General features: G+C 42.2%; 50 protein-coding genes and 1 pseudogene (2 of these 51 running past the window's edge). 42 read left to right on the forward strand and 9 right to left on the reverse strand.

The features are described 5' to 3' along the window. From BQ7344_RS01045 to pgeF, 3 genes are all read left to right on the forward strand, one after another. Positions 1-247, forward strand: partial view of a ribonuclease HII gene (locus BQ7344_RS01045; RefSeq protein WP_072521045.1) — the 3' end only. The gene continues 509 nt to the left of window position 1, outside the view; only the last 247 of its 756 coding nucleotides appear in the window; its start codon lies off the left edge, out of view; the stop codon is at positions 245-247. Positions 248-324: 77 nt separating this feature from the next. Continuing rightward, the gene (locus tag BQ7344_RS01050; protein ID WP_072523308.1) at positions 325-675 is read left to right on the forward strand and encodes a YraN family protein; all 351 of its coding nucleotides are present in this window, start codon (positions 325-327) and stop codon (positions 673-675) included. 20 nt (positions 676-695) lie between these two features. Beyond that, the gene (gene pgeF / locus BQ7344_RS01055; RefSeq protein WP_072521046.1) at positions 696-1,547 is read left to right on the forward strand and encodes a peptidoglycan editing factor PgeF; all 852 of its coding nucleotides are present in this window, start codon (positions 696-698) and stop codon (positions 1,545-1,547) included. 76 nt (positions 1,548-1,623) lie between these two features. Here the strand turns inward: pgeF and BQ7344_RS01060 are convergent, their stop codons facing one another. Continuing rightward, entirely contained in the window at positions 1,624-2,796 is a 1,173-nt protein-coding gene (locus BQ7344_RS01060) for a ribose-phosphate pyrophosphokinase (RefSeq protein WP_072521047.1), read from the reverse strand. Positions 2,797-2,998: 202 nt separating this feature from the next. On the opposite strand from BQ7344_RS01060, the gene BQ7344_RS01065 reads away from it, so the two are divergent. The 4 genes from BQ7344_RS01065 to BQ7344_RS01080 are packed head-to-tail and all read left to right on the forward strand — an operon-like array spanning position 2,999 to position 7,354. Continuing rightward, entirely contained in the window at positions 2,999-4,381 is a 1,383-nt protein-coding gene (locus tag BQ7344_RS01065; protein WP_072521048.1) for a DUF512 domain-containing protein, read from the forward strand. Then, a complete protein-coding gene (gene der / locus BQ7344_RS01070; RefSeq protein ID WP_072521049.1) occupies positions 4,344-5,669 on the forward strand; it encodes a ribosome biogenesis GTPase Der in 1,326 nt (441 codons plus the stop codon). The genes BQ7344_RS01065 and der overlap by 38 nt, the downstream gene beginning before the upstream one ends. 5 nt (positions 5,670-5,674) lie before the next feature. Further along, a complete protein-coding gene (plsY, locus tag BQ7344_RS01075; RefSeq protein ID WP_072521050.1) occupies positions 5,675-6,331 on the forward strand; it encodes a glycerol-3-phosphate 1-O-acyltransferase PlsY in 657 nt (218 codons plus the stop codon). Positions 6,332-6,343: 12 nt separating this feature from the next. Beyond that, positions 6,344-7,354, forward strand: a complete 1,011-nt coding sequence (locus BQ7344_RS01080; protein WP_072521051.1) for an NAD(P)H-dependent glycerol-3-phosphate dehydrogenase — start codon at positions 6,344-6,346, stop codon at positions 7,352-7,354. A gap of 144 nt (positions 7,355-7,498) precedes the next feature. On the opposite strand, the gene BQ7344_RS01085 is transcribed toward BQ7344_RS01080, so the two are convergent. Next, entirely contained in the window at positions 7,499-8,326 is an 828-nt protein-coding gene (locus BQ7344_RS01085; RefSeq protein ID WP_235816011.1) for an aldo/keto reductase, read from the reverse strand. 353 nt (positions 8,327-8,679) lie between these two features. On the opposite strand from BQ7344_RS01085, the gene BQ7344_RS01090 reads away from it, so the two are divergent. The 16 genes from BQ7344_RS01090 (at position 8,680) to BQ7344_RS01165 (ending at position 27,354) form a co-directional block, all read left to right on the forward strand. Beyond that, positions 8,680-9,081 (forward strand): cobalt transporter, encoded by a 402-nt coding sequence (locus BQ7344_RS01090; RefSeq protein ID WP_072521052.1) that lies wholly within the window; start codon positions 8,680-8,682, stop codon positions 9,079-9,081. A gap of 105 nt (positions 9,082-9,186) precedes the next feature. After that, complete coding sequence (locus BQ7344_RS01095; RefSeq protein ID WP_015542891.1) at positions 9,187-9,369, forward strand: CooT family nickel-binding protein; 183 nt, start codon at positions 9,187-9,189, stop codon at positions 9,367-9,369. 71 nt (positions 9,370-9,440) lie between these two features. Next, a complete protein-coding gene (locus tag BQ7344_RS01100) occupies positions 9,441-10,367 on the forward strand; it encodes a methylenetetrahydrofolate reductase (RefSeq protein ID WP_072521053.1) in 927 nt (308 codons plus the stop codon). 81 nt (positions 10,368-10,448) lie between these two features. Beyond that, a complete protein-coding gene (locus tag BQ7344_RS01105) occupies positions 10,449-11,219 on the forward strand; it encodes an ATP-binding protein (protein ID WP_072521054.1) in 771 nt (256 codons plus the stop codon). A 176-nt stretch (positions 11,220-11,395) separates the two neighbouring features. Beyond that, positions 11,396-13,288: an anaerobic carbon-monoxide dehydrogenase catalytic subunit gene (gene cooS / locus BQ7344_RS01110; protein WP_072521055.1), complete on the forward strand. Its 1,893-nt coding sequence runs from the start codon at positions 11,396-11,398 to the stop codon at positions 13,286-13,288. Positions 13,289-13,332: 44 nt separating this feature from the next. Further along, positions 13,333-14,106, forward strand: a complete 774-nt coding sequence (locus BQ7344_RS01115) for an ATP-binding protein (RefSeq protein WP_072521056.1) — start codon at positions 13,333-13,335, stop codon at positions 14,104-14,106. A 17-nt stretch (positions 14,107-14,123) separates the two neighbouring features. Then, on the forward strand, positions 14,124-16,253 hold the full coding sequence (gene acsB / locus BQ7344_RS01120; RefSeq protein WP_072521057.1) for an acetyl-CoA decarbonylase/synthase complex subunit alpha/beta: 2,130 nt from the start codon (positions 14,124-14,126) through the stop codon (positions 16,251-16,253). A gap of 304 nt (positions 16,254-16,557) precedes the next feature. Further along, the gene (gene acsD, locus BQ7344_RS01125; protein ID WP_072521058.1) at positions 16,558-17,499 is read left to right on the forward strand and encodes an acetyl-CoA decarbonylase/synthase complex subunit delta; all 942 of its coding nucleotides are present in this window, start codon (positions 16,558-16,560) and stop codon (positions 17,497-17,499) included. 25 nt (positions 17,500-17,524) lie between these two features. Beyond that, a complete protein-coding gene (gene acsC, locus BQ7344_RS01130) occupies positions 17,525-18,871 on the forward strand; it encodes an acetyl-CoA decarbonylase/synthase complex subunit gamma (RefSeq protein ID WP_015542885.1) in 1,347 nt (448 codons plus the stop codon). Between the two features lie 80 nt (positions 18,872-18,951). Beyond that, positions 18,952-19,740 carry a carbon monoxide dehydrogenase/acetyl-CoA synthase methytransferase subunit gene (gene acsE / locus BQ7344_RS01135; RefSeq protein WP_015542884.1) on the forward strand — a complete coding sequence of 263 codons (789 nt, stop codon included), beginning with the start codon at positions 18,952-18,954 and terminating at the stop codon, positions 19,738-19,740. Positions 19,741-19,842: 102 nt separating this feature from the next. Further along, the gene (acsV, locus tag BQ7344_RS01140; RefSeq protein WP_072521059.1) at positions 19,843-21,771 is read left to right on the forward strand and encodes a corrinoid activation/regeneration protein AcsV; all 1,929 of its coding nucleotides are present in this window, start codon (positions 19,843-19,845) and stop codon (positions 21,769-21,771) included. Positions 21,772-21,781: 10 nt separating this feature from the next. Next, the gene (locus BQ7344_RS01145) at positions 21,782-22,483 is read left to right on the forward strand and encodes a DUF3786 domain-containing protein (protein ID WP_083585457.1); all 702 of its coding nucleotides are present in this window, start codon (positions 21,782-21,784) and stop codon (positions 22,481-22,483) included. Between the two features lie 65 nt (positions 22,484-22,548). Continuing rightward, positions 22,549-24,483, forward strand: coding sequence for a formate--tetrahydrofolate ligase (locus BQ7344_RS01150; protein ID WP_072521060.1), 1,935 nt, complete (start codon positions 22,549-22,551; stop codon positions 24,481-24,483). Between the two features lie 550 nt (positions 24,484-25,033). Next, complete coding sequence (locus tag BQ7344_RS01155) at positions 25,034-25,663, forward strand: cyclodeaminase/cyclohydrolase family protein (RefSeq protein WP_015542880.1); 630 nt, start codon at positions 25,034-25,036, stop codon at positions 25,661-25,663. A gap of 39 nt (positions 25,664-25,702) precedes the next feature. After that, entirely contained in the window at positions 25,703-26,557 is an 855-nt protein-coding gene (locus tag BQ7344_RS01160) for a bifunctional 5,10-methylenetetrahydrofolate dehydrogenase/5,10-methenyltetrahydrofolate cyclohydrolase (RefSeq protein ID WP_072521061.1), read from the forward strand. After that, positions 26,554-27,354: a glucosaminidase domain-containing protein gene (locus tag BQ7344_RS01165; protein ID WP_072521062.1), complete on the forward strand. Its 801-nt coding sequence runs from the start codon at positions 26,554-26,556 to the stop codon at positions 27,352-27,354. Before BQ7344_RS01160 ends, BQ7344_RS01165 begins: the two co-directional genes overlap by 4 nt. A gap of 162 nt (positions 27,355-27,516) precedes the next feature. On the opposite strand, the gene BQ7344_RS01170 is transcribed toward BQ7344_RS01165, so the two are convergent. Further along, positions 27,517-29,022, reverse strand: coding sequence for a 4Fe-4S dicluster domain-containing protein (locus BQ7344_RS01170; RefSeq protein WP_072521063.1), 1,506 nt, complete (start codon positions 29,020-29,022; stop codon positions 27,517-27,519). A 388-nt stretch (positions 29,023-29,410) separates the two neighbouring features. Here BQ7344_RS01170 and BQ7344_RS01175 point away from each other — a divergent pair, with 388 nt between their 5' ends. From BQ7344_RS01175 to BQ7344_RS16095, 8 genes are all read left to right on the forward strand, one after another. Continuing rightward, complete coding sequence (locus tag BQ7344_RS01175) at positions 29,411-29,890, forward strand: complex I 24 kDa subunit family protein (RefSeq protein WP_072521064.1); 480 nt, start codon at positions 29,411-29,413, stop codon at positions 29,888-29,890. Continuing rightward, positions 29,887-31,758 carry an NADH-quinone oxidoreductase subunit NuoF gene (locus BQ7344_RS01180; RefSeq protein WP_072521065.1) on the forward strand — a complete coding sequence of 624 codons (1,872 nt, stop codon included), beginning with the start codon at positions 29,887-29,889 and terminating at the stop codon, positions 31,756-31,758. Before BQ7344_RS01175 ends, BQ7344_RS01180 begins: the two co-directional genes overlap by 4 nt. Positions 31,759-31,773: 15 nt before the next feature. Continuing rightward, on the forward strand, positions 31,774-33,462 hold the full coding sequence (locus BQ7344_RS01185) for a [FeFe] hydrogenase, group A (RefSeq protein WP_072521066.1): 1,689 nt from the start codon (positions 31,774-31,776) through the stop codon (positions 33,460-33,462). A 773-nt stretch (positions 33,463-34,235) separates the two neighbouring features. Continuing rightward, a complete protein-coding gene (locus BQ7344_RS01190; protein WP_072521067.1) occupies positions 34,236-35,078 on the forward strand; it encodes a fumarate hydratase in 843 nt (280 codons plus the stop codon). Between the two features lie 2 nt (positions 35,079-35,080). Then, positions 35,081-35,650, forward strand: coding sequence for a Fe-S-containing hydro-lyase (locus BQ7344_RS01195; protein WP_072521068.1), 570 nt, complete (start codon positions 35,081-35,083; stop codon positions 35,648-35,650). Positions 35,651-35,784: 134 nt separating this feature from the next. Beyond that, on the forward strand, positions 35,785-37,254 hold the full coding sequence (gene spoIVA, locus BQ7344_RS01200; protein ID WP_072521069.1) for a stage IV sporulation protein A: 1,470 nt from the start codon (positions 35,785-35,787) through the stop codon (positions 37,252-37,254). Positions 37,255-37,392: 138 nt separating this feature from the next. After that, a complete protein-coding gene (locus BQ7344_RS01205; protein WP_072521070.1) occupies positions 37,393-38,880 on the forward strand; it encodes a hypothetical protein in 1,488 nt (495 codons plus the stop codon). Positions 38,881-38,889: 9 nt separating this feature from the next. Beyond that, positions 38,890-39,060 carry a hypothetical protein gene (locus tag BQ7344_RS16095; protein ID WP_159431340.1) on the forward strand — a complete coding sequence of 57 codons (171 nt, stop codon included), beginning with the start codon at positions 38,890-38,892 and terminating at the stop codon, positions 39,058-39,060. A gap of 38 nt (positions 39,061-39,098) precedes the next feature. Here the strand turns inward: BQ7344_RS16095 and fliB are convergent, their stop codons facing one another. After that, positions 39,099-40,349 carry a flagellin lysine-N-methylase gene (gene fliB / locus BQ7344_RS01210; protein ID WP_235816012.1) on the reverse strand — a complete coding sequence of 417 codons (1,251 nt, stop codon included), beginning with the start codon at positions 40,347-40,349 and terminating at the stop codon, positions 39,099-39,101. 116 nt (positions 40,350-40,465) lie between these two features. On the opposite strand from fliB, the gene BQ7344_RS01215 reads away from it, so the two are divergent. The 5 genes from BQ7344_RS01215 (at position 40,466) to BQ7344_RS01235 (ending at position 48,167) form a co-directional block, all read left to right on the forward strand. Then, entirely contained in the window at positions 40,466-41,476 is a 1,011-nt protein-coding gene (locus tag BQ7344_RS01215) for a calcium/sodium antiporter (RefSeq protein WP_072521071.1), read from the forward strand. Positions 41,477-41,610: 134 nt separating this feature from the next. Next, complete coding sequence (gene glmS / locus BQ7344_RS01220; RefSeq protein WP_072521072.1) at positions 41,611-43,449, forward strand: glutamine--fructose-6-phosphate transaminase (isomerizing); 1,839 nt, start codon at positions 41,611-41,613, stop codon at positions 43,447-43,449. Between the two features lie 203 nt (positions 43,450-43,652). Further along, positions 43,653-44,426, forward strand: a complete 774-nt coding sequence (locus tag BQ7344_RS01225; protein ID WP_072521073.1) for a glycosyltransferase family 2 protein — start codon at positions 43,653-43,655, stop codon at positions 44,424-44,426. After that, positions 44,426-46,414: a YobI family P-loop NTPase gene (locus BQ7344_RS01230; RefSeq protein WP_072521074.1), complete on the forward strand. Its 1,989-nt coding sequence runs from the start codon at positions 44,426-44,428 to the stop codon at positions 46,412-46,414. Before BQ7344_RS01225 ends, BQ7344_RS01230 begins: the two co-directional genes overlap by 1 nt. 337 nt (positions 46,415-46,751) lie before the next feature. Beyond that, the gene (locus tag BQ7344_RS01235) at positions 46,752-48,167 is read left to right on the forward strand and encodes an SIR2 family protein (protein WP_072521075.1); all 1,416 of its coding nucleotides are present in this window, start codon (positions 46,752-46,754) and stop codon (positions 48,165-48,167) included. Here BQ7344_RS01235 and BQ7344_RS01240 read toward each other — a convergent pair. Beyond that, complete coding sequence (locus tag BQ7344_RS01240) at positions 48,141-48,914, reverse strand: toll/interleukin-1 receptor domain-containing protein (RefSeq protein ID WP_072521076.1); 774 nt, start codon at positions 48,912-48,914, stop codon at positions 48,141-48,143. The genes BQ7344_RS01235 and BQ7344_RS01240 overlap by 27 nt on opposite strands. Before the next feature lie 131 nt (positions 48,915-49,045). Here BQ7344_RS01240 and BQ7344_RS01245 point away from each other — a divergent pair, with 131 nt between their 5' ends. Further along, a complete protein-coding gene (locus tag BQ7344_RS01245; RefSeq protein WP_072521077.1) occupies positions 49,046-49,963 on the forward strand; it encodes a tyrosine-type recombinase/integrase in 918 nt (305 codons plus the stop codon). Between the two features lie 165 nt (positions 49,964-50,128). Beyond that, complete coding sequence (locus BQ7344_RS16635) at positions 50,129-50,260, forward strand: hypothetical protein (protein ID WP_255367417.1); 132 nt, start codon at positions 50,129-50,131, stop codon at positions 50,258-50,260. Positions 50,261-50,505: 245 nt separating this feature from the next. Here the strand turns inward: BQ7344_RS16635 and BQ7344_RS01250 are convergent, their stop codons facing one another. The 4 genes and pseudogenes from BQ7344_RS01250 to BQ7344_RS01270 all read right to left on the reverse strand — a co-directional run. Continuing rightward, positions 50,506-51,786 carry a KAP family P-loop NTPase fold protein gene (locus tag BQ7344_RS01250; protein WP_072521078.1) on the reverse strand — a complete coding sequence of 427 codons (1,281 nt, stop codon included), beginning with the start codon at positions 51,784-51,786 and terminating at the stop codon, positions 50,506-50,508. 23 nt (positions 51,787-51,809) lie between these two features. Continuing rightward, complete coding sequence (gene rpsI / locus BQ7344_RS16370; protein ID WP_072523312.1) at positions 51,810-52,208, reverse strand: 30S ribosomal protein S9; 399 nt, start codon at positions 52,206-52,208, stop codon at positions 51,810-51,812. A 396-nt stretch (positions 52,209-52,604) separates the two neighbouring features. Next, positions 52,605-53,438 carry a hypothetical protein gene (locus BQ7344_RS01260; RefSeq protein ID WP_072521079.1) on the reverse strand — a complete coding sequence of 278 codons (834 nt, stop codon included), beginning with the start codon at positions 53,436-53,438 and terminating at the stop codon, positions 52,605-52,607. A gap of 454 nt (positions 53,439-53,892) precedes the next feature. Beyond that, positions 53,893-54,132, reverse strand: a pseudogene (locus BQ7344_RS01270) (transposase); the annotation flags it as partial. 23 nt (positions 54,133-54,155) lie between these two features. On the opposite strand from BQ7344_RS01270, the gene BQ7344_RS01275 reads away from it, so the two are divergent. From BQ7344_RS01275 to BQ7344_RS01285, 4 genes are all read left to right on the forward strand, one after another. Next, complete coding sequence (locus tag BQ7344_RS01275; protein ID WP_083585572.1) at positions 54,156-55,499, forward strand: PD-(D/E)XK nuclease domain-containing protein; 1,344 nt, start codon at positions 54,156-54,158, stop codon at positions 55,497-55,499. Positions 55,500-55,627: 128 nt separating this feature from the next. Next, positions 55,628-56,770: an AAA family ATPase gene (locus BQ7344_RS01280; RefSeq protein WP_330392795.1), complete on the forward strand. Its 1,143-nt coding sequence runs from the start codon at positions 55,628-55,630 to the stop codon at positions 56,768-56,770. A gap of 26 nt (positions 56,771-56,796) precedes the next feature. After that, complete coding sequence (locus BQ7344_RS16905) at positions 56,797-57,102, forward strand: PD-(D/E)XK nuclease domain-containing protein (RefSeq protein ID WP_330392796.1); 306 nt, start codon at positions 56,797-56,799, stop codon at positions 57,100-57,102. A 231-nt stretch (positions 57,103-57,333) separates the two neighbouring features. Next, a protein-coding gene (locus tag BQ7344_RS01285) for a Kiwa anti-phage protein KwaB-like domain-containing protein (RefSeq protein WP_072521083.1) crosses the window boundary here: on the forward strand, positions 57,334-57,671 show its 5' portion. The gene runs 589 nt beyond the window's last position; the window shows 338 of its 927 coding nt (coding positions 1-338); its start codon is at positions 57,334-57,336; its stop codon lies off the right edge, out of view.

A 57,671-nucleotide genomic window follows, 5' to 3' on the forward strand; every position in this document is an offset into this window, starting at 1 on the left:
GATCCCGGAAGTGGAGATTCCGCAGGTACCGATCATAAAAGGCGATGCTAAAAGTGCTTCTATTGCAGCGGCAAGTATTGTGGCGAAGGTTACTCGAGACCGTCTGATGGTCGAATACGATAAAACACTGCCGGGATATGGTTTTGCATCCAATAAAGGCTATGGTTCGACGGAGCACATTGAAGCATTGAAGAAATTTGGACCGACACCAATTCATCGTGCAACATTTATTAAAAACTTTGTGTGACAGTAAAGTTGTGTTACAATAACATAAATTCAAGAATACGAAAGATACCGACATAAAATCAGAAAAGAGTGTTTTGCATCAATAAAAGAAAAACAGGCAGTCGCTATGAAGATCAGGCGGCTGCCTTTCTGGAAAAACAGGGACTGTTGGTGATGGAGAAGAACTTTCGCTGCAAGAGCGGAGAAATCGATCTGATAGCCAGAGATGGGAAATATCTGGTGTTTGTTGAAGTAAAATACCGAAGTTCCGGCGGTAATGGGGTTGCGGCTGCTGCAGTAGACATACATAAACAGAAACGGATCAGTCGTGCAGCAAGTTTTTTCCTGATTCGTTATGGGTATCAGGAACCACCATGCAGATTTGATGTTGTTGCAATTGATGGACAACAGATTCAGTGGATAAGAAATGCATTTGATTATTGTAAGTGACAAAAGAGAGGAAAAATGGGATGGCGGAAATCAGATGGCATGAGGGAACTGCCTCACATATGCAGATAAAAGAAAACAAAGGTGTGACCTGGCTTACATATCCGGCATTTGAACAGTTTGCGGATATTGTGCATGGATTCAGCACAAGGCTGGGTGGAGTAAGTGAAGGGATTTATGCATCCATGAATCTCAGTTTTACAAGAGGAGATAAGGATGCCGCTGTTTATGAAAATTACAGAAGATTTGCGGCTGCACTTGGCTTTTCGGAAAGAGATATCGTGACTTCGGATCAGACACATACGGCGAATGTACGCATTATTACAGAAGAGGACCGCGGAAATGGGATTACGAAGCCCAGACCTTATACAGATGTAGATGGAATGATCACGAATGTACGAGGTCTGGTGCTGGCAACATTTTATGCGGATTGTGTGCCGCTGTATTTTGTTGATCCGGTGCATCATGCGATTGGCCTGTCTCATTCCGGATGGAGAGGGACTGTTGCAAAAATCGGTGCAGTTACGATTCGGAAAATGCAGGAAACATATGGCACAGATCCGGCTGATGTGTATGCGGCCATTGGACCGTCTATCTGCCAGGAGTGCTATGAGGTCAGTGAAGATGTGATACTGGAATTTCAGAAATCTTTTGCACCGGAACACTGGGAAAAACTTTTTTATAAGAAGGAAAACGGAAAATATCAGTTAAATCTCTGGGAAGCAAATAAGATTATTTTTACGGAAGCAGGAATCACGGAGAAGCACATCTCCATGCCTGGAATCTGCACCTGCTGCAATCCGGATTTCCTGTTTTCTCATCGTGCATCGCATGGTAAAAGAGGAAATCTTGGAGCATTTCTCGGATTAAAATAGAAGAAAAATACATGCCAGATATCTGGATGATTCAGCAAAAAATGGGAGCTCGCATAATGCAGGCTCCCATTAAAAATCAGCGATTATTTACTTTTTCCATAAGTTCCATGATCTTTTCGTTGCTGGAACGAACTTTTTCTACGGAAACATCATGATTGATGATATCAATAATACTTGCAAGATATTTACTCATATTTGCTTCGATGTAGTAAGGCTTGGTCAGAAGCTCCGGCAGACGGTAGTTGAGGTTGGTAGTAATGACTTTGTCAATCCAGCCTTTTTCGTAGTATTCATCGAATTTATCAAGACCATCTGTAAACAGACCGTATGTGGTGCAGATGAATACACGTTTTGCGTGGCGCTCTTTAATCTGTTTTGCAACATCCAGCATACTTTCACCGGAAGAAATCATATCGTCGATGATGACAACATCTTTGCCTTCTACGGAATCACCAAGGAATTCGTGTGCAACGATCGGGTTCTTACCGTTTACAACGGTAGAGTAATCACGACGTTTGTAGAACATACCCATGTCTACGCCGAGGATGTTGGAGAAGTACACAGCTCTTGACATAGCACCTTCATCCGGGCTGATGATCATCAGATGATCGTTGTCCAGTTTGAAATCGTTGACTTCTTTTACCAGGGCTTTCAGGAACTGATAGGTTGGGAAAAAGTTATCAAAGCCGTCCAGAGGAATTGCATTCTGAACACGTGGGTCATGTGCATCAAAGGTGATAAAGTTGGATACGCCCATATCTCTTAATTCCTGAAGCATCAGTGCACAGTCAAGAGATTCTCTCTTGGTACGACGGTGCTGACGGCCTTCATAAAGGAATGGCATGATGACATTGATTCTGTGTGCTTTACCGGTAGCGGCGGAAATGATACGCTTCAGATCCTGATAGTGGTTATCCGGAGACATATGGTTCTCGTGGCCGCAGACTTTATAAGTAAGGCTGTAGTTTGTGATATCAACCATGATAAAAAGATCCGTACCACGAACAGATTCTTTGATGTATCCTTTACCTTCGCCTGTACCGAATCGGATAATCTCGGAATCAACCAGAAAAGAAGGCAGGCTGTAACCCTGCGGAATTGTACTTGGCTTTTTCTTTGCTGCAAGTTCTTTACGGAATTTTACAAGTTTCTTGTCAACCTCCTTCGCCAGATCCTGACATCCTTCAAGTGCTACGATACGAATCGGAGCGGTTGGAGTTGATTTTTCAAGTAACTCTATATTTGGCATAATATTCCTCCTAGGTGTAGTTTTCAAACTGAGTCCTAATACATTTATAACATTTGCCCTAAATCCAGTCAAGGAATTTATTGATTTTTACCTTTGAAATTGTTATAGTAGTATTATCTGGGGTAATATGTCCATTGGGATATTAAAATCAAATTCTCATATGACGCAGCTCAGATATGGTCACAAATCAGAAAGGAATTCTATGAAAAAAAAGAAACATGTGATTTCCAGCGTTCTTCCGGGCGGTATTGGTGAAGAACTGGAACTGGAACCGGGAGATGTTCTGGCGGAGATCAATCACCAGCCGGTGGAAGATGTGTTTGATTACCGTTATCTCCTGAATGATGAATATATAGAGCTTTTGATAGAGAAAGCAAATGGCGAGCTCTGGGAGCTCGAAGTTGAAAAGGATTACGACGAAGATCTTGGAATCGAATTTGAGAATGGTCTGATGGATGATTACCGTTCCTGTAGCAATCACTGTATGTTCTGCTTTATCGATCAGATGCCGCCGGGTATGAGAGAGACCCTGTATTTTAAAGATGATGATTCTAGGCTCTCTTTTCTGCAGGGAAACTATGTGACACTGACGAACATGAGTCAGAAAGATATAGACCGTGTGATCAAATACCATCTTTCACCGATTAATGTATCTTTTCAGACGATGAACCCGAAGCTTCGGTGCAAAATGCTGCACAACCGTTTTGCAGGAGATGCATTAAAAAAAGTGGATCAGCTTTATGAGGCAGGGATCACAATGAATGGGCAGATTGTTCTCTGCAAAGGTGTCAATGATGGAGAAGAGCTGGAATACAGCTTGCAGGAAATGGCGAAATATGCACCGGTTCTTCAGAGTGTGTCCGTGGTTCCGGTCGGTCTTACGAAATTCCGTGACGGACTTTATCCGCTGGAGTCATTTACAAAAGAAGATGCAAAAGCAGTTCTGGAGCAGATACACCGCTGGCAGAAGATTATGTACGAAAAACATGGAATCCACTTTATCCATGCGTCAGATGAATGGTACATTCTTGCAGGGGAGAAACTTCCGGAAGAAGGACGCTATGATGGATATCTGCAGCTGGAAAACGGAGTTGGTATGCTCCGGCTTCTGGATACAGAAGTGCGCGAAGCCGTTGCCAATAGAGATGGTGATGACAGGTCATATCATGTTACCGTTGCGACAGGCAGACTAGCAGCACCCTATATAGAGAAATGCATGGAAATCATTCGAGAAAAATATCCGAAGATCACGTTTGAGGTGATCGCCATCAAGAATAATTTCTTTGGCGAAAAAATCACGGTGTCCGGACTTATTACCGGACAGGATCTGACAGAACAGCTTTCCGACAGAAAGCTTGGAGACAGACTTCTGATTCCGTGTAATATGCTGAGGAGTGGGGAAAATGTTTTTCTCGACGACATTACAGTAACTGAACTTTCCGAGAAACTTGGAAGAGAGATTATCGTTGTAGATCCGGCAGGGGCTGACCTTGTATCAGCAGTGCTGGATTCGACAGAAAATAAAAAACAGATAAGGAGACAAATGTATGAGCAAACCGGTAGTGGCAATAGTGGGCAGGCCTAATGTTGGTAAGTCTACGTTATTTAATGCGCTGGCAGGCGAAATGATATCAATTGTAAAAGATACACCGGGTGTTACCCGTGACAGAATTTATGCAGATGTGACATGGCTGGACAAGGCGTTTACACTGATTGATACAGGCGGTATCGAGCCTGACAGTGGAGATATTATTTTATCACAGATGAGAGAGCAGGCACAGATCGCCATCGACACAGCTGATGTAATTGTGTTTATTACAGATGTGCAGCAGGGACTTGTGGATTCTGATGCAAAAGTAGCAGATATGCTGCGCAGAAGCCAGAAACCAGTTGTTTTGGTCGTAAATAAAGTAGACAGTGTCCAGAAATACATGATGGATGTTTATGAGTTTTATAATCTGGGAATCGGTGAACCGATTGCAATTTCAGCAGCAAACCGTACCGGTATTGGTGATATGCTGGATGAAATTGTAAAGGAATTCCCGGAGGATGCGGATACAGATGAGGATGAGGATATTCCGAAGATCGCAGTTGTAGGAAAGCCAAACGTAGGTAAGTCTTCCCTGATCAACAAGCTTCTTGGCGAAGACCGCGTGATTGTTTCGGATATTGCCGGAACAACCAGAGATGCAGTAGATGCAAAAGTTAAATGGAAAGACAGAGAATATATCTTTATTGATACAGCAGGCCTTCGGCGCAAAGGCAAAATCAAAGAAGAACTGGAACGTTACAGCGTGATCCGTACAGTTACGGCAGTGGAGCGTGCAGATGTGGTTGTTGTTGTGATTGATGCAACAGAAGGTGTGACCGAGCAGGATGCAAAGATCGCTGGTATTGCACATGAACGTGGCAAGGGCGTTGTGATCGCAGTTAATAAATGGGATGCAGTTGAAAAAGACGACAAGACCATTTACAAGCACACGAACCGTATCCGCGAAGTACTTGCATACATGCCATATGCAGAACTGGTATTTATCTCTGCAAAATCAGGTCAGCGTCTGCCGAGATTGTTTGAAACAATTGATGCAGTTATTGAGAACCAGACTTTACGTATTCAGACAGGTGTACTCAATGAGATTCTTTCCGAAGCAGTTGCGATGCAGCAGCCGCCGTCAGACAGAGGCAAACGCCTGAAGATCTTCTATATGACACAGGTGGGCGTAAAACCACCGACATTTGTTATTTTTGTAAATGACAAAGAACTGATGCATTTCTCTTACACCAGATATATCGAAAATAAAGTAAGAGATGCATTTGGCTTCAGGGGAACTTCCCTGAAATTTATTATCCGTGAACGCGGGGAAAAGAGCTGAGTAAAATGACGGAACGTTTGATTAGTATTCTGATTGGCTATGTGTTTGGGCTTTTCCAGACATCCTATATCATCGGAAAAATGCACAAAACCGATATTCGCGAGCATGGAAGCGGTAACGCAGGAACGACAAATGCCCTGCGTACTTTCGGAAAGAAAGCAGGGGCAATGACGTTGGTTGGTGATTGCCTGAAATGTGTGCTTGCGATTGCGGTGGTCAGACTGATTTTTGCAGACAGGGCGGCAGAGATAATACCGTTGCTCTGCATTTATGCCGCTGCAGGATGTATTCTCGGACATAATTTCCCGATCACACTTGGATTCCGGGGAGGAAAGGGAATTGCAGCGTCTGTCGGATTCCTGATCGCATTTGACTGGAGACTGTTTGTGATTTGTGCAGTGGTGTTTTTAGCACTCTTTTTTACGACACACTATGTTTCTTTATGCTCTCTGACCTCCTATCTGGCAGCTCTGATTGCGATGATCGTATTTGGAGAAATCAGTGGATATGGTATGGACAGAATACATACGACGGAAATGTATCTTGTGATGGCTGCGCTTACTGTACTGGCATTCTGGCGTCACAGAGCAAATATTGTACGATTATCAAAAGGAACAGAAAGCAAGGTCTTTCTGAGTAAATCAAAAACAAAGAAAGGTTAAATGGTGGGGCAAATGGCAAAAGTAAATGTACTGGGAGCTGGAAGCTGGGGAACAGCCCTTTCACTGCTCCTGCACAAAAACGGACATCAGGTAAAACTCTGGTCAGCACTTGAAAACGAAGTAAAGATGCTGAACGAAAAACGTGAACATGAATCAAAACTTCCGGGAGTTCATATTCCGGAAGAAGTTGAAATCACGACAGACCTCGAGGGATGCCTGGAAGATGTGGATGTAGCAGTTCTTGCTGTGCCGTCTCCTTTTACCAGAAGTACTGCAAAACAGATGGCTCCGTTTGTCAAAGAAGGCCAGATCATTGTCAATGTGGCAAAAGGTGTTGAGGAACATACGCTGATGACTTTGAGTGATATTATCAGTGAAGAGATTCCGACAGCGAATGTCTGTGTCCTTTCCGGTCCGAGCCATGCAGAAGAGGTGGGAAGAGGTCTTCCGACAACCTGCGTAGTCAGCGCTGAAAAAAGGGAAATAGCAGAGTACCTTCAGGGAATATTTATGAGTCCGGTCTTTCGTGTATACACAACCCCGGATATTCTTGGTGTGGAACTTGGCGGGGCACTGAAAAATGTCATCGCACTTGCTGCAGGTACCGCAGATGGTCTTGGATACGGAGATAATACAAAAGCTGCACTGATCACACGTGGAATTGCAGAAATTGCCCGCCTTGGTACAAAGATGGGAGCAAGTCAGGAGACTTTCTACGGACTTACTGGTATGGGAGACCTGATCGTAACCTGCGCGAGTGTTCACAGCCGTAACCGTAAAGCTGGCTATCTTATGGGCAAAGGTTATACCATGCAGCAGGCAATGGACGAAGTAAAGATGGTAGTAGAAGGCGTATATTCTGCAAAAGCGGCGAAGAGCCTTGCGGAAAAGTATGATGTAGATATGCCGATTATTATGGAAGTAAATAAGGTGCTGTTTGAGGACAAATCGGCTGCTGATGCGGTACGTGATCTGATGCTTCGCGATAAAAAAGTGGAAACACCGATGCTTCCGTGGCAATGAACATAAAGATAAAACAACCGATATGAAATACAAAAGATGATACAAGAGAAATATACATAAAAGAAACCGGCTGATCGGTCTGATCAGTCGGTTTTGCTTTGCCATATAAGCACGTAAATGCAATTCTTAAGTCCAAGATAAAAATTAAAAAACAATATCCCTGAGATCCTCCGGAATAGAAGCACTGTGATAATTTTGATTCAGTGTATCAAGAAGATCCATATCTTCCTGGTCAATTGTAAAATCAAAAATTCTGGCATTGGAAGCAATACGTTCCGGGCGAGTGGACTTTGGTATTACAGAAATTCCTTTCTGGATTGCCCAGCGAAGTCCGACCTGTGCCGGCGTATGTGCGTATTTGGTGCCGAGAACACAAAGAATATCATTGTCAAGATAAGCACCTCGCGCCAGAGGGGCATAGGCCTGTACCTGAATTCCGTTTGACTGACAGTATTCAATCAGTTCTTTAGGGTAGCAGAGAGGGTGGCATTCAATCTGGTTGACAACAGGTACGATGCCGGAGACTCTGCGAAGTTCTTCGAGATGGCGAATTTCAAAATTGCTGACACCGATAGAAAGCGCGCGTCCGGATTCAAGGATTTTTTCCATGTCTTTCCATGTGTTTAAGAAACAGCCCGGAACCGGCCAATGAATCAGGTAGAGATCAATGTAATCCAGACCAAGACGGTCAAGACTTCGCTGTAGAGAACCCTCTACATCACCAAGCCGTTGCGCATTATTCCAGATCTTTGTGGTGATGAAAAGATCTTTGCGGGAAATGCCACATTTTGCAAGGGCATGTCCGACAAATTCTTCGTTTTTATAAGCAGATGCCGTATCAAACAGCCGATAACCGTTCTGGACAGCAGCAGTGATCGCTGTTTCTGCCTCGGCATTGTCAGTGATCTTATATAATCCCAGACCGAGTAATGGCATGGTACGGTCATTATTTAAAAATACGGAAGTGGTCAAAATGATTCCTCCTTGTAAGCAAAATCCACAATTTTTGTATATTATACCATGAAATTGTGAAAGAAGAACATCAAATATGTTAAAAAATTAATACAAGTGTTGTGGAATAATGTAAATGATCGGGTGTTATTAATTTAACGACCATGTTATTTACGTAACAAAAACATAAGCTGATGATTTATAAATATGTAAAAAAAAGTAAGAGAACGACAACTGTTTTTGTCTATTTTTTCTTATTATATTCTTGATAAACAGAAATAAAAGATGTATAATGGATTTAATTGATAAATTCTTGTCATAAGTGCGCCTGTTTACAGGCGTTCCGGAGGTAGAACCGGAGAAAGGAGAATAACATGCATCTTATTAAAGATGAGAACGGAAATCTCGTTCAGCACGGACATGAACATACACCGGAGCATTCTCATGAACATACTCATGCGGACGGTGTGACACATACACATTCACACACACATGGCGATGGGGAACACACACATTCTCATGGAGACTGTGGGAGTACAGATCACTGCGGATCCTGTGAGGGCGGTGATTGTAAGAAAGAAACGGTTGCGCTGCTGACATATATGCTTCAGCATAATGAACACCACGCAGCGGAACTCGACCAGATGGCCGACAACCTTGAGAAGATGGGCCTTGGCAATTCAGCTAAGACAATCAAAGAAGCAGTGGCTGATTTCCAGAAAGGCAATATGCGGCTGGGACTTGCGCTGACTTTAGTTAAAGAAGAAATGAAATAATATACCGGACTTCAAAGGTCAAAATGCCACTTATACTTGCAGGTAAAGGCGTTTGAACATGAAATCCGTGAATATAGACAATGACATAATATAGGAGGCAGAAATATGTGTCTTGCAACAGTATATAAAGAAAGTGATGATTCTGTAATCTTCAAAAATGTAGCCAGAATCGATGTGGACGGAAATAAACTTGTACTCAGAGATATCATGGGTGATGAAAGAGTTGTAGAAGGCCGTATCCTTATGGTGGATCTGGCAAACAGCATTGTAAAGCTGGCCTGTGAATAAATCTTAATCAGATCTTAAGGGTGGTAACGAAAACCCATTAGATAAAAAACATATATGTGGAGGTATGTAATATGGCAACAGTAAAATTAACAGAACTGATGAAAGAAAGACAGCTCCTCTCCTTTGAACTCTTCCCGCCGAAGACAGACAAGGGAATGGAAAATCTTCCGGGAACAATTGAACATCTCTGTGAGTTCAAACCGGAATACATTTCTGTTACATACGGAGCAGGCGGCGGAAACGTCGGCACCAACAGAGAAGTATGTCAGATGGTTAAGAAAGCCGGCGCTGTACCGGTAACTCATTTCACAGTTATCAAAAACACAAAAGAGGGAATCAAAGATCAGCTTGAAACTTATTTAAGCGAAGGCGTTGATCATATCCTTGCACTTCGTGGTGACTTCCCGCGTGGAGAGAATTCCACAGGCGGAGATTTCAACTATGCAACAGACCTTGTTAAATTTATCCGTAAAGAATTTGGCGACAAATTTGAAATCGCAGTAGCAGGTTCACCGGAAGGACATATTGCATGTCGCAGTCTGGATGCTGATATATCTGTCCTTAAAATGAAACAGGACAACGGCGCTGACTATATCATGACTCAGCTTTGCTGGGATATGGAACAGTTTGCACGCTGGCAGGACAAGATCCGCAAAGCTGGTGTTACAATGCCAATCGATGTAGGTATTATGCCAATCCTTGATCAGGCTGCTACAATCAACATGGCACTGTCCCGTAACGGCTGTGTAATGGATCGTGAACTTTCCAGACTGATTTCCAAATACTGGATTTTCCCGAACCCATTCGACAAAGCTCCATTCGACGATGCTCTTGAGCAGAAGAAAGAAGATTTCAAGAAAGCCGGCATCGAATATACAATCAAACAGATTGATAAATATCGCGCTCTCGGCGTAGAAGGTATCCATCTGTATGCACTGAACAAGTGGAAAGACGTAAGCGAGATCATCAAAGAATCCGGTATGCGTACACTTGTATAACTCGAAGTAAGACTAGAAAGACTAAATTACGGATTTATAATTTCATAAATGCGGAATTAGAGCAGGAGGCACTCTATTATTATGGCACACGTGATTGCTGTCGCCGGAAAAGGCGGCGTTGGTAAAACTACTTTATGCGGAATGCTGATTCAGTATCTTTGCGAACAGGGCAAAGGACCAATCCTTGCAGTAGATGCAGATGCAAACTCCAATCTGAATGAAGTCCTCGGAGTGGAAGTTGAGACAACTCTCGGCGACGTCAGAGAAGAAATTGCACAGGCAGAACTGGTTAAAGAAAGTCCGATTCCGAAAGGAATGTCCAAAGCAGATTACGCAGAGATGCGTTTTGAGGATGCGTTAACTGAAGAAGATGACTTTGACCTTCTCGTTATGGGAAGAACACAGGGAAAAGGCTGTTACTGTTATGTAAATGGCCTGCTTCAGGCGCAGCTTGCAAAATATCAGAACCACTATCCTTATATCGTTGTGGATAACGAGGCAGGTATGGAACATATCAGCCGAGGTGTCCTTCCGTCCATGCAGACGGCAATCCTTGTCAGTGACTGCTCCAGAAGAGGAGTTCAGGCGGTTGGCAGAATTGCAAAACTGATCGATGAATGCAATATGCATCCGGAATCAGTGGGGCTTATTGTGAACCGTGCACCGAAAGGTGAACTGAATGATGGAATCAAAGAAGAAATAGAGAAACAGGGTCTGCACCTTCTCGGTGTAGTTCCACAGGATGACACAGTCTATGAATATGACTGCGAAGGCCGTCCGACAGCGTCTCTTCCGGAAGATAATCCGGTGAAAGTCGCACTGAAAGAAATTATCAAAAACTTAAATCTGTAAAAAAGACCCTTGCTGTCAAAACTGGCAGCAAGGGCATTTGTGCTGGAAAAAGCACTTTTTATTAATTTAAAAATAACCCATGGCGGGGGATGGGTTCTGTCAGTGAGGTTATTACATAAAAAAGAAAGAAAAGAAAAATACATGTCAAATCATGTATCGTTAAAAGGAGGTCTATAATGAGTGAATTCAAATTAACTACAGTGGAAGAATTTGAAGCTGCTACCAACAGACTGTTGGAAACTGGCGCAAAGGTAGGCGCAGATGCCTGGCAGTTTCGTGTAAAAAACCAGACTCCACACTGTAAGTTCGGTGAGCAGGGTATCTGCTGTCGAATCTGTGCTATGGGACCATGCCGTATCACACCTAAGGCTCCGAGAGGAATCTGCGGATGTGACGCACACGGTATCGTAGGAAGAAACTTCCTGAAATTTACAGCAGGCGGTGCAGCTACTCATTCTGATCACGGTCGTGAGATCTGCCACACACTGTACTGTGCAAAAGAAGACGGAAACTATAAGGTAAAAGATCCTGAGAAACTGATCCGTATCGCAAAAGAATGGGGCGTAGAAACAGAAGGAAAAGATATCTATGATCTGGCTCATGAGATGGCTGAGATCGGTCTGATGGAATATGGTAAACCATTCGGATATCAGAGATTCCTTGACAGAATGCCGGAAGGACAGAAAGAAAAACTGATCGAGAACGAAATCGCACCACGTGCTATCGACCGTGAGGTTGCAACTTCTATGCATATGGCCCATATGGGATGTTCTTCTCTTCCGGAAGCACTTGTAAAACAGTCCCTTCGCTGCGGTATGGCTGATGGATGGGGCGGTTCCATGATGGGAACAGAGTTCTCTGACGTACTGTTCGGAACTCCGAAGCCGATTGATACAGAAGCTAACCTTGGTGTAATGGTTGAAGAAAACGTAAACATCGTTGTACATGGACATGATCCGAGTCTTTCTGAGATGATCTGTGAATATGCAGACAGCAAAGAAATGATCGATTATGCAAAATCCGTAGGAGCTAAAGGAATCACAGTTTCCGGTGTATGCTGTACTTCAAACGAAGTAGCTATGCGTCGTGGTGTTCCGATGGCTGGTAACTTCCTGCAGCAGGAAAACGTAGTACTGACAGGCGCCTGCGAAGCAATCGTAGTAGACGTTCAGTGTATTTTCCCGGCCTTAGGACCTCTGAGCAAATGCTTCCACACCAAATTTATCACAACTTCTCCAATCGCTCAGATGCCGGATTCTGAATTTATCAGATTCAACGCTGAGACAGCAGGAGAAAACGCAAAAGCAATCGTTAAGATGGCTATCGATAACTTCAAGAACAGAAAACCAGAACTTGTACATATCCCGCAGCTGAAACAGAAAGCTACTGTTGGTTACTCAGTAGAAGCAATTGTTAAAGTTCTTGACGGTGTTACAAACTCTCAGGTAGACGAAACAGGAACAACCAAACCGTTACTTGAGTGCATCACTTCCGGTGTTATCCGTGGTGCTGTTGCTATGGTTGGATGTAACAATCCTAAGATCCGTCCTGACTATGCACATATCGAACTGATGAAGAAATGTATCGCAAACGATATCGTTGTCATCGCTTCCGGATGTTCAGCACAGGCAGCTGCAAAAGCTGGTCTGATGGACAAATCCGCAAGAGAACTCTGCGGTGCAGGTCTGAAACGTGTCTGTGAGCTGGCTGATATCCCGCCGGTACTCCACATGGGATCCTGCGTAGATATCTCCCGTATGATGATCCTGGCTGCTGAACTTGCAAAAGATTCAGGACTTCAGATCAATCAGCTTCCGGTAGTTGGATGTGCTCCTGAGTGGATGTCTGAAAAAGCTGTATCCATCGGTAACTACGTAGTAGGTACCGGTATTGATACCTTCCTTGGTGTTGATCCATATGTTTCCGGTTCTTCAGAGATGGGTGAACTTCTTACAGAAGGAACAAGAAAATGGACAGGTGCTGCTTACACAGTAGAAACAGATATCGAGAAATTAGTTGATCTGATGATCGAAAGAATTGAAGAAAAGAGAACAGCATTAGGAATCTAATCTGCTGTAATCTTAAAAATGTAATAAAAGGTGGATGACATAAAATGAAAATAGCAGTTACAGGAAAAGGCGGCGTAGGCAAAACTACTTTTGCAGCAACGCTCGCGAGATTGTATGCAGCAGAAGGCAGACCGGTACTTGCAGCAGATGTGGATCCGGATGCAAATCTTGGCCTGGCACTGGGGTTTGATGAAGAAACACTGGATTCTATCGTTCCGATTTCCAAAATGCGTAAGCTTGTGGAGGAACGTACAGGAGCAACTGCAGGAAATCAGTTCTATCATCTGAACCCAAAGGTAGACGATATTCCGGATAAATACGGTAAGGTCTGCAACGGCGTACGGCTCCTTGTCCTGGGAACTGTCGAGACAGGCGGCGGCGGATGTGTATGTCCGGAGCATGTAATGCTGAAACGTATTATTAATAATCTGGTGTTGAGAAGAGAAGATGTGGTGATTCTTGATATGGAAGCCGGCCTGGAACATCTCGGCAGAGGAACCACAGAGGGAGTTGACGCATTTATCGTAGTGATCGAACCAGGTGCAAGAAGCGTACAGACCTACAAGAATGTCAAGCGCCTTGCCGGTGATCTTGGAGTAGCACAGGTTAAGGTTGTGGCAAACAAGGTCAGAAACACAGAAGATGAGGAATTTATCCGTTCCAGAATTCCGGCAGAAGACCTTCTTGGCATACTCCATTACAATACGGAGGTTATCGACGCTGACCGTCAGGGTAAATCCCCTTATGATTTCAGTGAGACTGTAACAGCTGAAATCACAAAAATAAAAGAAAAGATTGATCAGAATTCAAATCTGTAAAAACAGGAGGTATTAAAGTGACTTTATTTGATAGAGTATTCGGCGGAAATGATGCTGTATATGGTTTAACAGAGGGCGCTATTGATGGCGCAATTGCTCAGTATGGCGAAGACAAAGCTGTCAGCTTCCCGAACACCGCTTACAGCCTTCCATGTTACTATGCTGTAACAGGAACCAAAGTTACGACTTTAAAAGAATTAAAAGAAGCTCTTGGTGTTGTTAAAACACTTATGACAAGAGAAAAAAGATTAAACGATGCATTCATGTCTGGTGTTGCTACAGCACTTTGCGCAGAATTCATTGAAGTTCTCAAATACATTGATGGCGCAACACCATATGAAGAACCATGCTACGGACATCTTGCAGATGCAGTAATCCGTGAGCTTGGTGTACCGCTTGTAACAGGAGATATCCCTGGTGTAGCTGTAATCCTCGGCTCTGCTCCATCCGTAGAAGAAGGCGTTGCTCTTGTAAAGAGCTATCAGGCACAGGGTATCCTCGTAACACTGGTTGGCGGAATCATCGACCAGGTTGCAGAAGCAGGAATGAAGACAGGTGCAAACGTACGTGTTATTCCGCTTGGCAAAGACGTTACAGCAGTTATCCATGTAGTATCCGTTGCACTTCGTGCAGCACTGATCTTCGGTAATGTAACACCTGGAGATGCAGGCACACTTATGAAATATACAATGGACCGTGTACCGGCATTCGTAAACGCATTCAAACCTCTGGATGACGTGATCGTAGCCTGTGGAGCTGGTGCTATCGCACTTGGATTCCCGGTAATCACAAACGAAACAGAAAACATCTTCCGTGTACCAAAGAGCCTGATCGTTCAGGAAGACGTAAGCAAATTCAATGCTACATCTCTTGAAGCTCGCGACATCAAGATCAAGATCACAAATATCGATATTCCGGTTGCATTTGCATCCGCATTCGAAGGTGAGATCATCCGTCGTAAAGACATGCAGGTTGAGTTCGATGGTTCCCGTGTAGACTGTGCAGAGCTTGTACAGACATGTGACGCTTCCGAAGTAGAAGATCACAAGATTACAGTAGTTGGACCGGAAGTAGACGACATGGAACTTGGAAGCAAGAACAGCATCGCCTATATTGTTAAAGTTGCAGGCAAGAACATGCAGCCAGACTTTGAACCGGTTATCGAACGTAAATTCCATAACTACATCAACTGTATCGAAGGTGTATACCATACAGGACAGCGTGATATGCAGCGTATCCGTATCAGCATTGATGCATTCAACGCAGGCTTCAAGATCAAACATATCGGTGAAGTTCTTTACGCTTCTGTTAAGAACGAGTTTGACGCAGTTGTTGACAAATGTGAAGTTGTTATCTATACAGATCCGGCAGAATGTACAAGAGTACGTCATGAAGTTGCAATCCCGATCTTTGACAAACGTGATGAACGTCTTGATACTCTGACAGATGAATCTGTAGACGTATATTACAGCTGTATCCTCTGCCAGGCATTCTCCCCGAGTCATGTCTGCGTAGTAACGCCAGAAAGACTTGGTCTCTGCGGTGCCGTTTCATGGCTGGATGCAAAAGCAACACATCAGCTTGATCCGAACGGACCTTGCCAGGTTATCACAAAAGAACGTCCGATCGATGAGAACCTTGGTTCTTACGAAGACGTTGATGAAGCAGTTCAGAAATTCTCACAGGGTGCTCTGGAGCACGTTACTCTGTACTCCATCATGCAGGATCCTATGACTTCCTGTGGATGCTTCGAGTGTATCTGCGGTATCGAGCCATTCTCCAACGGTGTTGTAATTGCAAACCGTGAGTATGCAGGCATGACACCACTTGGAATGACATTCCCTGAAATGGCATCCATGACAGGCGGCGGTGTTCAGACACCTGGTTTCATGGGACATGGAAAACACTTCATTTCCTCTAAGAAATTTATGAAGGCTGAAGGCGGTATCGAACGTATCGTATGGATGCCGAAAGAACTGAAAGAATTCGTTGCTGAACGTCTGAATAAGACAGCACAGGAACTTTACGGAATTGAAAACTTCACTGATATGATCGGTGATGAGACAGTAGCAACAGATCCGGAAGCACTGGTTGAATACCTGACCGAAAAAGGACATCCGGCTCTGGCTATGGATCCAATGATGTAACTCCCGCAAAGGAAATGAATGCTCGCATTCATTTTCTGGGGAGTTAACCCTGAGTTTTGAACTGCGACGTAAAGCTGTTGCAAACAGCGAGTCGCAGGAAAAATTCAGGGTTTATCTGAAATGAAAATCGAATCACAACGTAAAGCTGTTACACACAACCGGCTGTGACAGTGCAAAATCTTTGCACATGTGACGATTTTTGATATTTTTTTAACGTAAAAGACCTGTGTTATCTTGTCACTGGTAATTTTATGTAGTATAATAGTAGTTGAGTTTTTAATAATTTAGAGGAGGCTTATGAGAAATGCCGTTTAATCAGAAACCACAGAAATTTAATGCAAAGATTAACGCTGTCACAATCGGAAGCGGAGATAAGACTGTGACAATCGGCGGAGAAAATTCTTTCCCGTTCTACACCTTTGATGCACCGACAGAGAACACACCAAAGATCGGTGTTGAGATTTCAGATCTGGGTCTGGATGAGTTTTCCGAAGGTGTAAAAGCTTATTATGAAGGCGCTACTTCCATGGCTGATATCGCAAAAAAAGCAGCAGCTATCGAAGGCGCAGATTTTGTTGCCCTCATCCTTGACGGTGGAGATCCGAACGGGGTAAACAAATCTATCGATGAACTGATCGAGGTTGTTAAAGAAGTAGCAGGCGCTATTGACTGTCCACTGGTTGTAGAAGGCTGCAAAAACGTAGAGAAGGATGCGGAACTTCTCCCGAAAGTAGCAGAAGTCCTTCAGGGAAGAAATGCCCTTCTTCTTTCCGAAAAAGAAGAAAACTACAAAGCAATCGGTGCAGCAGCAGGTCTTGCTTACAATCAGATCGTCGGCGCTGAATCAGCCGTTGATATCAACCTTGCAAAACAGTTAAACGTTGTTACTACACAGCTTGGTGTTGATGCGAAGAAAATCGTTATGAACATCGGTAGTGCAGCAGCTGGTTACGGATATGAGTACGTTGTTTCTACAATGGACCGTATCAAAGGTGCAGCATTAGGTCAGAATGACAATATGTTGCAGATGCCTATTATTACACCTGTATCCGCAGAGACATGGGCAGTTAAAGAAGCAACCGCTTCTGAAGCTGATATGCCTGAATGGGGATCAGCAGACGAGCGTGGAATCGATATGGAAGTTATGACAGCAGCAGCAGACCTTGCAGCTGGTTCTGATGCCGTAATCTTAAGACATCCGGAGTCTGTCAAGACTATTTCCAAACTGATCAAAGCACTTGCGTAAGGAATAATAGGAGGAAAAAATAGCTATGGCACTGAATGGTATTCAGATTTTTAAATTAACACCAAAGAAAAACTGTAAGGAATGTGGATGTCCGACATGTATGGCTTTCTCCATGAAAGTTGCACAGGGCGCAATGCAGATTGAGCAGTGTCCACATATGTCTGACGAAGCACTGGCTTCTCTGTCTGAGGCAACTGCTCCGCCGATGAAGACAATCAAGATCGGAACAGGTGATGCAGAATTCACTCTCGGAGGAGAAACTGTTCTGTTCAGACATGAAAAAACATTTGTAAGCAAACCAAGATACGCTGTATCCCTTTGCACATGCATGGATGATGCAGAAGTAGATGCTAAGCTTGCAGCAATCCCACATGTAGACTATGACCGTATCGGTGAGAGAATGCATGTAGAGCTTGTATATGTAAACTGTGATGCAGATGCAGACGCAGCAAAATATACAGCACTTGTAGAAAAAGCAAAAGGTCTTGGAAGAACTCTGGTTCTCGGATGTACAGATCCTGAGATCGCAAAAGCAGCTCTTGAAGTATGCAAAGACGGCAAACCGGTTCTGAACGGTGCAAATGCTTCCAACTACGAAGCAATGAATGCTGTTGCTACAGAAGCTGGTGTTGTTCTCGGTGTATCCGGTAAAGACCTGAACGAATTATATGACACAGTAGCAGCACTTGAAAAACTTGGCAACAAGAACCTTGTTCTTGACACAACAGGCGCTGACGTCAAAGAAACCTTCGCAAACACTGTACAGGTTCGTCGTGCAGCACTGAAAGATCAGGACAGAACATTTGGATATCCATCCATCGTTAACCTGGTTAAAATTGCTAAGGGAGATCATCATTTACAGGCAGCACTTGCTTCCGTATTTACAATGAAATACGGTTCCATCATCGTTATGGAACAGATGACCTATGCAGAGGCACTTCCACTGTTCGGTCTTCGTCAGAACGTATATACAGACCCACAGAAACCAATGAAAGTAGAGCCGGGTATCTACCCACTCAACGGAGCAGATGAGAACTCTCTCGTTGTTACAACTGTAGACTTCGCTCTTACATATTTCGTAGTTTCCGGTGAACTGGAGCGTTCCGGTGTTCCGCTTAATCTTGTAATCAATGATGCAGGCGGACTTTCCGTACTGACATCCTGGGCAGCTGGTAAATTCTCCAGCACCAGCATTTCCGAGTACATCAAAGAAGAAGTAGAGCCGAAGGTAAAATGCCGTAAACTCGTTATTCCGGGTAAAGTAGCAGTCCTCAAGGGTGATCTTGAAGCAAAACTTCCGGGATGGGAGATTATCGTAGGACCTAGAGAAGCAGTACAGCTTGTGAAATTCTTAAAAGATATGCAGGCATAAGCCGCATAAAATAAAATTTATGCTCAGGGAGAATGAATACTCCCTGAGACATCTAAAACCATGTAAAGGAGAACACAGGTATGGCAAAATTTGTTACAATCGGAGAGAGACTTTCCACAACAGCACCGGCAGTTAATAAAGCATTCACAGAGAGAGATGCTGAGCCGATCCTCAAGAGAGCAAAACAGCAGCTCGACGCAGGTGCTACATATCTGGATGTTAATATCGGACCAGCAGAAAACGATGGACCGGAACTTATGAAATGGGCTGTAGAACTTCTGCAGAGCAACTTCGACAATGTTCCGCTTGCACTGGATACTTCCAATGTAGCAGCTATCGAAGCTGGTATTTCTGTATACAACCGTTCCAAAGGAAAACCGATCGTAAACTCCGCTGATGCAGCTGGAAGAATCGGATATGTTGATGTTGCAGCAGCAAACGATGCAATCGTTATCGCTCTTTGCAACGGCGAAGGAATCGCAAAAGACAATGACGAACGTATGATGTACATGCAGACTCTGATGGAGAGAGGTATGGAACAGGGTATGGACGTTGAGAACGATATGTGGTTCGACCCGTTATTCCTCGTTATCAAAGGAATGCAGGACAAACAGATGGAAGTCCTTGAATTCATCAAAATGATCTCTGACATGGGAATGAAGAGCACCGGTGGTCTTTCCAATAACTCCAACGGTATGCCGAAACATATCCGTCCGATCATGGACTCCGCTATGGTAGCTATGGCTATGATGCAGGGACTTACCTCAGCAATCGTTAACCCTAACGATCTTCGTCTGATGGAAACAATCAAATCCTGTGACATCATCAAAAATAACTATCTGTACGCAGATTCTTATCTGGAAATCTAATCAGTCTGTCGTTTTTACGACTGTAGGTACAAAAGGGCTGGAGGCTTTGCGGCCTCTGGCCTTTTTTGCATTGCATATCGACGCGAGAAAGGTGGTTACCGCATGTTTAAGGTAACATTTACATTTGAAAATGGCAGTGAGGTAGAAGCATTTGCCAATGCGGGGGATAATCTTCTGGAGGTTGCACGTGGTGCCAATGTAGCAATCGATGCCCCATGTTCCGGAAACGGAGCCTGTGGAAAGTGCCGAGTGCAGTTAAAAAGCGGAGAACTGGACTCAAAGAAAACACTTCATATTTCTGATGAGGAATTTGAGAAGGGCTGGCGTCTTGCATGTATGAGCAAGATCAGTGCTGACGTGGAAGTGCTGGTGCCGGATATCGCTTCTGCATACAAGAGCAGAATGAAAGTGGCTGACTTAAGTTCCAGGGAAGAAATTGCAATTTTTGAAAAAGCAAAAGATCAGGTAGAAGAAACCGGGATTCAGTTGAGAAACAGTCTGGAAGTAGTAGAACTTCAGATGAATGAACCTACTCTGGATGATACCATGCCGGATGTAGAAAGACTGACAAGAGCACTTCGGAAATTTATGAATCTGAAACGGATCAGAGTGCCATACACAGTTCTTCGTAAACTTCCGGATGTACTTCGTGCAAGTAAGTTTTCGGTAAAATGCGTTGTACGTGTGACTCCGGATGATATGTTTGTATACGATATTTTTGACAGCAAAGAAGACGTTGTAATGGGCGGACTTGCTGTGGATATAGGTACGACAACGGTTTCAGCTGTGATCATTGACATGGCAACAGGAGAAATCCTTGCAAAAAGTTCTTCCGGTAATGGTCAGATCCGTTATGGTGCAGATGTAATCAACCGTATCATTGAGACGACAAAACCGGGCGGAATCAAGAAACTGCAGGATGCAGTGATCAAAGAGACAATCAATCCGATGATCCATGAGATGTGCAGAAGCATTCATTTTCCGGAAAGCCAGATCTATCGTATGTGTGTGGCATCCAATACAACAATGAATCATCTGTTTGCAGGAATCAATGCAGATTATCTGCGTACAGAGCCGTATATTCCGGCATTCTTTAAGACAAATTCTCTGTTTGCATCGGATGTGGGAATTGAAATCAACAAAGATGCACACATCATCATGGCACCGAATATCGGAAGCTATGTCGGAGGAGATATTACAGCAGGTACTCTGGTAAGTATGATCTGGAACAGACCGGAGTTTTCACTGTTCATTGACCTTGGTACCAACGGCGAGCTTGTTTTTGGAAACTCTGATTTCATGATGAGTTGTGCCTGCTCAGCAGGACCTGCTTTTGAAGGTGGTGATATCAGTTGTGGTATGCGTGCAACTGACGGAGCTATTGAAGCATGTACAATCGACAAAGAAACGATGGAGCCGACTTACAAAGTTGTCGGTGAACCGGGTACGAAGCCAGTTGGATTATGTGGATCAGGTATCATTGATGTGATCAGTGAACTTTATATGACAGGAATTATCAATCCAAAGGGCAAATTTGTCCGTGAAGGAAAGAGAGTCCGTCACGACCATTATGGAATGGGAAGTTACGTGATCGCATTTGAAGAGGAAGCAGGATCTGCAAAAGATGTCGAGATCACAGAAGTAGATATTGACAACTTCATCCGTGCAAAAGGCGCAATTTTCTCAGCAATCCGCACAATGCTGTCATCACTGGACTTCGATGTATCCATGATAGACGATGTTTATGTTGCTGGTGGTATCGGAAGTGGAATCAATATGCAGAATGCAGTCAATATCGGAATGTTCCCGGATGTACCACTGGATAAATTCCATTATATTGGCAACTCTTCCCTGACTGGTGCATATCTGATGCTTCTTTCAACAGCAGCAGAGAAGAAAACATATGAGCTTGCATCCAATATGACTTATATGGAACTTTCGACAGTTCCGACTTACATGGATGAATTTGTGGGAGCCTGCTTTATCCCGCATACTGATGCATCCATGTTCCCTAACGTAAAACAGAGATAAGAGGTGTGTTATGAGTTCTGACGCAAAAACAACATTTGATCCGACAGAAAATGAATCTGTAGGAGATAAACTCGGATATGAAAAAGACAGCAAAGAACGTCTCCCATGGGAACATTATCTGAGCCAGTACAGAGACGCTGATCCAAAGGAAATTGCCACAAGACTTGGCATTTCTTACAATGAAGAAGAGAAGTATTTTACTTTAAAATTTCTCGGGACAGTATATCAGATTTCATGGCCGGATTTTGAGGTCAGTCATAAAGAGGATGATATGGGATTTTATCCTCTGGAAACTATGGTTTATGCCAGAACTCTGACCATTCGTTTTTTGCTGAACGGTGCCTTCACACAAGGTACCGGCAAATTTAAAACTTACAGGGAAATGCCATGGGGTGAGGTGTATCTCCGTCAGTTTGATGGCCGCTGCATTAAACGTCTGGCATTTTCCTATGGAAACCGTATTAAAGACTTTCAGGCAATCATGGAACATATGCATTGTGAACTGATAAATCATGGTGACATTGCATACCAGCTTGAAATCTTTCCGGGATATCTGGTGCAGATGATCCTGTGGGAGGGGGACGAAGAGTTTCCGCCATCCTCTCAGATCCTGTTTTCAGACAACTTCCCGGTATCCTTTCAGGCAGAAGATATGGCGGTTATGGGTGATGTGATCATCGGATCGCTGAAATCTTTTGCAAAAGTATTATAAATTTCTTGAAAAAAAGGCGGGTAGCCTTTTCATAAAGACATGCATAAATAAAGGAGGTAACTTTTATGGGATTCAAAAGTGACATCGAAATTGCACAGGAGTGCGAAATGCTTCCAATCACAAAAATTGCAGAAAAAGCAGGGATTGATGACAAATATCTGGAGCAGTATGGAAAATACAAAGCAAAGATTGACTACAATCTTCTGAGAGAAAGCGACAGAAAAGATGGCAAGCTGATCCTCATGACAGCAATCAACCCGACACCGGCAGGTGAAGGAAAGACTACTACAACCGTAGGTCTTGCTGATGCTATGCAGAAACTTGGAAAGAACGTTATGGTAGCACTTCGTGAGCCATCCCTCGGACCGGTATTCGGTGTTAAGGGCGGCGCAGCAGGCGGCGGATATGCACAGGTAGTTCCGATGGAAGACATCAACCTTCATTTTACAGGCGACTTCCATGCGATCGGCGCAGCAAACAACCTTCTTGCAGCAATGATCGATAACCATATTTTCCAGGGCAACGCACTGAACATTGACCCGAGAAAGATCACATGGAAGAGATGCGTGGACATGAACGACCGTCAGCTTCGTAACGTAGTAGACGGACTCGGCGGAAGAACAAACGGCATGCCGCGTGAAGACGGATACGACATCACCGTTGCATCCGAGATCATGGCGGTTCTCTGTCTTGCAAGCGACATCAAGGATCTGAAGGAAAGACTTTCCAGAATCATCATCGGATACACCTATGGTAAAGTATCTGAGCAGAAGCCGGTAACAGCCGGTGACCTTCATGCAGAGGGCGCTATGACAGCACTTCTGAAAGACGCCCTGAAACCGAACCTCGTTCAGACACTGGAACATGTTCCGGCGATCGTACATGGCGGACCTTTCGCAAACATTGCTCATGGATGTAACTCTGTAACAGCTACAAAGATGTGTATGAAGCTTGCTGATTACACAATCACAGAGGCTGGATTTGGTGCAGACCTCGGTGCAGAGAAATTCCTCGACATCAAGTGTCGTATGGCAGGACTGCATCCAAGCGCTGTTGTTATCGTAGCAACCGTACGTGCCCTGAAATACAATGGCGGCGTTCCGAAGGCAGACCTGAACAATGAAAATCTGGAAGCACTGGAGAAAGGTCTTCCGAACCTTCTGAAACATGTAAGCAACATCAAGAATGTATATAAGCTTCCTTGTGTTGTTGCAATCAATGCATTCCCGACAGATACCAAGGCAGAGCTTGACCTTGTAGAAGCAAAATGTAAAGAACTCGGCGTAAACGTAGCACTTTCCGAAGTATGGGCAAAAGGCGGCGAAGGCGGAATCAAACTTGCAGAAGAAGTTCTGCGTCTGGTTGAAGAGCCAAACGACTTTACTTATTCCTATGAACTGGAAGGCTCCATCGAGGACAAACTGAATCAGATCGTACAGAAAATCTACGGTGGCAAGAGAGTTGTACTTACAGCAAATGCCCAGAAACAGGCAAAACAGCTTGAGGCTCTTGGCTTCGGCAACTGCCCGATCTGCGTTGCTAAGACACAGTACAGCCTGACAGATGATCAGACAAAACTCGGTGCACCGACAGACTTCGAAGTTACAGTACGTAACCTGAAGATTTCCGCAGGTGCAGGATTTATCGTAGCCCTGACTGNTGAGGACAAACTGAACCAGATCGTACAGAAAATCTACGGCGGCAAGAGAGTTGTACTTACAGCAAATGCCCAGAAACAGGCAAAACAGCTCGAGGCTCTTGGCTTCGGCAACTGCCCGATCTGTGTGGCTAAGACACAGTACAGCCTGACAGATGATCAGACAAAACTCGGTGCACCGACAGACTTCGAAGTTACAGTACGTAACCTGAAGATTTCCGCAGGCGCAGGATTCATCGTAGCCCTGACAGGCGAGATCATGACCATGCCGGGACTGCCGAAAGTACCGGCTGCCGAAAGAATCGATGTAGATGAGACCGGAAAGATTACGGGACTTTTCTGATAAGAATTAAGTCCTATACTAAAAAGGTGTATTTTTGCTTTATAAAGCAAGGAAATTCAGTTTGGAACCTGTGAAAACCCTGAGGGGGAGCATCTCGAAGTTGCACAGGCCGGGAACTGCCCGTCAGCCCGTCAATGGTTTGACAACCTGTAAAAACCCTGAGGGGGAGCATCTCATAGTTGCGAAAGGCCGAAGCTCCCCCTCAGACTCCCCCTTTTTGGCCCCGCTGAAAAGATAAGAGCAAGTTGCGGAGATGTAATAGTTCGGCAATGCGTGTGATACTTGTATAGACAAGTACCGGGGAGTCTATGGTGTTGGTATTGAGATGTAACGTCGACTACCATTTGCTGACATTCCTACTCTGCGTGGCCAGGTGGGGAGCGCGAGGGGAGAGCGGCCTTCGCAACTTTGAGCGTCTCCCCTCGCAGGTTTTCTCATATTTCCAAATATGAACAGGTCTTCAGGATTAATCCTGAAAAATATAAAAGAAAATTGAAAGTATAGAAAAAAGAGCCTTTTATTAGGTACCCTTTTTTCAGGAGGAGAAAAAATGGGATTTTCCACAAGCACATGTACAGAATTTGTAGAGGTACTTGCCTCTAAAGCCCCGGTGCCGGGTGGCGGCGGAGCGTCTGCTCTGGTTGGTGCAGTAGGAACTGCACTTGGTAACATGGTAGGCAGCCTGACAGTAGGCAAGAAAAAATATGCAGATGTTGAAGATGAAATGTGGGAACTGAAAGCAAAATGCGATCAGCTTCAGAAAGATTTCCTGCGTCTGATCGAAAGAGATGCAGAAGTTTTTGAACCGCTTTCCAAAGCATATGGCATGCCAAGAGAAACAGAAGAAGAAAAAGCAGAAAAAGCACGCGTTATGGAAATCGTGCTGAAAGATGCATGTTCCGTTCCGATGGAGATCATGGAAAAATGCTGTGAAGCAATCGAGCTCATCGTAGAATTCGGTGCAAAAGGTTCCAAACTTGCAATCAGTGATGCAGGTGTTGGTGCAGCATTCTGCAAGGCGGCATTAAAAGGTGCCAGCCTGAATGTATACATCAATACAAAATCCATGGCTGACAGAGAATACGCAGAAGAATTAAACAAAAAAGCAGATGCAATGCTTGAAAAATATACAAAGATTGCAGATGAAACATTCGAAAGCGTTCTGGGACGTCTGAAATAGTATTCAGTGACATAATTATTAGCGGAGGAAATATAAAAAATGGCAAAGCAGTTATTAGGTAAAGAAGTAACAGCAGCACTGAACGAAAGAATTAAAGCAAACGTAGCTGAGTTACAGGGAAAGGGTGTTAATCCGACTCTGTGCATCATCCGTGTTGGCGAGAATCCAAGTGATATTTCTTATGAAAGAGGAGCAACAAAACGTTGCGAAACACTGGGCGTTGCATGTGAAAAAATTCTTCTTCCAGGAGATGTAACTCAGGACGAGCTTCTTGCAACTATCGATAAAGTAAATAAAGATGACCATATCCATGGCGTTCTTCTGTTCCGTCCACTTCCGAAACATCTGGATCAGGCAGTGATCGAGAATGCGCTTGCAGCAGAAAAAGACGTAGACTGCATGACAGATCTTTCTATGTCCGGTGTTTACACAGGAAAGAAAATCGGTTTCCCGCCATGTACACCACAGGCCTGTATGGAAATTCTTGATCATTACGGAATCGACTGCACAGGCAAAAAAGCCGTTGTTATCGGAAGAAGCCTTGTAGTTGGAAAACCTGCAGCAATGATGCTTGTTAAGAAAAATGCAACTGTAACAATCTGCCATACAAGAACAGTGGATATGCCATCTGTAGCAAGAGAGGCAGATATCGTGATCGTAGCAGCCGGCCGTGCTGGTGTTGTCGGTGCGGAATATGTAAAAGAAGGACAGACTATCATCGACGTAGGAATCAACGTAAATGCAGAAGGAAAACTTTGTGGTGATGTTGATTATGCAGCAGTTGAACCGATCGTTGATGCAATCACTCCGGTACCGGGCGGTGTTGGAAGTGTTACTACATCTGTTCTTGTAGGACATGTAGTAGAAGCTGCAATGAGAAAGGTTAATGGATGATAAGAAACAAAAAAGCAATACTCTTTTGTTCTCAGATAATACTGACAGGTGCCCTTTTGACAGGGGCACCTTGTCTGGCATCTGGGAGTGAACCGGAGCTGACATCAGTGGATACGACAGAAAGCGTATTTGGAAGCGCAGATACAGAAAATACAGAACCAGATCATTCCGGAGAAGGCCAGATTCATAAACCAGAAAGTTTAGAGGCACCGGATTATACATCGGATCCGGATTTTGTAGATGATTCTACAGACAATACGTATGGTTATTACACAATTATGGGCGAAACGACAGTTTCCCTTGCACAGATGACTTCACAGTATGAAGAACGCGGCGTAGAATACCCGGCAGCAACCTTGAAAGAAGGCGGAGCATCAACCATCGATGAATTTTGCACAATAATTCTTGAGGAAGCGAACGCGGAAGGTGTACGTGGAGAAGTTGTATATGAACAGGCAATGCTGGAAACCGGATGGCTTCAATATGGAGGAGATTCCGGTGCATCACAGTTTAATTTTGCAGGCATTGGAACGACCGGAGGCGGAGTTGCCGGGGTATCTTATCCTGATGTCCGTACAGGAATCCGCGCACAGGTGCAGCATCTGAAGGCTTATGCATGTGAGGAAGCGCTCAATCAGGACTGTGTAGATACAAGATTTGACCTTGTGGCCAGAGGCAGTGCGCCTTATGTAGAATGGCTCGGACAGCAGGAAAATCCGAATGGCGGAGGATGGGCGGCCGGATCTGATTACGGAGAAAAACTTAGAAAATTACTTGCTCAGCTGAAAGCTGAATGATAAAAATATAGACAGAAAACACAGAACAGAGGTTTGAAATAAAGTACAAAACAAAAATACCAGAGGATTATCAGATTAAAAAGTATATCTGATAATATCTCTGGTATTTATATATAAAAGAAAATCTTTAATAATATTTCCTGTAAAAGAGCTGGAAATATATCAGTTAAGTTCGATGTCAACAAGTCCCTTCGGTGGAAGTTTCTTAGAACAGGAAGCAAGGAATTTCTTCAGTTCTTTCGAAGATTTTGCAACCGGTACATTGGTTCCGGCACCGCCCATACATCCACCAGGGCATGCCATACCTTCAATCATACAGCCATTGAGTTTGCCGGCTTTGGCAAGCGCGAGGACTTTTTTGCATTCGGCAAGACTTTCTGCATGTTCGATGTGAACCGGTACATCCGGATAATATTCTTTCAGACATGCTTCGATAGCTCCTGCAACACCGCCTGCAACAGCGTAACCACGTCCGGCTGCCGTTGCATCATGGAGTGAACCATCTTCTTCAAAAGAAGCAGGATCAATTTCACGTGCATCAAACATGGCATCCAGTTCTTCGAAGGTAAGAACAAAATCAACATCACTGCGGACGGTACGGCGCATTGCCTCAAGCTTTTTGGAAGCGCATGGTCCGATAAAAACAACTTTTGCGTCAGGCTGTTCCTGTTTTACCTTACGTGCAGTGGCAACCATCGGTGTCAGTTCCTGAGAAATATTGTCGATCATGGTCGGGAAAAATTTCTTTGCCATCATGGACCAGGATGGACAGCAGGAGGTCAGAAGGAACGGAAGATTACCGGTAGCGACTTCTTTGGCATAATGGTGTGCTTCGGAAATTGCACCGACATCAGCACCGAAAGCAACTTCATGTACATCGGAAAAGCCCAGAACCTGCAGCGCGGTTTTAAATTTACCTGGCGTTACATCATCGCCAAACTGACTGATATATGCCGGGGCAACGATCGCAATAATTTTGTCTCCGTCGCGAAGCGCGTGAGAAAGCTGGAAAATCTGAGATTTATCAGAAATTGCACCAAACGGGCAGCTTACCATACACATACCACATGATACACATTTGTCTTCCAGAATGCTTGCACGGCCCTGCTCATCACTTCCAATCGCTTTGACTCCACATGCCTGCTCGCATGGACGTACGTTGTGTGAGATGGCATCGTATGGACAGGCTGCCTTGCATTTGCCGCATTTGATACATTTTTCCTGATCGATATAAGATTTGCCGTCTTTCATGGAAATCGCACCTTTTGGACATGCCTGCATACATGGATGAGCTACACAGCCACGGCACATATTGCTGACAATGTATTTGTTTGGCGGGCAGGCTGCACATGCAGATGGGATGACCTGCATAAGAGGCGGCTCATAATATTTTTCGTTGATATTGCTGGCTGCAAGACCGTCTGTCAGATGGACGGCTTTGTTTTCCGGGCGAAGAGAAAGTCCCATGGCAAGACGGACTCTTTCGCTGGCAACAGCGCGCTCTCTGTAGATACTTTCACGGTATTTGGCTTTTTCTTCCACGATATTGTAAGGAATTGCTTCAATATCATGAATCAGAGTTTCGTCAGAAGATTCGAATCCGGCTTTAGCAACTTCGGCAAAGACTTTGTGTCGGATTGCCCTGACTGGTGTGTCATAATTTCGCATATATATATCTCCTTAAACTTAATAAGAAATTTTTTCATCTACCTTTCACTATAATAGTGGAAAGAAATTCCAAAAGCAATAAATATTATGTATTTTTACAAGCACAAAAGCCTGAATAGAAATATATTTTGAACAAAGTTGCATATGAATAACAAATTATGCAAAAGTTAGATGAAGAAAACAAGATTGATAAAAAATTATACAATATGTTAAAAACATCACGAAAAAGTCGCGAAAAATAAAAAAATATAATAAATTAATTCAAAATATCTATATTTTCCTTGTTTAAAATATATATTTAATGTATAATTGGAGCTAACAAAGCTGTGTAAATTAGACAAAAACGATGAACGCAGGAAAATCTATTTTCAAACAAGGAGGGAATTGAATGTTAGATCAGTCTTATTACGCGAAGACAGATGAGATCATCGAGCATTACGGACGTAAACCGGCATCACTGATTCCGATTATGCAGGACATTCAGGCAGAATACCGTTATCTTCCGGGAGAGCTTCTGACCTATGTCGCATCAAAGATAGGAGTTACTGAGGCTAAGGCGTACAGTGTAGCTACTTTCTATGAGAATTTTTCTTTTGAGCCGAAAGGAAAATATGTGATCAAAGTCTGTGACGGAACTGCCTGTCATGTGCGTAAATCCATGCCGGTTAAGGAAGCGTTGATGAAAGAGCTTGGACTTAGTAATAAGAAGCATACGACGGACGATATGCTTTTTACAGTAGAAACCGTATCCTGTCTTGGTGCGTGCGGACTGGCACCAACACTTACGGTTAATGATGAAGTACACCCGAAGATGACACCAGAAAAGGCAATCGATCTGTTAAATGAATTGAGAGGTGAGACGGTATGAGTATTGTGAGTAAAGAAGATCTGCTCAACAAGCAGACTGAAGCAAAAAATACCCTGAAATCCTTTACCTGTCGTGTACTTGTCTGTTCCGGTACAGGATGTATTGCTTCCGGCGCACAGAAGATTTACGACGAAATGATGAAATTATGCGAGAATCTGGATTGGGTAAGCGTGGAAATGCAGAAAGATATTCCGCATGTCGGTGTTGTTAAGACCGGATGTCAGGGACTTTGCGAGCTTGGCCCTCTTATGAAAATCGAGCCTTACGATTATCAGTATGTGCATGTACAGGTGGAAGACTGTAAGGAAATCGTAGAGCGTACGGTTATGGAAGGCCAGCCGGTAAGCAGACTGTTTTATCGTGATCATGATACCGTCTGTCCACATCCATCTGATATTCCGTTCCTGAATCAGCAGACAAGAATCGTTCTTGAAAACTGTGGAAATATCGATGCAGAATCTATTGATGAATATATTGCAGCCGGTGGATTTCAGGCTATGGCAAAAGCTTTCTTTGATATGTCTCCGCAGGAGGTTATCGATGAAGTGACAAAATCCGGTCTTCGCGGACGTGGCGGAGCCGGTTTCCCTGCCGGTAAGAAATGGTCACAGGTAGCCCGTCAGAAAGAAAAAGTCCGCTACGTTGTATGTAACGGTGACGAGGGTGATCCGGGTGCATTTATGGATGGCTCCGTAATGGAAGGTGATCCATATAAGATGATCGAAGGTATGGTCATTGCAGCATATGCAGTAGGCGCTGAGAATGGATATATTTATGTACGTGCAGAATATCCTCTTTCCGTAAAACGTCTCCGCATGGCTATCGAGCAGGCGGAAGCGTATGGTCTCCTCGGTGACAATATCCTTGGTTCTGGAATAAATTTCCACTTACATATCAATCGTGGAGCCGGCGCGTTTGTCTGTGGTGAAGGTTCTGCCCTTACCGCATCCATCGAAGGAAAGCGTGGTATGCCGCGTGTAAAACCGCCGCGTACCGTAGAAAAAGGACTCTGGGAAAAACCAACAGTTCTTAATAACGTAGAGACATATGCAAATGTTCCGAAGATCATTCTTCAGGGTGCTGACTGGTTCCGTACCATCGGTACAGAAGGAAGCCCGGGAACAAAGACTTTCTCCCTGACCGGTGCGATCGAAAACACAGGTCTTATCGAAGTTCCGATGGGAACAAGCCTTCGTCATATTATTTATGATATCGGTGGCGGTTTAAAGAGCGGAGCGGCATTCAAGGGTGTACAGATAGGTGGACCTTCCGGTGGATGTCTGATTGAAGATCAGATCGACCGTCCACTTGATTTTGACTCCGTAAAATCGCTGGATGCGATCATGGGTTCCGGTGGACTGGTAGTAATGGACGAAAACACCTGTATGGTAGAAGTGGCCAGATTCTTTATGAACTTTACACAGCGTGAAAGCTGCGGCAAATGTGTTCCATGTCGTGAAGGAACCAAACGTATGCTGGAAATCCTCGAAAGAATCGTAGAAGGAAAGGGCGAAATGTCCGACCTTGATGAACTGGAAGAACTTGCGACCATGGTTCAGAGCATGGCTCTCTGCGGACTTGGAAAGAGTGCACCGCTTCCGGTAATCAGTACTCTGAAACGTTTCCGCGATGAATATGAAGAACACATCCGTGACAAGAAATGTCGTGCAAAAGTCTGCACTGCACTTCGTCAGTTCCATATCAATCCGGAATTCTGTATTGGCTGCGGCAAGTGTGCGAAGAACTGTCCGGCAGCAGCAATATCCGGAAAGATCAAACATCCGTATCATATCGACAATGAGCTTTGTATTAAGTGCGGTACCTGTAAGGATAACTGTAACTTTGATGCAATTTATGTGGAAGCATAGGAAGGGGGCTGACTTATGGGTACAATGACAATTGACGGTAGAAAAGTGGAATTTACCGATGAAAAAAATATCCTTACCGTGATCCGTAACGCAGGCATCAACATTCCGACACTGTGCTATCATTCAGAGATTTCCACATTCGGAGCCTGTCGTTTATGTACGGTTGAAGATGACAGAGGCAAAACATTTGCATCCTGTTCCGAACAGCCGAGAGATGGAATGGTAATTTATACAAATACCGGAAGACTGAGAAACTATCGTAAGCTGATCGTGGAGCTGCTTCTTGCAGCACACTGCCGTGACTGTACAACCTGTATCAAGAGCGGTGAATGTGTACTTCAGGAACTGGCACATCGTCTCGGAGTAAGAAACATCCGATTCGAAAATACAAGAGAGCATCATGAACTGGATTTCAGTTCGCCATCCATAGTACGTGATCCGAATAAATGTATCCTCTGCGGCAACTGTGTACGTGCCTGCGAGGAGATTCAGGGAATCGGAGCACTTGGATTTGCATTCCGTGGAACAGAAGCTATGGTTATGCCGGCATTCAACAAAAAGATTGCAGAAACACAGTGCGTAAACTGTGGCCAGTGCCGTGTATTCTGTCCGACCGGAGCGATTTCCATTCATACAAATTCTGATAAAGTCTGGAAGGCTCTGGCGGATCCGGAAATCCGTGTGGTTGCACAGATCGCTCCGGCAGTTCGTGTAGCCGTTGGTGACCATTACGGCCTCCAGAAAGGCAGAAGTGTAATGGGCAAAATCGTCAATGCACTTCACCGTATGGGATTTGATGAAGTTTATGATACAAGTTTCAGTGCTGACCTTACCATTATGGAAGAAACAGCGGAGTTCCTGGATCGAATCGAAAAAGGAGAAAAACTTCCTCTTCTGACATCCTGTTGTCCTGCATGGGTAAAATTCATCACTGACCAGTATCAGGAATTTATTCCGAATCTTTCTACCTGCAGATCTCCACAGGGAATGATGTCCGCAGTAATTAAAGAATATTTCCGTGATCCGGAGCATGCAGCAGGAAAGAAGACCATTATGGTTTCTGTTATGCCATGTACTGCAAAGAAAGCAGAAGCAGTTCGTCCGAACAGCTATACACATGGAGAGAAAGATACGGATATCGTTATTACGACCACAGAACTGATCCGTATGATTGATAACTTTGGTCTTGACTTTGCATCTCTGGATCCGGAAGCATGTGATATGCCATTTGGATTTGGTTCCGGCGGTGGTGTAATCTTTGGTGTTACCGGTGGTGTTACAGAGGCAGTTCTCCGTCGTCTGAATCCGGATCATTCCAAGGAAACCATGAATGAAATCGCAGAGTGCGGTGTTCGTGGAGAAGAAGGCATCAAAGAATTTACGGTTCCGTATAAAGGAATTGATGTAAAAGTCTGCGTTGCCAGCGGTCTTGCAAATGCAAGAATCGTTATGGATCGTGTAAAGAACGGCGAAGCCGAGTATCATCTGATTGAGATCATGGCATGTCGTCGTGGATGTATCATGGGTGGCGGCCAGCCGACCAGAGCAGGTGACAGAACCAAGTATGCGAGAGCAAAAGGTCTGTACAATGCAGATAATACTATGATCATCAAAAAGTCCGATGAGAACCCGCTTGTACAGGAACTGTATGCCGGATTGCTCAAAGGCAAGGAGCATGAACTGCTTCATAATGAGTTTTATTGATTTGTAATTTGAGGGTATGATGAGAGTAATGTGATATAACACCAAGGTGAGGGGCATATCACTGAGGTGCAATGAGAAGAGCTGACACGGGATCTGTCCCTGCAACCGGCTTGCGTTTCTCGAAATTCTTTCGTTCGCCTATTGATAACTGCTTTTGCAAACTCGCGCTGAAGCGCTCAGACAGTGCAACGCAGTTATCGCTGGAACGAAAAAATTTCGGAAGCCGCACCAGGTTACAGGAGACAGATCCCGGTCAGCTCTTTCTAGTTCCTCATGTTTTATGATTGCCACCTCGGCTGTTATATCGTAAAATCTCAAAATACCCTCAAGTTCAAATGAATCAAGCATTATGACTCCAGTTCATTAGAACTCCCGGTAGGGGCGTCCCGCCCCGGCCCTGAGCCGACTTCGCATCTAGGCAAATTTTTGACGGGTGCGATGAAATTAAATTGTGTGGAGGGGATACCAATTCACAGAAAGAAAGGCAGGCGGTCCGGGGACTCAGCGAGGCTTCCCAGTGAACGACTGTGCCAGCGATGAGTGATTTTGTTCTGTTTGAGCGTCAGCGAGTTAACAAAATTACTCATCCATAGGCGCACGGGAGGACACAGGAAACGAAGCGTGTCACCGGACCGCCTGCCTTTCTTTTGTGAGCTTATATATCCCCTCCCCGCAAATTCCTTCATCCACCCTTGCACAAAAATTCCCGATACGATACAATAAAACAAAAAACATAAAAACAAAAATACACAACACGAAGGAGTGCAACCGACATGCGTGAAATACAAGCATCCATGATTACGGACACCATCGAGAGACTTTGCATCGAAGCCAATCAGGTGCTTCCGGATGATATCAAAAAATCCATCCAGGCCTGTCGTTCCTGTGAGGACGGACAGATTGCCTGTGGCATCCTTGACAACATTATCGAAAATTACGAAATTGCCGAGAACGAACAGGTTCCAATCTGTCAGGATACCGGAATGGCCTGCGTTTTCCTTGAAATCGGACAGGACGTACATATAACAGGCGGAGACCTGAGCGAGGCAGTAGACGAAGGCGTACGCCGCGGCTACACCAACGGTTATCTGCGTAAATCCGTTGTCAAAGATCCGGTTCGCAGAGGAAACACCGGCGATAATACACCGGCAATGCTTTATACAGAAATCGTTCCGGGCGAAAACATCAAAATCACCGTTGGTCCGAAAGGCTTCGGAAGTGAAAACATGAGTGCAATCCGCATGTTTAAGCCATCCGCAGGAATCGAAGGAATTAAAGATTTTATCATCGAAACTGTAGAGACAGCAGGCCCAAACCCATGTCCTCCGATGGTTGTCGGAGTAGGAATCGGCGGTACTTTTGATAAGGCAGCTCTCCTTGCAAAAAAGGCTCTGATGCGCCCGATAGATACCGAAAACGAGGATCCATACTATGCAGACCTTGAGAAAGAAATGCTGGAAAAAATCAACCAGCTTGGTATCGGACCGCAGGGATTCGGAGGAAGAACAACTGCACTTGGTCTGAACATCGAGACCATGCCGACTCACATTGCCGGCATGCCATGTGCGATCAATATCAGCTGCCATGTGACAAGACATAAAACGGAGGTGATCTGAAAATGGAACGACATATTACACTTCCCCTGACAGAAGAACTTGCAAAAAGCCTTCATGCCGGTGATACCGTTTACCTTACCGGAACCATTTACACCTCCCGTGATGCCGGACACAAGAGAATGTGCGAGGCACTTGCCAGAGGAGAAGAACTTCCTTTTGATCCGAAAGATGCAACGATTTATTATGTAGGACCGACTCCGGCAAAACCGGGACAGGTTATCGGTTCCGCAGGACCGACTACAAGCGGACGAATGGATGCCTATGCACCGACCATGATGTCCGTGGGTGCACGAGGTATGATCGGAAAAGGAGCCCGCCTTCCGGAAGTTATAGAAGCAATGAAAAAATATAATGGAGTTTATTTTGGCGCAATCGGCGGAGCAGGCGCACTTCTTGCAAAATGCATCAAAAAAGCAGAACTGGTGGCTTATGAAGATCTCCAATCAGAGGCACTTCGTCGTCTTTATGTCGAAGAAATGCCACTGGTAGTCATCATTGACTGCGAAGGAAACAATCTTTACGAACAGGGAAGAGAATCATACCTGAAAGAACATGGTACAAAAGAATCATAAATCTTGTGCACAACATGAATTAGCTGTGCAGATTTATTCTATAAGAAAACAGACAAAATCATAACAGAAGCCCCTTATGCATATATATGTAACAATACATGGGATTGTGTGAGTATATGCAAGGGGGCTTTTTTATGGAAAAATTTCAGGTTTACCGGGATATTCAGGCAAGAACCGGCGGTGATATATACATAGGCGTTGTAGGACCCGTCCGCACCGGAAAATCCACATTTATCCGCAGATTCATGGAGCTGGTTGCACTGCCGGAGATGGAACCGGCAAAACAGGCAGAAGTACGTGACCAGCTTCCACTAAGTGGATCCGGAAAACTGATCACGACAGTTGAACCGAAATTCATACCGAAAGAGGCAGTGGAAGTGCCTCTCGGAGATGAGCAGAAAGTCCGTATCCGTCTGATCGACTGCGTCGGCTTTCTGGTAAAAGATGCCAGCGGACACATCGAAGAAGGAAAAGAACGAATGGTAAAGACCCCGTGGTTTGAAAAAGCAATTCCGTTTCATGAAGCAGCAGAGACCGGAACACGTAAAGTTATCGAGGAACATGCCACGATCGGCCTTGTGATTACGACGGATGGCAGCTTCGGGGAACTGCCAAGGGAAAACTTTGTCGAAGCAGAGGCAGCGACCATCAGTCAGTTAAAAAAACAACGCAAGCCATTTCTGCTTCTTGTGAATTCTCAGGCACCGTACAAAGAAGAAACACAGGAACTTGTCCACTCCCTTGAGAAAAAATATGGTGTCATTACCATGGCAGCAAACTGTGAACAGCTTCGCAAAGAAGATGTTACCAAAATTCTTTCGAATGTGTTGTATGAATTTCCGGTGACAGAGATTCAGTTTTTTGTTCCGAAATGGGTGGAGATGCTTCCGTCAGATCACGAGCTGAAAGCACAGATTCTGGACTGCATTCGCACGAAGATGAAAGGATTTCATCATATCAAAGACATTACCAGAGAATCAGTCACTCTCGGAATTCCGTGTGTGCAGGAAACCATGCTTGAGGAAGTCAGCCTGTCGAGCGGGTGTGTCCGTGTCCGGGTGCAGGTCAAAGATGAATATTATTATAAAATACTCAGTGAAATGAGCGGAATTCAGATGGAGAGCGAATATGATCTGATCCACACGATGAAAGAACTTGCGGCAATGAAAAAACAGTACGTAAAAGTGCAGTCGGCACTGGAAGCAGTTCGCGATACCGGCTATGGTGTTGTTGTTCCGGAGCTTGATGAAATTCAGATTGAGGATCCGTCCGTGATCCGGCAGGGAAGCAAATTCGGAGTAAAAATTAAGTCAAAAAGTCCATCTGTCCATATGATCAAAGCAGAAATCGAGACGGAGATCGCGCCGATCGTAGGCACGGAGCAGCAGGCAAAAGATCTGATCCAGTACATTGGCGAGAGTGGACAAAGAGGCGAAAGCATCTGGGAGACCAATATTTTCGGAAAATCCATCGAGCAGCTTGTGCAGGATGGCATCCGCAGTAAAATTGCCTCGATAGGTGAAGAAAGCCAGTCAAAATTGCAGGATACCATGCAGAAAATTGTCAACGACAGCAAAGGCGGCATGGTCTGCATTATCATCTGAATATTATAAAAAATATAGATATTCTCCATAGTTTATGAAAACACATGATATCATATGAGTAATATGATGCCATGTGTTTTTGCTTACTAAAAAGGCTGGAATGTCGAAAAATGTCGAGAAGATTAAGTGGTTTTAGATATGAAAAATGTATATAATTATAAATTAAAAGATACTGTTTCAGAAAGGAAACATATGAAAAAGGATAATAGAAAAAAAGATTTTTTGGGAACGGTTGTTATTCGCCCATCCTACACACATAATGAGACGGGGCATACATATGGCCGGACACTTTTGAATCCTTATAAAATGGTTACAAAAGAACCAAATACAAACGAGAAAATACATCCTTTTCGATACATGATTACAGCTCAATATCGAATGCATTTACTGGGGAAGACTTTTACTACGCATGCGTTCGTTTTCAGCAGTCAGGATGGGGTTGCAATGAAATGTGCCGAAACAGCTATCTATTGTCTGGGGGATTTTGAGTCTGCGTCTTCTCCATTGTATGCAAGAGTATTACCGAGCGATATTCAGGAAAAATTGAGTCATCGCATTTCGGAGAGGATACTTCCGTCTCATGGTTTATATTGCAACGATATATCCTATATATTAAAAGAATTTGGATACTCACCAATGATATATGCTGGTGCAGAGGATTATCAGCGAATGTTGGAGGACTCTTTTGAAAGCAGCATAGATGCTGAAAAAAATGAAGTTATATCACACTGGGATAATATACACGAAACAAATTTTAAAAACTGGTTTCATTATTATGTAGAATCAGCGATTCCGATACTTGCAGTCACGGCTGTTCGCCCTGATGCGAAAAAACATGCAACTTTAGTTATTGGGCATGGTTTAAAACAAAAGAAAATCACAGAATGCAAACAGTTTAAACTGGGGGATTATCCATGCATTGATACATCACAACTATATAATACGTATATTATAAATGATGATAATCAGATTCCATATGTAGAAGAAGCAATGGATCATTTTACTATAGATAAAAATTATAAGTTAGAAGCATATATTGTACCATTGGAAAAACATGTTTTTTTAGAAGCAGCTGCAGCAGTAACGATTTGTGATACGTTTATTGAAAATCAAAAGGATCGTCTGAAAAAAGCAATTGAAGTTTTTAAAAATCTGTGCTATTCTAAGCTCAGTGAAGTCTCTGATAAAGAGAAAATGGAGGATTTAAAATATCTGATAGAAAGTATTTCTGTGTCGTCTGAGAATCCATTAACAGTTAGATACTATTTGGCAAACAGTGCCGAATATAAACAATTTCGTATAAAAAATGGAATAGACATTGACGAGCAAATATTTTATGCAGATGTGCTTATGCCTAAGTCAGTATGGGTGGCGGAGATATCTACATTTCGTTGTTATCAGGAAGGGTATGTTATTGGGGAAGTTGTATTAGATGCGACTGCTTCAAGCAGATCAAAAGTAGACAGTGTTATTTTGTTAAGAATTTCGGGAAATGGAGTATACAGGTTGCCGCAAGAAACATATACTGATTTAGAGAAAAAGCTTGCAGAAAAAGAAGAAAATATTATGCTTCCCAGCATGTTTATTATGTATAGTAATTTTCAATATTGTAAAGAAAAGGAGTGAATAATTATTTTGAAAATCAATAAATCGTTGCTTGTTACAATGAAACCAGGAGTTCACATAGAGGCAAAGGGATTAATTGGACATTCAGCTGAAATGAATAAAAGAATCGGAAAAAATATAGCAGCAAATGAGCAAAAGATTGAGCTTGGGATGAGAAAAGCTCAGCGAATTCAGATGTAAGGGGAATCACAATAAAGTGATTCCTCTTTTGCATTGTGTTAAATCTTTAATAAATTACCGAATCTAAATACATTTTCCTCATCCATCAACTCTTCAAATTTATTCAGATTCAGATCAGAGTGTTCCAACTCGCGTGAGAAGCGATAACAGATGGAAACCATCTCATCAAAAGAAAAACTTCCGCCATTTTTCAGATAAGTTCCGACTGCCAGATCATGGATCATAAAAGTACATACAATCGCCATTTTTACTTTGGCGAAGATATGCCCGTCGTATACAGCACCGCAGAAATATGTGTAAATCCAGTAGAGCAGGAGCTGTTCTTCCTGAATTTTCCAGTCGGGGTATGCTGTGATAAAGGATTTGTAAATATCAGGTTCCTCAGCAAAATCACCGTCATAAAGCGGCACCAGCGTTTCCTCCAGATATTCATGCCAGCCCGGACGAAGGACTTCCATCTGCGGAATTACTGTCTGCCAGATCTGCTTCCTTAATTCCAATGAGGCAGAATCACAATTCCGGAAATTTGAATCAGATGCCATAACATCAGCATCTTTGTTTGTAGTAACACCTTTACCTGCAGTCCAGCTCCGCACTTTAGCCTGAAATTCTGCCGTAAATCCGGACTTTTCATGTCGTGCGCGGATATCCTCCCACTGGAACAGCTCATTTTTATCCAACGCCAGTTGGAAATCATGCGCGCATGCCAGTAATTTCTGACGGCGCAGCTTCATTGGGACATTTCGATTTTGAATAATAGAAAAAAGATAATCTCTCGTATCCATCAGTGCTGTAAAAAGAAAATAATCAAAATCTTCATAAGTTTCTTCCTTTGAAGGAACTTCCCGTGTCACAAAAGAAATAGTATTCTTGTGAGAAAGAAAAATCCGCGCAGCTTCCGGGCAGGAAAGAGAAAGCGAGTATTCGCGGAGTCCTTCAAACTCCTCGATATGGCGTGGATATTTACGACAGGTGTCACAGAGCATATCTGGTCCGGCTTCGCTGTAAATATCACAGAGGTTTTCTTCATTCAGAAATGCACAGCGGCGATCATACTGACGGAAAGCCTGTTCCGACCAGTCGATATCATTGTGCAGCCGATTGCGAAAAGTCCCTTTGAATTTTTTATACTTTTTCAGGCTTTTTTCGTCAATCATAATCTGCCAGCCGGCACAGCATGTGTCAGGACAGGCTCCTGCAATACAGGAAAATTCTTTATAAAAATCAGGGCGTGTGATCTGCATAGGATAGTCCTTTCTCTGAAAATATAATTCTGCAAAAATAATCATACTTTTCTATCATTATATTTCTATTATAAAATAATACAATCATACTTCCCCTTGCTGTATCTGTCAAATTGGGATATACTGTCAACAACTGAAGTGAAACCAAAAAGGAGAAGACTATGGAAAATTTTATCAATCAGTCACCATTTGTACTGGTACTGGTATTTCTTGTAATAGGATTTGTATTTCTGATAAAAGGAGCGGACTTTTTTGTAGAAGGCAGTTCCAGTATTGCACGCAAACTAAAAGTTCCGTCCATTATCATCGGACTTACGATCGTAGCAATGGGAACATCCCTGCCGGAAACAGCAGTCAGCGTGACCGCATCTCTGGCACATAATAATGAACTTGCCGTCAGCAACGTAGTCGGCTCAAATATTTTTAACCTGATGTTTGTTGTCGGAGTCTGCGCCGTTATCACGCCGATTATGGTACAGCGTGAGACCATCACAAGAGACATCCCGCTTTCCATCATCTGTGCCCTGCTTTTGCTTGGACTTGGCTGTCTGGCAATCGGGGACAAACACAAGATGATCCTTGGGCATCTTGATGGAATTATCTTCCTTGCACTGTTTATAGCCTACATTGTCGTGATGATACGTACTGCAATGAAAGCCAGGGCAGAGGGAAAAAAGACAGAAATCGAGAGTATTGAAGAAGCAGAAGAAAGCACACAGAAACTTCTTTCTTATCCAAAGAGTATTCTTTGTATCGTAGGCGGTGCAGCGGCAATTGCTTTTGGCGGGGACCTGACAGTAGATGCAGCCAGCCGAATCGCAATCGACCTTGGCATGAGCCAGACGCTTGTAGGACTTACAATCGTTTCCATCGGGACTTCCCTTCCGGAGCTTGTTACTTCTCTTGTGGCTGCACGGAAAAATGAAATCGACATGGCAGTTGGAAATGCGGTTGGATCTAATATTTTTAATATCCTGATGGTACTTGGTATTGCGGCATCTATCAGTCCGGTAGCCCTGATTACCGTCAATCTGATTGATATCCTGGTGCTGATTGGATTTTCCATTCTGGTTCTGGTTTATGCGATAACCAACAGAAAAGTTACCCGTACAGAGGGCGCGTCCATGGTGTGCCTGTATCTGATCTACACCATCTATATCATACTCAGGTAACAGAAACCGGGTTGAACATCCGATAGTTTTGTGCTATCATAGACGAAAAATTGATTTTTGTATAATTATGTCTATTTTTTACATTATATTGTAATGCTGCATATATTAAGCAAAAGAGAAGAGGAGAAATATTTATGTGTGGAATCGTAGGTTTTACAGGAAACCATCAGGCAGCACCAATCCTTCTGGATGGACTGTCAAAGCTTGAATACCGTGGATATGATTCAGCCGGAATCGCCATCCGTAATGGAGAAGGCGAGACAGAGGTTATCAAGGCAAAGGGACGTCTGAAAGTACTTGCCGAGAAAACAAACGACGGAGAATCCGTTCCGGGAACCTGTGGTATTGGACATACCCGTTGGGCAACACACGGAGAACCATCCGAAAACAACGCACATCCGCATGTGAGCGATGACGGAAACGTAGTTGCCGTACACAACGGTATCATCGAGAACTATCAGGAACTGAAGGATAAACTGCTTCGCAAAGGGTACGCCTTCTATTCAGAGACTGACACAGAAGTAGCTGTCAAACTTGTAGATTACTATTACAAAAAATACGAAGGAACACCAGTCGATGCAATCAACCATGCTATGGTTCGTATCCGTGGTTCCTATGCACTTGCAATCATGTTTAAAGATTATCCGGAAGAAATCTATGTGGCACGTAAAGACAGCCCGATGATCCTTGGTGTAGCTGACGGAGAATCCTATATAGCATCCGATGTTCCGGCAATTTTGAAATATACAAGAAATGTGTATTATATCGGCAACCTGGAGATGGCTTGTGTCCGCAAAGGTGAGATCACTTTCTACAATCTGGACGGCGAAGAAATCCAGAAAGAAATGAAGACAATTGAATGGGATGCAGAGGCAGCCGAAAAAGCAGGTTTCGAGCATTTCATGATGAAAGAAATCCATGAGCAGCCAAAAGCAGTCAGAGATACCCTGAATTCCGTAGTTAAAGACGGACAGATTGATCTTTCTGAGGTAGGACTTTCCGATGAAGAAATTCAGGAGATCAGCCAGGTATATATCATTGCCTGTGGATCTGCTTATCATGTAGGCATGTCAGCACAGTATATGTTTGAAGATATGGTACGTGTACCGGTTCGTGTAGAGCTTGCATCTGAGTTCCGTTATCGTAATCCGATTCTGGATCAGAAGGCTCTGGCAGTGATCATCAGCCAGTCCGGTGAGACCGCAGACAGTCTTGCAGCACTGCGTCTTTGCAAAAAAGAAGGCATCCGCACAATGGGAATTGTCAACGTAGTCGGTTCCTCCATCGCGCGTGAAGCAGACAATGTATTCTACACACTTGCAGGTCCGGAGATTTCCGTTGCAACTACGAAAGCATACAGCACACAGCTGATCGCTGCTTATGTACTGGCAATCCAGTTTGCGAAAGTAAAAGGTACGATTTCCGAAGAACAGTACAGCACATACATCAAAGAACTTGAGACTCTGCCGGATAAAATCCAGCGAATCATCGATGACAAAGAGCGCCTGCAGTGGTTTGCATCCAAACAGGCAAATTCAAAAGACGTCTTCTTTATCGGCCGTGGAATTGACTATGCAATCAGCATGGAAGGCAGCCTGAAGATGAAGGAAATCAGCTACATTCATTCAGAAGCATATGCAGCAGGTGAGCTGAAGCATGGAACCATCTCCCTTATTGAGGATGGTACACTGGTGATCGGCATCCTCACACAGCCGGCACTTTATGAAAAAACTGTCAGCAACATGGTAGAGTGCAAGAGCCGTGGCGCATATCTGATGGGACTGACTACATTTGGCAACTATAATATCGAAGAAACCGCGGACTTTACCGTATATATCCCGAAGACAGATCCGCACTTTGCAACATCCCTTGCAGTGATTCCGCTGCAGCTTCTGGGATATTATGTCAGCGTTGCAAAAGGTCTTGATGTTGATAAACCGAGAAACCTCGCAAAGAGCGTTACTGTAGAATAAACTATAAATATAATAAACATATCATTAGAAAGCATCATCCGTACATTTGCTTACATGGCAGATTCGGATGGTGCTTTTTCGTAAGTGCTGGAAATCGAAAGATGGTATTACTTTTTCAAAAAGATGACAACAACAGATGTGTTGTGGTAAACTACAAATAGATTGATTACTATGTAGTTAAAACAGTAGAAAAGAGGAAAATCATGCCGAAAATATCCATCATAACTCCGGCTTATAATTGCGAAAAATATCTGGAACAGTCTGTGGACAGCGTCCTTTCTCAGACATGGCAAGACTGGGAACTGCTGATCATAGATGACTGTTCGAAAGACAATACATATGCACTTATGCAAGAACTTGCAAAAAAAGATGAACGTATCCGTATCCTTCAGAATCCACAGAATTCCGGCGCGGCTGCGACCCGCAACAACGGTGTCCGCCAGGCAGCAGGAGAGTGGATCGCGTTTATTGACAGTGATGATCTGTGGGAACCTGACAAACTGGAAAAACAGATGACATTACTTTTGAAAATTCCGGAGGCGGCACTTGTTTTTACAGGCTCTGCATTTATTGATGCACAGGGAAACAGAATCGCGCATATCCTGCATGTACCGGAAAAAATCAACCGCAAAAAACTGCTGGGACAAAACGTCATTTCCTGTTCATCCGTTCTGATCCGCAAAGAGCTGATGAAAGAATTTCCAATGCCGGAAGAAGACGGTATCCACGAAGATTTTGCCACATGGCTTGCCATATTGAACAAGATTCCGTATGCATACGGTGTCGATGAACCACTGCTGATCTACCGCAGATCCGCGACATCCAAATCAGGACAGAAGAGCAAATCCGCACAGATGAACTGGAGAACTTATATCAGGGCAGGAATCCCACTTGGCGCAAGAGTCATTGCAATGATGAAATACACCGTGAATGGTTTGGAAAAATACTTTATGCTTTGGGCGAAGAGGAAAAAATAATGAGTTCAATAAACAGAGATTATCTGATTTTCCCACTTTCCTGTGATCCGGCACTGGAGGAGACAGAGGAAAGAGAAATCTATTATAAATATCTGGATTCAGCATTTGATGAACCGCGTATTCACAATATTGGAATTGCCGGTGGATTTGGCGTGGGTAAAAGCAGTCTGCTCCGCTCTTATGAAAAAAGATATCTGCGAATGGCGAATCTTAAGCAGAAAATTAATAACCCTTTTAAAGACCGGCGCAAAAAGGATGAACCGCGCTTTCTTTATGTTTCCATGGGAGAAAGCCAATGCAATGACAGTGATAATAAGAATGAGACAGAGCGGCGGATTCTTTTGCAGATATATTCTCGATTTCACAAAAAAGACATTCCGTCCAGCAGTTTTGAGATGATTCATGAAAGCACCAGACATCTGAGAACAAAAACAGTAGTCTGCTCTCTGTTTTTGTTTCTTGTATTATTGCTGACATTTTTTACACCGCTTGGGAAACTTCTGAAGGCAACATTACCGGCGGCCAGCATATTTGTTCACTATAAGACAGAGATTCATGCAGCACTTTATCTCATTGTGATCGGTATGGCGGTAATTGGAGGCGGATATCTGACCTATCAGGCACTGACTAAAATGTATGTAAAAACATTGGCTCTGAAAGGAGAGAAAGCGGAAGTCGCAGTAGAAAGAACAGGCACCCGGGACTACCTTGACCAGTATAGTATGGACCTCGTCTACTGTCTGGAACAGACAGCAGAAAAAATCGGACATACCGTTGTGTTTGAAGATATGGATCGAATGAAGACAGACGATGTAATAGAAATTTTTGTCCGTCTGAAAGAAATAAATGCGATGGTCAATCAGAGACTTCCGGAAGATAAATATATTCGCTTTGTTTATGTGGTAAAAGATGAAGTCCTTGCAAGAATGGAACATTACAAATTTTTTGACTATGTATTGCCGGTGCTTCCAGGAATTAACAGAGTAACATCCGAGTACGTTTTCCGGGAAAACCTGAAAAAAATAAATTCGCTTTTAAAGCCAGCAAGCAGTATTGATGAATTGAAAAAGGAACTGGACGATTTTGAAAAACCAGGTAAAGAAAATCTTGTCAGTCTTGTGGCACCATACCTTCTGGACTATCGTTTGCAGTATATGATTTTGAATGATTACAGATTTTTTATGGAATTGAATCTGGTAAACAAGGGAATAAAGCCGGGACAGCATGCGGCAGAGCAGATACTTTCGCTGGCAATTTACAAAAATGTCTGGCCGGAATATTATGACCGGATCAGCAGCGGTCGGACGATGCTTTTTTTTAAAAAAGGAGAAGAGAATCAGAAACAGCCGGAACTTGCTGAGATACTGATGGATAAAAGACGCAATTTTCTTACATATCGCTGCCTGTGTTATCTCGGTTATGACAAAAGCCGCATTGCATATAAGCTTTACTGCTCAGTAGAAGCAGAAAATACTGTAGAAAAGAAAATCTGGATGCTGGATAATCTGCCAAATGATGAATTTACAGAAGAATGTCTGGAGAATATTCTCTTTGTGAATGAAAAGAAAGAGGATGAGGATGAACAAAGAAAAGAATTGTACAAAGAGGTTGTCAGAATTTCTGCAAAAAATTACTATCAGGCATCATTATTTTTCTTCTCAGGGAGATGTTTAAGACTGTGTCTGGAAATCCTTGCGGAATTGATCGACGAAGGGGCATACCAATACATAGATACACTTTGGAGAGATGGACGGGTAACAGATCCAGATGGAACATATGATATTTTCCGCAGCTGCCGGGATCGTGAAGAACTGATCAATTTGAAAGATCTGACAGTAGATCAATTTTCAATACTGATATACGGCCTCAGTTATACAGAGGAATTTGCAGGAGTATGTATGGAAATAAAAGGCTCTGACGAAAAAATTATCAGAGCAGATCTGGGCGAAAGCATCAGACAGGGCGATATTATAGAAATGTTGGATTAATGTGTATACGGAGATGAAAAAAATGAGTGAAAAAGAATGTAAAGTAGATGAGCTTTTGACATGGAATGCGGAGATTATAACTTTTCGGTGAAAGAACTTGCTGATATCTGTGCAGTGTTGAATTTGGATATGCAAGTATCATTTCTTCAGCTCCATGACAGTGCAGAATGATAAAAAATATTTAACAGATAGTAAGATTAAGGAGAAAATTCTTAATACAGATAGAGTGATGCGACATAACGAAACTTAATTCGATGGAATATATCATAAAAATGTGGTATGCTTTAAGTGATAATTAGCAGTTATCCTATATTTTTATTTTAATGTGAGGGATGAAATGGCAACTGTATCAGATTTTAAGCGACAATATACAAAAGCAATTCAGGAAGGCTATGCTGCTATTTTCGCAGGAGCAGGTCTGTCTCGTCCGTCAGGCTTTGTAAACTGGAAAGATCTTTTGAGAGAATTAGCAGAAGAAATTCGGTTAGATGTGGATAAAGAATCTGACTTAGTAGAAGTTGCTCAATATTATTGCAACGAAAAAAGAGGGCGAAGCGACTTGAATGATAAAATTTTGAATCGCTTTATTATTGAATCTCAAGAAAATAGTAGTGTCAATTTATTGGCCGAAATGCCTATACAAACATATTGGACTACCAATTATGATCATTTACTGGAAGATACTTTAAAAAAACATGGAAAACGAATAGATGTTAAAATAGCTCCACAGACACTCTCTACTACATTAGCAGAAAGCGATGCAATTGTATATAAAATGCATGGTGACTGTTTGGATCCTTCGACATGTGTGATAACTAAGGATGATTATGAATTATACAACGAAACAAGGCAATTGTTTACAACCGCTCTACAAGGCGATTTAGTCTCTAAAACTTTTCTTTTTATTGGCTTTAGTTTTGAAGATCCTAATTTAAAATATATTCTTAGTCGAATTCGCAATTTATTGGACACAAACCGACGTAGGCATTATTGCTTGCTGGAAAAAATAAAAAAAGCAGACTATGATAATTTAGATCAGTTTTACTATGATTCAAACAAACAGGAACTGCGTATACATGATTTAATGCGTTATGGTATAGAAGCTGTTTTAATTGACGATTATAATCAAATACCTGATATATTGGCTGATATCCAAAGAGCAACTAAATGTAATAGTATATTTATTTCAGGTGCTGCGCATGAATATGGTAGTGCATGGGAAAAAACTGCTCCTCAATTTATTCGAAATTTAGTCAGGGAACTGTACCGCGAACATTATAAAATCATTACAGGCCATGCCCGTGGGATTGGCAGTTATGTTATCAGCTCTGTTGTAGAAGAATGCCAAAATAATGTATCAAAACTTGAAAAGCATCTTATGATCAAGGCGTTTCCCTATGAAGATAAAGGTAGAAATGATTATCAAAAACTTGTCACAACATATCGTGAAGGTATATTTAAAAACGCTGGAATTGCAATTTTTATGTTTGGCAATAAAATTTCCGATGAAGGTGTTATACTAACGGATGGTGTTTATCAAGAATTTGAAATTGCCAAAAAATTTAATGCATATATTATACCAATAGGTTCTACTGGTTATATGGCAAAGAAAATATGGGACGAAATAAGTTTAAATATAGATAGTTATCCTTATTTAAAAGCTGAAGAATCGGTGCTTAGGGAAAGTATAGAACCTGAAAAAGTTATACATTCTATTTTACAAATTTTAGCAAGAATTCAAAAGGACTTTTAACTTCTCTAATGTTACATAAAAAGAATACAATGCCGAAATATACATATTGTATGTCAGCACATAAGTGGTGTCAAAACAAATGTCTCTTAACAAATTAGCAAAGTTACTCGATATATTTACATACTTGTCCGGAATAGTGGTAAGTGCAGTATAAATTGCACTTGCCACTCCTATAATATTGCAAATTTCAATAATTGCAATACGAAAATCCTGTGAGTAATAAGCTTTACTGTCAAGCAATGTTAACAACGTTTCTTTGCATGGAAAAGATTTCGTTCGCAATAAATCATATTCTATAGAGTTTAATTGCAAATCTAAAATGCAGTCTTTATAATACCTTCCTACAATTCTACATAATATTTCAGTGTGAGTTATGGCATTAAAATCTTTCTGATTTATCTTTTCGAAAGCTCGTCCTTCAAGCCACTGGAGCGTTGTATAAACTTCGCTTTTACCTATATTCACATATATAGGAATAATACAGGTTTGTGAATCTTCTCTTAAATGAAATAGTCTTAGTTCTTCTAATGTCCATGAATGTGCCAAAAATGTATGGTCAATAATTGCAATACAATATGTCGAATTTGCAATCGATTCTCTTATATTTGTATAGATATATTGCCCTGTACTTATTCCGTTCCGATCAATCCAAACGTTAAATCCAAGTGCAGATAATGATTGTGCAAATGGTATTGCTAAAGTTGTTTTTGTTTCTTTGCTATGAGAAATGAAGAAATCGATGTTCATAAGCTACGTGCTCCGATAGTTTATTTAATGGATAACTGCTAATTATCCTTTAATCCACGCATATGCTATACTTTCGAATAAAGATAAACGGCACAAATGCACTACAGCGAAAGTAAAGGAGACAACAGACTATGAGATTAGAAGATAAAGTGGTACAGTACCTGGAATTTTGCAGGTACAGGAAGGAACTGGATGAGAAAACACTCAAAGCATACCGGATTGATCTCCGGCAATATTTCACATATCTTGCTTCGGATGTTCCGTCTAAAGAGCAAATTGAAGAGTATATCACATATTTGCACAGGAAATATAAGCAGAAAACAGTAAAGAGGAAAATTGCATCGGTAAAGGCATTCTATAATTATCTGGAAGATGTGGAAATTATTGCAGAAAATCCATTTCACAAAATCAAAGTCCGCTTTAAGGAAAAAGTGACTCTCCCAAGAATTATCCCACGCGAAGAAATCGAACACATATTGAATCATATATATAAATGCCTTAACAAAAGCACGGAAAAGTCCCGAAGATATATACTGCGGGATGTAGCAGTAGTAGAACTGTTTTTTGCAACCGGAGCAAGGGTATACGAAATTTCAAATATAAAAGAAGACTGCGTAGATCTCCATACCGGCCTTATCAGAATCATGGGCAAGGGTGGTAAGGAAAGGTACGTACAAATCAGTAATACCTCAGTATTGCACATACTGAAACAATATTTTGACGAAAATAAAGCAGAAATCCAGAAAAATGGATTTTTCTTTATAAATAACCGTGGAAGCAGATATACAGAGCAATCAGTTCGACTGATGCTGAAAAAATATACAAAACAGGCGGGAATCAAAAGAAATATCACACCACATATGTTCAGACATTCTTTTGCCACATACCTGATAGAAGAAGGCGTGGATATCAGCTGCGTGCAGCAGATATTGGGACACAGTTCCATAAGAACGACGCAGATATACATCCATATCGCAGCGAAAAAACAGGCAGAAATCCTGCGAGAGCTGCATCCGAGAAACAAGATGAAAATAGCAGGAGCAGCATAAAAAATGACAATAATTCTACAGATATGGTAAAATGAATAATACAGAGAAATAAAAAAAATCAATTTAAAAGATGCTGACATGAAGCAATAATTCGAGAAAAACGACAATTGGACGAGCTTTGTATTCAAGCGTAAATAAACTGGAAATCTTGAGGAAAATCAAAACATGAACGTACTGCGTAGTATATTATTAAGTAAGGATAATCTATTAGATGCAATGGAACGGATGCTGGATGATCTGGGAAACATACATAATCAGGATAATTTCTACGAAAGAATGTTTTCTATGAAAAAGTAAAAGTTTACGCTGTTCAGGATTTTAAGGAAATGTTTCTGGGAAGGTAGAAAAATCTCTCTGTGCCTTGAAAAAATGGACTATATTCAAGGCATAGAAAGGTTTGACTTGAGAAGATTCGTAATATAGATGGTCTAATTCGTTATAATGAATTAGAATATATAATTAAAATGTGATATTCTATAAAAAGAACTTAGTGTAATATTATTTTGTTATTGAGTGTATCGTAAAATGTCAATTGTGAGGGTTTATTCAATTATTTGCGATAATTGTGTAAACTTTTGCATTAAGGCGTCATCGTGTTTGATTGAATCTGCATATGGACAGGCATGACGGCGAAAGTGCGAATCTTTAGGTTGGTTAATGGGATTTTGTGTGAATTCTAGACCCTCTTGATACCAGATGATTCGTGCGGATGGATGATCTGTCAGTTCGATATAACGCTTGGCGCAATAGGAACGATTTTGTGTAGATGTGGAGGACTGACTAAGTAGGTGGTCCACAGTTTTTTGAAAATTTTTAATTGTTAGATTATTGGCATTACGAAAGTAGTAATCTTGAATTAAAACTAGTAATTCATAAACAAGACATGAATAATCCACTTGTTGGGTGGTAATCATGCAATGTAGAAGTTCTGCTTTTTTCCAGATCTTTTCTTGGGTGCGTATATCCAGACTATTCATTAATGTGAGTATAGTGGAATGACACCAACTTATAGTTGCTTCTGAACCGGTGAAATGTGCAGTAAAATGTGCATATTTGTTTATGTAATTGGAATTGAGTTTACCAAAGTCGAGTCGTATATAAAAATCAATAATTTTTTTTAAGTAGGCGGCTACATTGATATCTGGTCCATAGGCTGTTCGAATGACCTGATTTAATTCTGTTTGGTCGATTGCAAGAAGAGTGATGAAATTGTCGATATCGGAAAAAATGTGATGTATATTTTCAAGAACGTGAATGCTGTATTCGGGGAGACAGCGATCTAGCTCATCAACAAAAAAAAGAATAGTTTTCTGTTTTGCAACTTCTTTTATTGAATCGCGGACGGCATCTAAAGCTTTTTTTAAAGAAATAAGGTTATCAAATGCGAACGTGGAAATTTCCTGTTCTTTAATATGCTCATCAAAATTACTAAGTATTTCAATCGGATTTATGCCCATAGTGTTTTTTAACATGTTGCCAATACAATTAACAGCAGATTCTTTTAGAGCCTCAAAAATTCCGTTAGTAGTAGCTGCGGAGGTACAATCTGCTGCCTCCATAATAGAAGATATCATAGGAATAACAGGTTCAGAGTAAAAATTATTCTTCCAGCAGTCATAACGGATAATAAAATAGCGAGAATCGTTGGAAGAATTTTTTTTCACAGAGGAGAGTTCTTCTTCGAGAAGATCGAGAAGGAAAGTTTTTCCACATCCCCATTGTCCATCTATAGCGAAAGTAGAACTAGTTTTTAATCTTGATAAGTTATCAATTACAGTGGTGATATTTTCAATATTTTGCTTCCTTTGTAAATAATCAATCATTATAATTGTCCTCCTTTTATGCATTATCTTTTGGAAAATTGAGGGGATTTGCGCGCGCCTTTCATGCCTGGTTTTTTGCGTTCTTTCATGCGAGAGTCTCTTGTTAGAAAACCTTCTGCTTTTAATATTGTACGGTATTCTAGATCATATTTCAGTAAAGCTCTGGAAATACCGTGCCGGATTGCTCCGGCCTGTCCGGCAATACCTCCACCCTTGACTGTGATATAAGCATCAAATAGTTGAGAAGTGCTGGTGATGAGAAAGGGATGCTGAATTGTTTGAGCGTGCTGTATATTGGTAAAATATTCAGTTGCTTTTCTATGATTAATTGTGATTTTACCTGTACCTTCATATAAAAATACACGTGCAACAGCCTTCTTTCGTCGACCAGTACCATAGTAAGGAGTTAGGGGGGCGCACAGAATATTAAGTTCCGATAGAAAATCATCCAATTCTTCTTGTAATACAGGATTGGTGAGCTGATATCCCCTCAATTGATGGAATAATTGTTTTTCTGAACCAATATATAGTTGACCATTTTCTTTTTGATAAATATGAGGATAATGGCATCCGGCACAATAAAGTGTATTAGTGTAGGATGCCAGAGGATTAATTGAAGTAATATAATCTGGTTTGAGTGGATGAAAACTAAAAATATGGTGTATGTCTCCATCTGCAAGATATAATGTGCCATTTTTTTGGAAAACAGGATATAGAAAACCGGATAAACCAGGAAAAAGGTTCAGATATCCATATAAGTTGTAATAGTCAGCCATATAGTATGCTCCTTTCTTTTGCATTTAAGATGTGTTTTCCGTTTAAAGGGGAATTTGTATTTGATGTTGGATAAATTCAGCACAAAGTTGTTCTATTACAATGTTATATGACGCAGGATGACGACCGCGGTAAATTTCATAAGTTTTAACACAAATGTTTGAGTCATCCTTTGATAATTGATTGAACTCATCAAGAGCCATAAGCTTTTTAGGTAGTATGATACATTCTGCATTACTTAGAAAATCAAAAGATTGTTTTACCACGAGAGAAATGGTTAATTTTTTTTCCGTGATCTCTTTTTGGTTTTGAAATGCGAATATTCGATTGAATGTTTGGGGCGGATTATCATTGATGCATTCAAGAAACTCGTTACAATAATATCCGTGTTGGTAATTGATAATATCACCGAAGAAACAAACAATATATTTGTTTATGCTAAAAAGCTTACTTTTGAGGCGCAAGTCGTCTAGAGTTAATCCAGCGGAATTTTTGAATTTGGTGGGATCAAATGGATAAATTGCTTCAACAAGTTCATTTTCAAGCAGTTTATTAATGTCGAAAATCATTGCCAAAGGACAGTAATATTCTTCTGTATATTCGTAGTTCTTTCGAGGTGTTTTTGAGGCTTTTAATATGACAGGATTTTTCCCATAATAAACGATGCGCTTTGATAAAGAAGTCGAAGCACAATAGGTTTGGTGGGATGGGTTAATACTAGAAGCTGGTTTGATTAGCTGAAGAGCGTAAAAACTATCAAGGGGTTTCATGACCGGTAATTTATTATTGAAAGAAAGAGTGCAAGACTTTTGGGGATTGATGATAAAGTAATTATCTAATTCATTCTCCAGCTTAGATACAGATTCCTGTGCGCACATGTGTGGTTCCTCCTTTGTATTGGTGTATGTTAAGTATAGATGAAGTTTGAGTTAAACACAAGTGAAATTGTGCATGTATACGAAAAAATGCATTGTAACAAAGAAAAGAATGTGCAAAATGCACAAACGTATTAAATATTTTGATACGATATTAAAAATAATGAAGGATATCAAATATACTAATTTGCAAAATGAAATGGTAGTGTCAAATAAGTTATGAAAAAACAGAGCCAAAGAAAAAGGCTCAAATAAACCTTGAAAATTGTAGACATTTATTCCAATAAGCTCTCCGAGGGCTCAGGGCGTTGCCCGAACCCATCCTCGCCGGAAGGCAGGAAAAGGGTGCAGTTGCCCCTTTTCTGCTGGACAGGATAATCAGTGAACTTTATGTCAATAGACTTTCGCGGCATATCCTCACAGCCGGCGAAGTCGTCTGCTTCGGTATTCCACGGTTCTATTGACAACAGTTCCGCTCCGGTGCAGCAGTGCTGTTTTTCTGCATACTCAGAATAGTCTGTTGCCCAAGGAAGATCAGGAGCTGCCATTTGCCGGGCATGTTATCGGCTCCCTGGAGCATTTCTGCTTCGTTAAGTACTTTATATCCTGCATGCTTATGTGGACGCAGAAAGTTATAGTAGGCTACCCAGAGAGCCAGGTCATAGTTGACACCGTCGATGTTATCAAACCGCATTGAAGGGAATCATTGGTACTGAAGCAATGCGTTTTCAGTTTCTGGAAGACAGCAAGATATTGTCACAGAAGGAAAAAGAGCTGTACAGGCAGATTATCAGAATAGACGAGAAGAATCTTGACGTTTATGCAATGTCGGAGGGGATTTTACAGCAGAGCCTTCTGAATCTGTCTGCATTATTGGCGAAACATTATGGCAGACAGGTGATTCTGCTGATTGACGAATATGATGTGCCGTTGGATAAAGCTTTTCAATACGGATACTATGATGAAATGGTATCACTTGTCCGTAATCTGTTTGGAAATGTATTAAAAACAAATCCTAATTTATATTTTGCTGTTCTGACGGGATGCCTCAGAGTTTCGAAAGAAAGTATATTTACCGGTTTGAATAACTTTAAAGTATTGACGATTACGGATGTCAGATTTGATGAATATTTTGGTTTTACGGATGCAGATGTACGGGGGATTCTGGAATACTATGGACTGATGCAGAAGTATGATGCTGTCAGATCCTGGTATGATGGATATCAGTTTGGAAAGGTAGACATATATTGTCCATGGGATGTGATTAGCTATTGTGACAAATTGTGTTCAGATCCAAATGCACAGCCGGAAGATTATTGGTCGAATACGAGTGGAAATGCGATTGTACGACGGTTTATTGATAAGGCGAATTTGCAGACGCGTAGTGAGATTGAACAGTTGATTGAAGGCAGGGAGATTATTAAGGAAATCCATCCGGAGCTGACATACAATGAACTGGATGCCAATATTGAAAATCTTTGGAGTGTCCTTTTTACAACCGGATACCTGACGCAGCGTGGTGAAATTGAAAACGGCAGATTTCATCTGGCTATTCCAAATCGGGAAATCAGGAATCTTTTTATCAGACAGATTCGTGAATGGTTTAAAGAATCAGTGGGGAATGATCGTCGGAAGCTGGACAATCTTTGTGAGGCTTTTCTGAAGAAAGATGCAGAGCTGATTGAAGAACTGCTGGGGGAATATTTGTGGAATACAATCAGTATTCGCGATACGGCTGTTTTTGAGTCAAAAAAAGAAAACTTTTATCATGGTATTTTACTTGACCTTTTGGGGTATAGAAATGACTGGCTTATAAAATCCAATGCAGAATCAGGAAATGGGTATAGTGATATTCTGATTGAAGCACCGTCAAAGCGAATCGGAATTGTCATTGAAGTGAAATATGCAGAAAATGGTGACATGGATACTGCCTGCATAAAAGCAATAAAACAAATTGAAGAAAAACAATATACAGCCAGATTGCAGGAAGATGGTATGCGGACCATTATCAGATATGGAATTGCATGCTATAAGAAAGAGTGCCGGGTAATGGTTGAGGGATAGGGTACCAATTGTAAAAAAAGGAGGCGTGATTTTTTTTAAACGTTATCACGTTTTGCCGAGTGTATACATTAACAGGGCTATCAGTATTGATATCGTGGAATCTTTTTTCAATTGTGAGGTATGTGTAAATGGGGAGATTTGTAAATCCTGGAAATGAGGCGTTCCGGGTCGTTCTGAATTCAGAAATATATATTGATAAAACAGGGCTGATTGAATATACAAACAAGGTGATGAATACCACACAGGCATTTATCTGCAACAGTCGTCCGAGACGTTTTGGAAAGTCAATCACGGCGGATATGCTTACAGCATATTACAGTCGTGCATGTGATTCGGAAAAATTGTTTGAGGGGCTGGAAATCAGCAGGAAAAATGATTTTAAGAAACATTTGAATAAATACGATGTGATTCATCTGGATGTGCAGTGGTGTATGATGGATGCCGGTTCACCGGAAACTACAGTTGCATATATGAATGAACATCTGATTTCGGAATTGCAGGAAATCTATCCGGATATTGTGTTGGATAATGATGAGAAAGTATATGGAGTATTATCCAGAATTAATGCAGCAACGGGAAAGAAATTTGTGGTAATTATTGATGAATGGGATGTCCTGATCAGAGATGAAGCATTGAATCAGAAGGTGCAGGATGAGTATATAGGATTCCTCAGAGGTTTGTTTAAGGGCAGTGAGCCAACAAAGTATATTCAGCTTGCCTATCTGACAGGGATTCTCCCGATAAAAAAAATAGGAACACAGTCAGCACTTAACAATTTTTCTGAATTTACAATGTTAGATGCATCTGTGCTGGCTCCATATATAGGATTTACAGAAGCAGAAGTCAGGAATCTTTGCGCGAAATACAATGAGGACTATGCTAAGGTAAAACAGTGGTATGATGGCTATATGCTGGAAGAATATCAAATATATAATCCAAAGGCTGTCGTAAGTTTGATGCTTCGTGGAAAGTACAAAAGCTACTGGTCGGATACCGGTACTTACGAGGCGGTGGTACCGCTTATAAATATGGGTTTTGACGGATTGAAAACTGCTATAATTGAAATGATTTCCGGGACAGCCGTTGAAGTAGACGTAAGTTCATTTCAGAATGACACGATCAGCTTTGCAAATAGGGACGATGTACTGACATATTTGATTCATCTGGGATATTTGGGTTACGATGAAAAAAATCAGACTGCATTTATTCCGAATGAAGAAATTCGTCAGGAGCTTATGAAAGCAGTAAAACGTAAGAAATGGAATGAGTAGATGAGTTTTCAGCAGGAATCAGATGCATGCTCACAATCGGGTATTTAAGTGCGATGAAGTATTATTTTAAACCGATCAGGGAGTTACCGTCCGGAAGAGGATTCGCAGATTTCGTATTTATACCGAAACCCGAATATACTGGAGATTATCCTGCATTAGTAGTGGAATTGAAATGGAACAAAGATGCTCGGACTGCAATACAGCAGATAAAAGAGAAAAAATATCCGGATACAGTAAGACAGTACACTGGCAAGTTGCTGCTTGTGGGAATTAACTACGATAAAAAAACAAAAGAGCATAGTTGTATAATAGAAAAGGCGGATGTTGAATAAGCAAGATAGATAAAAAGAAACAAACTTAATAAAGGATGAAGCCAGAGTGGAAATCCCAGATTATAGATGGTGTGGAATGAACGCACCTATATAGTCTGGGATTTTGTTTTCGATAATACACGAAAAATGACGAATTATGTCGAAAAACAGAATATGTATTTCGAGATAACGAATAATTGGGCTAAGGATGGATGTGATAAAATATAAAAAAGTTACAAGAGGAGAAGAACATTGAGTAAAGAATTACTTAAGACAGCTTTTGACAAAATGAAAAATATGTCATGCTGTTCATTGCAACTGATTAAAATAAAATCAGGAAAAACGGGAATATCATATTATACCAGAGAGTGTGAGTTGACACCGCCAGAAAAAATTGGTTCGTTTGCACATGAATTAGCAGATAAATATTCAAAAGCAATAGAAGATGGCAAATATGCCAGCGTGGATGAGTATACAGGGGATATTGTAGGAAATGTGATTTACAAACTTGAGGGAGAAAACGCACTGATTTCGGAAGCGTATGGACAATTGCGTAAGGAACTTGCAAATCCTGATACAGAGGGGCGAAT

The sequence above is a fragment of the Blautia sp. Marseille-P3087 genome, assembly GCF_900120195.1.
Lineage (GTDB): Bacteria > Bacillota > Clostridia > Lachnospirales > Lachnospiraceae > Blautia_A.

Coding starts and splice junctions, on each gene's coding strand:
- pgeF (WP_072521046.1), top strand. CDS start 696: ATGGCGGAAATCAGATGGCATGAGGGAACTGCCTCACATATGCAGATA.
- BQ7344_RS01060 (WP_072521047.1), bottom strand. CDS start 2,796: ATGCCAAATATAGAGTTACTTGAAAAATCAACTCCAACCGCTCCGATT.
- BQ7344_RS01065 (WP_072521048.1), top strand. CDS start 2,999: ATGAAAAAAAAGAAACATGTGATTTCCAGCGTTCTTCCGGGCGGTATT.
- der (WP_072521049.1), top strand. CDS start 4,344: ATGAGCAAACCGGTAGTGGCAATAGTGGGCAGGCCTAATGTTGGTAAG.
- plsY (WP_072521050.1), top strand. CDS start 5,675: ATGACGGAACGTTTGATTAGTATTCTGATTGGCTATGTGTTTGGGCTT.
- BQ7344_RS01080 (WP_072521051.1), top strand. CDS start 6,344: ATGGCAAAAGTAAATGTACTGGGAGCTGGAAGCTGGGGAACAGCCCTT.
- BQ7344_RS01090 (WP_072521052.1), top strand. CDS start 8,680: ATGCATCTTATTAAAGATGAGAACGGAAATCTCGTTCAGCACGGACAT.
- BQ7344_RS01095 (WP_015542891.1), top strand. CDS start 9,187: ATGTGTCTTGCAACAGTATATAAAGAAAGTGATGATTCTGTAATCTTC.
- BQ7344_RS01100 (WP_072521053.1), top strand. CDS start 9,441: ATGGCAACAGTAAAATTAACAGAACTGATGAAAGAAAGACAGCTCCTC.
- BQ7344_RS01105 (WP_072521054.1), top strand. CDS start 10,449: ATGGCACACGTGATTGCTGTCGCCGGAAAAGGCGGCGTTGGTAAAACT.
- cooS (WP_072521055.1), top strand. CDS start 11,396: ATGAGTGAATTCAAATTAACTACAGTGGAAGAATTTGAAGCTGCTACC.
- BQ7344_RS01115 (WP_072521056.1), top strand. CDS start 13,333: ATGAAAATAGCAGTTACAGGAAAAGGCGGCGTAGGCAAAACTACTTTT.
- acsD (WP_072521058.1), top strand. CDS start 16,558: ATGCCGTTTAATCAGAAACCACAGAAATTTAATGCAAAGATTAACGCT.
- acsC (WP_015542885.1), top strand. CDS start 17,525: ATGGCACTGAATGGTATTCAGATTTTTAAATTAACACCAAAGAAAAAC.
- acsE (WP_015542884.1), top strand. CDS start 18,952: ATGGCAAAATTTGTTACAATCGGAGAGAGACTTTCCACAACAGCACCG.
- acsV (WP_072521059.1), top strand. CDS start 19,843: ATGTTTAAGGTAACATTTACATTTGAAAATGGCAGTGAGGTAGAAGCA.
- BQ7344_RS01145 (WP_083585457.1), top strand. CDS start 21,782: ATGAGTTCTGACGCAAAAACAACATTTGATCCGACAGAAAATGAATCT.
- BQ7344_RS01155 (WP_015542880.1), top strand. CDS start 25,034: ATGGGATTTTCCACAAGCACATGTACAGAATTTGTAGAGGTACTTGCC.
- BQ7344_RS01160 (WP_072521061.1), top strand. CDS start 25,703: ATGGCAAAGCAGTTATTAGGTAAAGAAGTAACAGCAGCACTGAACGAA.
- BQ7344_RS01165 (WP_072521062.1), top strand. CDS start 26,554: ATGATAAGAAACAAAAAAGCAATACTCTTTTGTTCTCAGATAATACTG.
- BQ7344_RS01170 (WP_072521063.1), bottom strand. CDS start 29,022: ATGCGAAATTATGACACACCAGTCAGGGCAATCCGACACAAAGTCTTT.
- BQ7344_RS01175 (WP_072521064.1), top strand. CDS start 29,411: ATGTTAGATCAGTCTTATTACGCGAAGACAGATGAGATCATCGAGCAT.
- BQ7344_RS01180 (WP_072521065.1), top strand. CDS start 29,887: ATGAGTATTGTGAGTAAAGAAGATCTGCTCAACAAGCAGACTGAAGCA.
- BQ7344_RS01185 (WP_072521066.1), top strand. CDS start 31,774: ATGGGTACAATGACAATTGACGGTAGAAAAGTGGAATTTACCGATGAA.
- BQ7344_RS01190 (WP_072521067.1), top strand. CDS start 34,236: ATGCGTGAAATACAAGCATCCATGATTACGGACACCATCGAGAGACTT.
- BQ7344_RS01195 (WP_072521068.1), top strand. CDS start 35,081: ATGGAACGACATATTACACTTCCCCTGACAGAAGAACTTGCAAAAAGC.
- spoIVA (WP_072521069.1), top strand. CDS start 35,785: ATGGAAAAATTTCAGGTTTACCGGGATATTCAGGCAAGAACCGGCGGT.
- BQ7344_RS01205 (WP_072521070.1), top strand. CDS start 37,393: ATGAAAAATGTATATAATTATAAATTAAAAGATACTGTTTCAGAAAGG.
- fliB (WP_235816012.1), bottom strand. CDS start 40,349: ATGATTATTTTTGCAGAATTATATTTTCAGAGAAAGGACTATCCTATG.
- BQ7344_RS01215 (WP_072521071.1), top strand. CDS start 40,466: ATGGAAAATTTTATCAATCAGTCACCATTTGTACTGGTACTGGTATTT.
- glmS (WP_072521072.1), top strand. CDS start 41,611: ATGTGTGGAATCGTAGGTTTTACAGGAAACCATCAGGCAGCACCAATC.
- BQ7344_RS01225 (WP_072521073.1), top strand. CDS start 43,653: ATGCCGAAAATATCCATCATAACTCCGGCTTATAATTGCGAAAAATAT.
- BQ7344_RS01230 (WP_072521074.1), top strand. CDS start 44,426: ATGAGTTCAATAAACAGAGATTATCTGATTTTCCCACTTTCCTGTGAT.
- BQ7344_RS01235 (WP_072521075.1), top strand. CDS start 46,752: ATGGCAACTGTATCAGATTTTAAGCGACAATATACAAAAGCAATTCAG.
- BQ7344_RS01240 (WP_072521076.1), bottom strand. CDS start 48,914: ATGAACATCGATTTCTTCATTTCTCATAGCAAAGAAACAAAAACAACT.
- BQ7344_RS01245 (WP_072521077.1), top strand. CDS start 49,046: ATGAGATTAGAAGATAAAGTGGTACAGTACCTGGAATTTTGCAGGTAC.
- BQ7344_RS16635 (WP_255367417.1), top strand. CDS start 50,129: ATGAACGTACTGCGTAGTATATTATTAAGTAAGGATAATCTATTAGAT.
- BQ7344_RS01250 (WP_072521078.1), bottom strand. CDS start 51,786: ATGATTGATTATTTACAAAGGAAGCAAAATATTGAAAATATCACCACT.
- BQ7344_RS01260 (WP_072521079.1), bottom strand. CDS start 53,438: ATGTGCGCACAGGAATCTGTATCTAAGCTGGAGAATGAATTAGATAAT.
- BQ7344_RS01275 (WP_083585572.1), top strand. CDS start 54,156: ATGCGTTTTCAGTTTCTGGAAGACAGCAAGATATTGTCACAGAAGGAA.
- BQ7344_RS01280 (WP_330392795.1), top strand. CDS start 55,628: ATGGGGAGATTTGTAAATCCTGGAAATGAGGCGTTCCGGGTCGTTCTG.
- BQ7344_RS16905 (WP_330392796.1), top strand. CDS start 56,797: ATGCTCACAATCGGGTATTTAAGTGCGATGAAGTATTATTTTAAACCG.